51 protein-coding genes, 1 rRNA gene, 1 pseudogene and 3 riboswitches (1 of these 56 running past the window's edge) are annotated in these 57671 nt (G+C 36.8%); of the genes and pseudogenes, 39 read left to right on the plus strand and 14 right to left on the minus strand.

Annotation, left to right across the window (positions count from 1 at the left end; translation table 11 throughout):
* The first annotated feature begins 34 nt into the window (after window positions 1–34).
* A 5S ribosomal RNA gene (gene rrf, locus AC0IXC_RS25010) occupies window positions 35–150 on the plus strand.
* Window positions 151–193: 43 nt separating this feature from the next.
* On the opposite strand, the pseudogene AC0IXC_RS25015 reads toward rrf, so the two are convergent.
* Window positions 194–447, minus strand: a pseudogene (locus AC0IXC_RS25015) (hypothetical protein).
* A gap of 298 nt (window positions 448–745) precedes the next feature.
* A riboswitch (purine riboswitch) is annotated at window positions 746–847 on the plus strand.
* A 110-nt stretch (window positions 848–957) separates the two neighbouring features.
* Here AC0IXC_RS25015 and purE point away from each other — a divergent pair.
* The 12 genes from purE (at window position 958) to purD (ending at window position 14169) form a co-directional block, all read left to right on the plus strand.
* Complete coding sequence (gene purE / locus AC0IXC_RS25020) at window positions 958–1443, plus strand: 5-(carboxyamino)imidazole ribonucleotide mutase (protein WP_002167058.1); 486 nt, start codon at window positions 958–960, stop codon at window positions 1441–1443.
* Entirely contained in the window at window positions 1440–2591 is a 1152-nt protein-coding gene (purK, locus tag AC0IXC_RS25025) for a 5-(carboxyamino)imidazole ribonucleotide synthase (RefSeq protein WP_002140188.1), read from the plus strand. Before purE ends, purK begins: the two co-directional genes overlap by 4 nt.
* Window positions 2588–3895 carry an adenylosuccinate lyase gene (gene purB / locus AC0IXC_RS25030; RefSeq protein ID WP_002139387.1) on the plus strand — a complete coding sequence of 436 codons (1308 nt, stop codon included), beginning with the start codon at window positions 2588–2590 and terminating at the stop codon, window positions 3893–3895. Before purK ends, purB begins: the two co-directional genes overlap by 4 nt.
* A gap of 88 nt (window positions 3896–3983) precedes the next feature.
* Window positions 3984–4703, plus strand: a complete 720-nt coding sequence (gene purC, locus AC0IXC_RS25035) for a phosphoribosylaminoimidazolesuccinocarboxamide synthase (RefSeq protein ID WP_002029482.1) — start codon at window positions 3984–3986, stop codon at window positions 4701–4703.
* Entirely contained in the window at window positions 4696–4950 is a 255-nt protein-coding gene (gene purS / locus AC0IXC_RS25040; protein WP_000278823.1) for a phosphoribosylformylglycinamidine synthase subunit PurS, read from the plus strand. Before purC ends, purS begins: the two co-directional genes overlap by 8 nt.
* On the plus strand, window positions 4947–5630 hold the full coding sequence (gene purQ, locus AC0IXC_RS25045) for a phosphoribosylformylglycinamidine synthase subunit PurQ (RefSeq protein ID WP_002140189.1): 684 nt from the start codon (window positions 4947–4949) through the stop codon (window positions 5628–5630). Before purS ends, purQ begins: the two co-directional genes overlap by 4 nt.
* Window positions 5614–7833 carry a phosphoribosylformylglycinamidine synthase II gene (purL, locus tag AC0IXC_RS25050; protein WP_326996989.1) on the plus strand — a complete coding sequence of 740 codons (2220 nt, stop codon included), beginning with the start codon at window positions 5614–5616 and terminating at the stop codon, window positions 7831–7833. The genes purQ and purL overlap by 17 nt, the downstream gene beginning before the upstream one ends.
* Window positions 7818–9233, plus strand: a complete 1416-nt coding sequence (gene purF / locus AC0IXC_RS25055) for an amidophosphoribosyltransferase (protein ID WP_002124870.1) — start codon at window positions 7818–7820, stop codon at window positions 9231–9233. Before purL ends, purF begins: the two co-directional genes overlap by 16 nt.
* 100 nt (window positions 9234–9333) lie before the next feature.
* Window positions 9334–10374: a phosphoribosylformylglycinamidine cyclo-ligase gene (gene purM, locus AC0IXC_RS25060; RefSeq protein ID WP_002010019.1), complete on the plus strand. Its 1041-nt coding sequence runs from the start codon at window positions 9334–9336 to the stop codon at window positions 10372–10374.
* Window positions 10371–10955: a phosphoribosylglycinamide formyltransferase gene (purN, locus tag AC0IXC_RS25065; protein WP_471653513.1), complete on the plus strand. Its 585-nt coding sequence runs from the start codon at window positions 10371–10373 to the stop codon at window positions 10953–10955. The genes purM and purN overlap by 4 nt, the downstream gene beginning before the upstream one ends.
* Before the next feature lie 28 nt (window positions 10956–10983).
* Window positions 10984–12519, plus strand: a complete 1536-nt coding sequence (gene purH / locus AC0IXC_RS25070; RefSeq protein WP_471653514.1) for a bifunctional phosphoribosylaminoimidazolecarboxamide formyltransferase/IMP cyclohydrolase — start codon at window positions 10984–10986, stop codon at window positions 12517–12519.
* Between the two features lie 378 nt (window positions 12520–12897).
* Window positions 12898–14169 carry a phosphoribosylamine--glycine ligase gene (purD, locus tag AC0IXC_RS25075; protein WP_471653515.1) on the plus strand — a complete coding sequence of 424 codons (1272 nt, stop codon included), beginning with the start codon at window positions 12898–12900 and terminating at the stop codon, window positions 14167–14169.
* Window positions 14170–14205: 36 nt separating this feature from the next.
* Here the strand turns inward: purD and AC0IXC_RS25080 are convergent, their stop codons facing one another.
* The 3 genes from AC0IXC_RS25080 to AC0IXC_RS25090 form a co-directional block, all read right to left on the minus strand.
* A complete protein-coding gene (locus AC0IXC_RS25080; protein WP_001085171.1) occupies window positions 14206–14370 on the minus strand; it encodes a type II toxin-antitoxin system antitoxin in 165 nt (54 codons plus the stop codon).
* A 15-nt stretch (window positions 14371–14385) separates the two neighbouring features.
* Window positions 14386–15231 carry an SPFH domain-containing protein gene (locus AC0IXC_RS25085; RefSeq protein ID WP_002063557.1) on the minus strand — a complete coding sequence of 282 codons (846 nt, stop codon included), beginning with the start codon at window positions 15229–15231 and terminating at the stop codon, window positions 14386–14388.
* 220 nt (window positions 15232–15451) lie between these two features.
* The gene (locus AC0IXC_RS25090; protein WP_471653516.1) at window positions 15452–15835 is read right to left on the minus strand and encodes a YgaP family membrane protein; all 384 of its coding nucleotides are present in this window, start codon (window positions 15833–15835) and stop codon (window positions 15452–15454) included.
* A gap of 325 nt (window positions 15836–16160) precedes the next feature.
* Here AC0IXC_RS25090 and pcrB point away from each other — a divergent pair, with 325 nt between their 5' ends.
* From pcrB to pruA, 6 genes are all read left to right on the plus strand, one after another.
* The gene (gene pcrB / locus AC0IXC_RS25095) at window positions 16161–16850 is read left to right on the plus strand and encodes a heptaprenylglyceryl phosphate synthase (protein WP_002029470.1); all 690 of its coding nucleotides are present in this window, start codon (window positions 16161–16163) and stop codon (window positions 16848–16850) included.
* A gap of 12 nt (window positions 16851–16862) precedes the next feature.
* Complete coding sequence (gene pcrA, locus AC0IXC_RS25100) at window positions 16863–19094, plus strand: DNA helicase PcrA (protein WP_060748969.1); 2232 nt, start codon at window positions 16863–16865, stop codon at window positions 19092–19094.
* Between the two features lie 15 nt (window positions 19095–19109).
* On the plus strand, window positions 19110–21119 hold the full coding sequence (gene ligA / locus AC0IXC_RS25105) for an NAD-dependent DNA ligase LigA (RefSeq protein ID WP_002010032.1): 2010 nt from the start codon (window positions 19110–19112) through the stop codon (window positions 21117–21119).
* A 16-nt stretch (window positions 21120–21135) separates the two neighbouring features.
* Window positions 21136–22332 carry a CamS family sex pheromone protein gene (locus tag AC0IXC_RS25110; RefSeq protein WP_471653517.1) on the plus strand — a complete coding sequence of 399 codons (1197 nt, stop codon included), beginning with the start codon at window positions 21136–21138 and terminating at the stop codon, window positions 22330–22332.
* Window positions 22333–22426: 94 nt separating this feature from the next.
* Window positions 22427–23197, plus strand: coding sequence for a TSUP family transporter (locus AC0IXC_RS25115; RefSeq protein ID WP_471653518.1), 771 nt, complete (start codon window positions 22427–22429; stop codon window positions 23195–23197).
* Window positions 23198–23350: 153 nt separating this feature from the next.
* Window positions 23351–24898: an L-glutamate gamma-semialdehyde dehydrogenase gene (pruA, locus tag AC0IXC_RS25120; RefSeq protein WP_002029484.1), complete on the plus strand. Its 1548-nt coding sequence runs from the start codon at window positions 23351–23353 to the stop codon at window positions 24896–24898.
* Between the two features lie 330 nt (window positions 24899–25228).
* Here the strand turns inward: pruA and AC0IXC_RS25125 are convergent, their stop codons facing one another.
* On the minus strand, window positions 25229–25774 hold the full coding sequence (locus AC0IXC_RS25125) for a cysteine hydrolase family protein (protein ID WP_002091344.1): 546 nt from the start codon (window positions 25772–25774) through the stop codon (window positions 25229–25231).
* Between the two features lie 241 nt (window positions 25775–26015).
* Window positions 26016–26120, plus strand: a riboswitch (SAM riboswitch).
* A gap of 125 nt (window positions 26121–26245) precedes the next feature.
* Between AC0IXC_RS25125 and AC0IXC_RS25130 the strand changes: the two genes are divergently transcribed.
* The 3 genes from AC0IXC_RS25130 to AC0IXC_RS25140 are packed head-to-tail and all read left to right on the plus strand — an operon-like array spanning window position 26246 to window position 28796.
* The gene (locus AC0IXC_RS25130; RefSeq protein ID WP_002029486.1) at window positions 26246–27265 is read left to right on the plus strand and encodes a methionine ABC transporter ATP-binding protein; all 1020 of its coding nucleotides are present in this window, start codon (window positions 26246–26248) and stop codon (window positions 27263–27265) included.
* Window positions 27255–27920 (plus strand): methionine ABC transporter permease, encoded by a 666-nt coding sequence (locus AC0IXC_RS25135; protein WP_002091343.1) that lies wholly within the window; start codon window positions 27255–27257, stop codon window positions 27918–27920. The genes AC0IXC_RS25130 and AC0IXC_RS25135 overlap by 11 nt, the downstream gene beginning before the upstream one ends.
* Before the next feature lie 21 nt (window positions 27921–27941).
* The gene (locus AC0IXC_RS25140; protein ID WP_471653519.1) at window positions 27942–28796 is read left to right on the plus strand and encodes a MetQ/NlpA family ABC transporter substrate-binding protein; all 855 of its coding nucleotides are present in this window, start codon (window positions 27942–27944) and stop codon (window positions 28794–28796) included.
* A gap of 215 nt (window positions 28797–29011) precedes the next feature.
* Here AC0IXC_RS25140 and AC0IXC_RS25145 read toward each other — a convergent pair whose 3' ends face one another.
* The 4 genes from AC0IXC_RS25145 to AC0IXC_RS25160 all read right to left on the minus strand — a co-directional run bounded on the left by AC0IXC_RS25145 (window position 29012) and on the right by AC0IXC_RS25160 (window position 31586).
* Complete coding sequence (locus AC0IXC_RS25145; protein ID WP_471653520.1) at window positions 29012–29446, minus strand: HXXEE domain-containing protein; 435 nt, start codon at window positions 29444–29446, stop codon at window positions 29012–29014.
* Between the two features lie 63 nt (window positions 29447–29509).
* Complete coding sequence (locus AC0IXC_RS25150; RefSeq protein ID WP_002091335.1) at window positions 29510–29701, minus strand: DUF3926 domain-containing protein; 192 nt, start codon at window positions 29699–29701, stop codon at window positions 29510–29512.
* Window positions 29694–30875: an ArsA family ATPase gene (locus AC0IXC_RS25155; protein ID WP_002140199.1), complete on the minus strand. Its 1182-nt coding sequence runs from the start codon at window positions 30873–30875 to the stop codon at window positions 29694–29696. Before AC0IXC_RS25155 ends, AC0IXC_RS25150 begins: the two co-directional genes overlap by 8 nt.
* A gap of 228 nt (window positions 30876–31103) precedes the next feature.
* Window positions 31104–31586, minus strand: coding sequence for a MarR family winged helix-turn-helix transcriptional regulator (locus AC0IXC_RS25160; protein ID WP_000942491.1), 483 nt, complete (start codon window positions 31584–31586; stop codon window positions 31104–31106).
* A 230-nt stretch (window positions 31587–31816) separates the two neighbouring features.
* On the opposite strand from AC0IXC_RS25160, the gene AC0IXC_RS25165 reads away from it, so the two are divergent.
* The 10 genes from AC0IXC_RS25165 to AC0IXC_RS25210 all read left to right on the plus strand — a co-directional run bounded on the left by AC0IXC_RS25165 (window position 31817) and on the right by AC0IXC_RS25210 (window position 42776).
* A complete protein-coding gene (locus AC0IXC_RS25165) occupies window positions 31817–32053 on the plus strand; it encodes a YiaA/YiaB family inner membrane protein (RefSeq protein ID WP_002029490.1) in 237 nt (78 codons plus the stop codon).
* A 141-nt stretch (window positions 32054–32194) separates the two neighbouring features.
* Window positions 32195–32485, plus strand: coding sequence for an Asp-tRNA(Asn)/Glu-tRNA(Gln) amidotransferase subunit GatC (gatC, locus tag AC0IXC_RS25170; protein WP_000086999.1), 291 nt, complete (start codon window positions 32195–32197; stop codon window positions 32483–32485).
* Window positions 32486–32499: 14 nt separating this feature from the next.
* Window positions 32500–33957, plus strand: coding sequence for an Asp-tRNA(Asn)/Glu-tRNA(Gln) amidotransferase subunit GatA (gatA, locus tag AC0IXC_RS25175; RefSeq protein WP_471653521.1), 1458 nt, complete (start codon window positions 32500–32502; stop codon window positions 33955–33957).
* A gap of 14 nt (window positions 33958–33971) precedes the next feature.
* Window positions 33972–35399 (plus strand): Asp-tRNA(Asn)/Glu-tRNA(Gln) amidotransferase subunit GatB, encoded by a 1428-nt coding sequence (gene gatB / locus AC0IXC_RS25180; RefSeq protein WP_002010050.1) that lies wholly within the window; start codon window positions 33972–33974, stop codon window positions 35397–35399.
* Window positions 35400–35920: 521 nt separating this feature from the next.
* Window positions 35921–36826, plus strand: coding sequence for a diacylglycerol kinase (locus AC0IXC_RS25185; protein WP_002010051.1), 906 nt, complete (start codon window positions 35921–35923; stop codon window positions 36824–36826).
* 194 nt (window positions 36827–37020) lie between these two features.
* Window positions 37021–37767, plus strand: a complete 747-nt coding sequence (locus AC0IXC_RS25190; protein ID WP_085308847.1) for an HAD family hydrolase — start codon at window positions 37021–37023, stop codon at window positions 37765–37767.
* 155 nt (window positions 37768–37922) lie between these two features.
* The gene (gabT, locus tag AC0IXC_RS25195) at window positions 37923–39287 is read left to right on the plus strand and encodes a 4-aminobutyrate--2-oxoglutarate transaminase (RefSeq protein WP_002140204.1); all 1365 of its coding nucleotides are present in this window, start codon (window positions 37923–37925) and stop codon (window positions 39285–39287) included.
* Between the two features lie 306 nt (window positions 39288–39593).
* Window positions 39594–40961: a sigma-54 interaction domain-containing protein gene (locus AC0IXC_RS25200; protein ID WP_012260236.1), complete on the plus strand. Its 1368-nt coding sequence runs from the start codon at window positions 39594–39596 to the stop codon at window positions 40959–40961.
* Entirely contained in the window at window positions 40954–42405 is a 1452-nt protein-coding gene (gene gabD, locus AC0IXC_RS25205) for an NADP-dependent succinate-semialdehyde dehydrogenase (protein ID WP_002091321.1), read from the plus strand. The genes AC0IXC_RS25200 and gabD overlap by 8 nt, the downstream gene beginning before the upstream one ends.
* 47 nt (window positions 42406–42452) lie before the next feature.
* The gene (locus AC0IXC_RS25210) at window positions 42453–42776 is read left to right on the plus strand and encodes a DMT family transporter (protein WP_002029495.1); all 324 of its coding nucleotides are present in this window, start codon (window positions 42453–42455) and stop codon (window positions 42774–42776) included.
* A gap of 40 nt (window positions 42777–42816) precedes the next feature.
* On the opposite strand, the gene AC0IXC_RS25215 is transcribed toward AC0IXC_RS25210, so the two are convergent.
* Together AC0IXC_RS25215 and AC0IXC_RS25220 are read right to left on the minus strand one after the other, a co-directional pair.
* Complete coding sequence (locus tag AC0IXC_RS25215; protein ID WP_193652534.1) at window positions 42817–44046, minus strand: aminopeptidase; 1230 nt, start codon at window positions 44044–44046, stop codon at window positions 42817–42819.
* A 116-nt stretch (window positions 44047–44162) separates the two neighbouring features.
* On the minus strand, window positions 44163–45239 hold the full coding sequence (locus tag AC0IXC_RS25220) for a polysaccharide deacetylase family protein (protein WP_471653522.1): 1077 nt from the start codon (window positions 45237–45239) through the stop codon (window positions 44163–44165).
* Window positions 45240–45744: 505 nt separating this feature from the next.
* Between AC0IXC_RS25220 and AC0IXC_RS25225 the strand changes: the two genes are divergently transcribed.
* Entirely contained in the window at window positions 45745–46452 is a 708-nt protein-coding gene (locus AC0IXC_RS25225) for a hypothetical protein (protein WP_471653523.1), read from the plus strand.
* Window positions 46453–46498: 46 nt separating this feature from the next.
* On the opposite strand, the gene AC0IXC_RS25230 is transcribed toward AC0IXC_RS25225, so the two are convergent.
* Window positions 46499–47695 (minus strand): NupC/NupG family nucleoside CNT transporter, encoded by a 1197-nt coding sequence (locus AC0IXC_RS25230; protein ID WP_002010061.1) that lies wholly within the window; start codon window positions 47693–47695, stop codon window positions 46499–46501.
* A gap of 197 nt (window positions 47696–47892) precedes the next feature.
* A riboswitch (purine riboswitch) is annotated at window positions 47893–47994 on the minus strand.
* A 121-nt stretch (window positions 47995–48115) separates the two neighbouring features.
* Here AC0IXC_RS25230 and rlmD point away from each other — a divergent pair.
* The 5 genes from rlmD to AC0IXC_RS25255 all read left to right on the plus strand — a co-directional run bounded on the left by rlmD (window position 48116) and on the right by AC0IXC_RS25255 (window position 54594).
* Window positions 48116–49492 (plus strand): 23S rRNA (uracil(1939)-C(5))-methyltransferase RlmD, encoded by a 1377-nt coding sequence (gene rlmD, locus AC0IXC_RS25235; RefSeq protein ID WP_002140209.1) that lies wholly within the window; start codon window positions 48116–48118, stop codon window positions 49490–49492.
* 201 nt (window positions 49493–49693) lie between these two features.
* Window positions 49694–50683: a tRNA dihydrouridine synthase gene (locus AC0IXC_RS25240; RefSeq protein ID WP_471653524.1), complete on the plus strand. Its 990-nt coding sequence runs from the start codon at window positions 49694–49696 to the stop codon at window positions 50681–50683.
* 214 nt (window positions 50684–50897) lie between these two features.
* Window positions 50898–52916 carry a GAF domain-containing sensor histidine kinase gene (locus AC0IXC_RS25245; RefSeq protein WP_012260239.1) on the plus strand — a complete coding sequence of 673 codons (2019 nt, stop codon included), beginning with the start codon at window positions 50898–50900 and terminating at the stop codon, window positions 52914–52916.
* Between the two features lie 357 nt (window positions 52917–53273).
* On the plus strand, window positions 53274–53792 hold the full coding sequence (locus tag AC0IXC_RS25250; RefSeq protein WP_193652530.1) for a YehS family protein: 519 nt from the start codon (window positions 53274–53276) through the stop codon (window positions 53790–53792).
* A 94-nt stretch (window positions 53793–53886) separates the two neighbouring features.
* Window positions 53887–54594, plus strand: a complete 708-nt coding sequence (locus AC0IXC_RS25255; protein ID WP_471653525.1) for a M48 family metallopeptidase — start codon at window positions 53887–53889, stop codon at window positions 54592–54594.
* A gap of 69 nt (window positions 54595–54663) precedes the next feature.
* Here the strand turns inward: AC0IXC_RS25255 and AC0IXC_RS25260 are convergent, their stop codons facing one another.
* Window positions 54664–55359 (minus strand): GNAT family N-acetyltransferase, encoded by a 696-nt coding sequence (locus AC0IXC_RS25260; RefSeq protein ID WP_215590611.1) that lies wholly within the window; start codon window positions 55357–55359, stop codon window positions 54664–54666.
* A gap of 14 nt (window positions 55360–55373) precedes the next feature.
* Window positions 55374–56483, minus strand: coding sequence for a mandelate racemase/muconate lactonizing enzyme family protein (locus AC0IXC_RS25265; protein ID WP_016103215.1), 1110 nt, complete (start codon window positions 56481–56483; stop codon window positions 55374–55376).
* Window positions 56484–56576: 93 nt separating this feature from the next.
* On the opposite strand from AC0IXC_RS25265, the gene AC0IXC_RS25270 reads away from it, so the two are divergent.
* Window positions 56577–57671, plus strand: the 5' portion of a protein-coding gene (locus AC0IXC_RS25270; RefSeq protein ID WP_471653526.1) for a transcriptional regulator. The gene runs 183 nt beyond the window's last position; only the first 1095 of its 1278 coding nucleotides appear in the window; it begins with the start codon at window positions 56577–56579; its stop codon lies beyond the right edge, outside the window.

The following is a 57671-nucleotide window of genomic DNA, read 5'->3' on the forward strand; positions in this document are numbered from 1 at the left end:
GTTATCTAGTTTTGAAGGAATATACCTTCATCAGTTTGGTGATGATGGCAGAGAGGTCACACCCGTTCCCATACCGAACACGGAAGTTAAGCTCTCTAGCGCCGATGGTAGTTGGGACCTTGTCCCTGTGAGAGTAGGACGTCGCCAAGCAAAAACCTAAGTCGTTTCGACTTAGGTTTTTTTGTGTTTATTTTTATTTACCGAAGGTTAAAATCCATAAATTTAATAATCCTAAAGACGAAAAAAGAATGAAATAGAGGCAGTTTAAAATAATGGCAATGATTTTTTGTGCTCCGGATTTTTCGAATGCTCCTAAAATAATCCCTAAGAATAGGAAAGATTATTTCTATCATAATAATGAGAGTAGAAAAAATGGGATGATATAAATAAGCATTCAATAATTACAGCAATTACTGCGATAGAGAAAAATAAATAGGATAATAGCACAGTTATTTTTTTTCACGGTTATTCCTCCTTTGAAATTAAATCGTTATAATATAGGTTCTATCGATGTATAGAACACAAGAGAGTATGTATATTGAGTAAAACATACTGAAGTATTATATAAATAGTTATACGTAAAATAGATCTCTAGAAATATATATTCTAATTCCCTTTCCTTCTTGCATATAGTTGCAATTCTTCTTTTGAATATAACTAAAACACGAACGTTATCGATGACTAATAAAAAAACATTCGATTATTTATTGACATTGTTTATGAAATATTGTTAATATAGCCATAGAAACAATAATATATAAGACCTCATATAATCGCGGGGATATGGCCTGCAAGTCTCTACCTAACGACCGTTATTCGTTAGACTATGAGGGAAAGTCACTCGGTATTTTTCTATTCACAAGGGATACGTATGCCTGAGTAGAGCACTTTCTCTCATAGTAAAAGAGAAACTGTTCTATTTCAGGCTTTTTTTATTTGAATCGGGGGGATTCTAATATGAAATCACTAGTTGGAGTCATAATGGGAAGCACGTCAGACTGGGAAACAATGAAATATGCTTGTGACATTTTAGATGAATTAAATATACCGTATGAGAAAAAAGTTGTATCCGCTCATCGGACTCCGGATTATATGTTTGAATATGCAGAAACAGCTCGTGAACGTGGAGTAAAAGTTATTATTGCTGGAGCTGGTGGAGCAGCGCATTTACCAGGAATGGTTGCAGCGAAGACAAATCTTCCTGTAATTGGTGTTCCAGTTCAATCAAAGGCGTTAAACGGCCTAGATTCGTTATTATCCATTGTCCAAATGCCAGGAGGGGTTCCAGTTGCAACTGTTGCAATTGGTAAGGCTGGTTCAACAAATGCTGGATTGCTTGCTGCACAAATACTTGGATCATTTCATGATGACATACATGATGCATTAGAGTTGAGACGAGAAGCTATTGAGAAAACTGTGCGTGAAGGTAGTGAGCTAGTATGACGAGAATCATCTTACCTGGAAAAACAATCGGCATTATTGGAGGCGGCCAGCTTGGAAGAATGATGGCGTTGGCAGCTAAGGAAATGGGTTATAAAATTGCTGTTTTAGATCCTACAAAGCATTCACCATGTGCACAAGTTGCTGATGTTGAAGTCGTTGCACCATATGACGATTTAAAAGCAATTCAGCATTTAGCAGAGATAAGCGACGTTGTCACATATGAATTTGAGAATATTGATTATAGATGTTTACAATGGCTTGAAAAACATGCTTACTTACCACAAGGTAGTCAGTTGTTAAATAAAACGCAAAATCGTTTTACAGAAAAGAATGCAATTGAAAAAGCTGGGTTACCAGTAGCATCGTATAGATTGGTTCAAAATCAAGATCAACTTACAGAAGCAATTAAAGAGTTATCTTTCCCTTCTGTCTTAAAAACAACGACAGGTGGATACGATGGTAAAGGGCAAGTGGTTTTAAAGAGTGAAGCTGATGTTGTGAGAGCAAAAGAACTTACTAATAAAGCAGAGTGCATTCTAGAAAAATGGGTGCCCTTTGAAAAAGAAGTATCAGTTATTGTAATTCGTAGTGTAAGTGGTGAAACGAAAGTATTTCCGGTAGCGGAAAATATTCATGTAAATAACATTTTGCATGAATCTATCGTTCCAGCCCGCATTACAGAAGAACTTTCTCAAAAAGCAATTGCTTACGCAAAGGTACTTGCGGATGAACTAGAACTTGTGGGAACACTAGCGGTAGAGATGTTTGCTACAGCTGACGGTGAGATTTACATTAATGAATTAGCACCAAGACCTCACAATTCAGGACACTATACACAGGATGCATGTGAAACGAGTCAATTTGGTCAACATATTCGAGCAATCTGTAATTTACCTCTTGGAGAAACAAATTTGTTAAAACCAGTTGTCATGGTTAACATTTTAGGCGAACATATAGAAGGGGTCCTAGGACAAGTGAATAGACTAACCGGGTGCTATTTACACTTGTATGGAAAAGAAGAAGCAAAAGCACAGCGAAAAATGGGGCATGTTAATATTTTAAATGATAATATTGAAGTCGCTCTAGAAAAAGCGAAGAGTTTGCATATTTGGGACCATCAAGAACAACTGTTGGAGGGAAAAAGATGATTAATCGTTATACACGCCCTGAAATGGGTGCGATTTGGACGGAAGAGAACAAATTTAAAGCGTGGTTAGAAGTTGAGATTTTAGCGTGTGAAGCATGGGCTGAGCTTGGCGATATTCCAAAAGAAGATGTGAAAAAAATTCGTGAACATGCATCATTTGATATTGATCGTATTTATGAAATTGAAAAAGAAACACGTCATGACGTAGTTGCTTTCACTCGTGCTGTATCAGAAACACCAACATTAGGCGAGGAACGTAAATGGGTTCATTACGGTTTAACATCTACAGACGTAGTAGATACAGCGTTATCTTATATCTTAAAACAAGCAAATGAAATCTTGTTAAAAGACTTAGAAAACTTTGTTAGTATTTTAGCTAATAAAGCGAAAGAGCATAAATACACGATCATGATGGGAAGAACACACGGTGTACATGCAGAGCCAACAACATTTGGTTTAAAACTTGGTCTTTGGTATGAAGAAATGAAACGTAACGTAGAGCGTTTCAAACAAGCTGCTGATACAGTTCGCGTTGGTAAATTATCTGGTGCGGTTGGTACATATGCAAATATTGATCCATTCGTAGAAAAGTATGTTTGTGAAAACTTAGGATTAGAAGCAGCACCAATTTCAACACAAACATTGCAACGTGATCGTCATGCACATTACATGTCAACACTTGCACTAATCGCAACATCTGTTGAAAAGATGGCAGTTGAGATTCGTGGTTTACAAAAGAGTGAAACACGTGAAGTTGAAGAGGCTTTCGCAAAAGGTCAAAAAGGTTCTTCTGCAATGCCGCATAAACGTAATCCAATTGGATCTGAAAATATGACTGGTTTAGCTCGTGTTATCCGCGGTTATATGATGACAGCTTACGAGAATGTTCCGTTATGGCATGAGCGTGATATCTCTCACTCTTCTGCAGAACGCGTAATTTTACCAGATGCTACAATCGCGTTAAATTACATGTTAAATCGCTTTGGTAATATCGTTAAAAACTTAACTGTATTCCCAGAGAATATGAAACGCAATATGACAAGAACATACGGCTTAATTTACTCTCAGCGCGTAATGCTTACACTAATTGACAAAGGTCTGGTACGTGAAGAAGCTTATGATATCGTACAGCCTAAAGCAATGGAAGCTTGGGAAACACAAGTACAATTTAAAGAGCTTGTAGAATCTGACGAGCGTATTACAAGTAAGTTAACGCAAGAAGAAATTAACGAATGTTTCAATTATGAACATCATATGCAACACGTTGATACAATCTTTGAACGCCTTGGATTAAACGAAGCGTAAAATTTCATATGGCACAGAATAGAGTCATTCTGTGCCATTCTTTATAAAAATATTATTCACATTTTTCAAACTACAGGGGGCTTGCGAAATGCAAAAGCTAGAATTGCTGTATGAAGGTAAGGCAAAAAGAATTTATCGTACAGAAGCAGCAGATATGGTTTGGGTAGAGTACAAAGATAGTGCGACTGCTTTCAATGGGGAGAAAAAAGCGACAATTACAGGAAAAGGTCGTTTGAACAATGAGATTACAACTTTATTGTTCAGAAAGTTACAAGAAGTTGGAATTAAAACACACTTTGTGGAGAAGTTATCTGATACAGAACAACTTGTCAAAAAGGTGAGTATTATTCCATTAGAAGTTGTCACAAGAAACGTAATTGCAGGTAGTCTTTCAAAAAGACTAGGAATGGAAGAAGGAACTGCTCTTACAACACCAATTGTAGAATTTTACTACAAAGATGATGATTTAGGAGATCCACTTGTAACGGAAGATCATATTCGTTTGTTAAATGTTGCAACACCAGAGCAAGTAAGCGTATTACGAGATGCAGCTCTACAAATCAATCAAGTGATGATTGAGCATTTCGCAAGCTGTCGTGTAAGATTAGTAGATTTTAAATTAGAGTTTGGCGTAACAGAAGAAGGGGAAATCATATTAGCAGATGAAATTTCACCAGATACTTGCCGTTTATGGGATGAAACGAGCAATGAAAAATTTGATAAAGATGTATTCCGTCGTGATCTTGGGAATTTAACAGAAGCATATGAAGAAATTTTAAAACGTTTAGGGGGAGCTTCACATGTATAAAGTTAAGGTATATGTAACGTTAAGAGAAAGTGTATTAGATCCACAAGGAACTGCGGTAAAGGGAGCACTTCATAGTCTTTCATTTACAGAAGTACAAGACGTTCGAATCGGAAAATATATGGAATTAACAATTGATAAATCAGTATCTGATCTGGATAGCAAGGTAAAAGAAATGTGTGAAAAATTATTAGCAAACGTTGTAATGGAAGACTTCCGTTATGAAGTTGAGGAGGTTGTCGCACAGTGAAATTTGCAGTCATAGTATTCCCAGGTTCGAACTGTGATGTCGATATGTTCCATGCAATTAAAGATGAGCTTGGTGAAGAAGTAGATTACGTTTGGCACGATAGAGAGAATTTAGATGAATATGATGCAATTTTACTACCAGGTGGATTCTCTTACGGTGACTATTTACGTTGTGGTGCTATCTCTCGCTTTGCTAACGCAATGAAAGCAGTGCAAAAAGCTGCTGAGCAAGGAAAGCCAATTTTAGGAGTGTGTAATGGATTCCAGATTCTTGTTGAATCAGGATTACTACCAGGAGCATTAATGAGAAACGAAAACTTAAAGTTTATGTGCCGTACGGTTCAGTTACGTGTTGAAAATAATGAAACTATGTTTACATCACAATATGAAAAAAATGAAGTAATCAATATTCCAATTGCACATGGTGAGGGGAATTACTATTGTGATGAAGCAACTCTTAAACAATTAGAAGAGAATAATCAAATCGCATTCCGTTACGTAGAAAATCCGAATGGAAGCGTTTCAGATATTGCAGGTATTGTAAATGAAAAAGGAAATGTTCTTGGTATGATGCCACACCCAGAGCGTGCTGTAGATGAATTACTTGGCGGTGCTGAAGGGTTAAAAGTCTTTCAATCTATCTTAAAACAGTGGAGGGAAACATATGTCGTTAATGCTTGAGCCAAATCCAACACAAATTAAAGAAGAGCGTATATATGCGGAAATGGGGCTAACAGACGAAGAGTTTGCCATGGTTGAAAAGATTTTAGGCCGTTTGCCGAATTATACAGAAACGGGACTATTCTCTGTTATGTGGTCTGAACATTGTAGTTATAAAAATTCAAAGCCAGTTCTTCGTAAGTTTCCAACGACAGGTGAGCGTGTCTTACAAGGACCTGGAGAAGGCGCTGGAATTGTAGATATCGGTGATAATCAAGCGGTTGTATTTAAAATGGAAAGTCATAACCATCCTTCTGCAATTGAGCCATATCAAGGGGCAGCGACAGGTGTCGGTGGTATTATTCGCGATGTATTCTCTATGGGAGCACGTCCGGTAGCTCTATTAAACTCACTTCGCTTCGGTGAATTACAATCACCACGTGTGAAATATTTATTCGAAGAAGTAGTAGCAGGAATCGCAGGATACGGTAACTGCATTGGTATTCCTACTGTTGGCGGCGAAGTACAGTTTGATCCATGTTATGAAGGAAATCCACTTGTAAATGCAATGTGTGTAGGTCTAATTAATCATGAAGATATAAAAAAAGGGCAAGCACATGGTGCTGGTAATACAGTAATGTACGTAGGAGCATCAACTGGTCGTGATGGTATTCACGGTGCAACATTCGCATCTGAAGAGTTATCTGAAAGCTCAGAAGCGAAGCGTCCGGCAGTTCAAGTAGGGGATCCATTTATGGAGAAACTTCTTATTGAAGCATGTTTAGAACTTATTCAGTCTGATGCACTTGTTGGAATTCAAGATATGGGAGCTGCTGGTTTAACATCATCTTCTGCAGAAATGGCAAGTAAAGCAGGTATGGGTATTGAAATGTACTTAGATGATGTACCGCAGCGTGAAACTGGAATGACTCCATATGAAATGATGTTATCTGAATCACAAGAGCGTATGTTAATCGTTGTGAAAAAAGGTAGAGAGCAAGAAATAGTAGATTTATTTGAGAAGTATGGTCTTGCAGCAGTTACGATGGGGAAAGTAACTGAAGATAAAATGCTTCGATTATTCCATAAAGATGAAATGGTAGCTGAAGTACCAGCGGATGCTCTTGCAGAAGAAGCACCAATTTATCATAAACCGTCAAAAGAAGCAGCATACTTTGCTGAGTTTCAGCAGATGAAAATGGAAACACCAAAAGTAGAAGATTATAAAGAAACGTTATTAGCTCTATTACAACAACCAACGATTGCAAGTAAAGAGTGGGTATATGATCAATATGATTATCAAGTGCGCACTAGCACAATCGTTACACCAGGTTCAGATGCAGCGGTTATACGTGTACGCGGCACAGAAAAAGGATTAGCAATGACGACAGATTGTAACTCTCGCTACATTTATTTAGATCCAGAAGTGGGCGGTAAAATTGCAGTAGCAGAGGCAGCACGTAATATCGTATGTTCTGGCGGGGAGCCACTTGCAATTACAGATTGCTTAAACTTCGGTAACCCAGAAAAACCAGAGATCTTCTGGCAAATTGAGAAATCAGTAGACGGTATGAGTGAAGCTTGCCGCAAGTTACAAACGCCAGTTATCGGCGGGAATGTATCAATGTATAACGAGCGTAGTGGTGAAGCTGTATATCCAACACCAACTGTTGGGATGGTTGGACTTGTACACGATTTAAAACACGTAACAACACAAGAATTTAAACAAGCTGGCGATTTAGTTTATGTAATTGGAGAGACGAAAGCTGAGTTTGGTGGAAGTGAATTACAGAAAATGATCTACGGAAAAATTTTCGGTCAATCACCAAGCATCGATCTAGATGTAGAATCAAAACGCCAAAAACAAGTACTAGCAGCAATTCAAGCTGGCCTTGTTCAATCTGCACATGATGTTGCAGAAGGTGGTTTAGCAGTTGCAATTACTGAAAGTGCAATTGGTGCTAACGGTTTAGGTGCTACTGTGAAATTAGACGGAGAAGCAACAGCAGTATTATTTGCAGAATCACAATCGCGCTTCGTTATAACCGTAAAACGTGAAAATAAAGAAGCATTTGAGAAAGTGGTTGAAGCAATTCAAGTTGGAGAAGTGACAAATACAAATGAAGTAACAATTCATAATGAAGAAAATGAAGTATTACTTACAGCAAATGTAGATGAAATGAGAAAGGCTTGGAAAGGGGCAATCCCATGCTTGCTGAAATAAAGGGGTTAAATGAAGAATGTGGCGTTTTTGGAATTTGGGGGCATGAAAATGCAGCACAAGTTTCGTACTACGGATTGCACAGTTTGCAGCACCGTGGGCAAGAGGGCGCAGGCATTGTTGTAAATAATGGGGAAAAAATCATCGGTCACAAGGGGTTAGGTTTAATATCAGAAGTGTTTTCAAGAGGTGAGCTAGAGGGATTAAACGGGAAATCAGCAATTGGACACGTACGATATGCAACAGCTGGTGGAAGTGAAGTTGCTAACGTTCAACCATTATTATTCCGTTTTTCCGATCATAGCATGGCGTTAGCTCATAACGGAAATTTAATTAATGCAAAAATGCTTCGTCGTGAATTAGAGGCAGAGGGAAGTATTTTTCAAACAAGTTCAGATACAGAAGTACTTTTACACCTCATTAAGCGTAGTACAAAAGATTCTTTAATTGATAGTGTAAAAGAGGCTCTAAATAAAGTGAAAGGTGCGTTTGCATATCTTTTACTAACTGGAAATGAAATGATCGTTGCGCTAGATCCAAATGGATTCCGTCCTCTTTCAATTGGAAAGATGGGGGATGCTTACGTTGTAGCATCGGAAACATGTGCTTTCGATGTAGTTGGTGCAACATACATTCGTGATGTAGAACCTGGTGAATTGCTTATTATCAATGATGAAGGAATTCACGTAGATCGTTTTACAAATGAAGTAGACCACGCGATTTGCAGTATGGAATACATTTACTTTGCACGTCCAGATTCTAATATAGCTGGTATTAATGTTCATGCAGCACGTAAAAACATGGGGAAACGTTTAGCGGCGGAAGCTCCTATTGAAGCTGATGTTGTTACTGGTGTACCAGACTCTAGTATTTCAGCAGCAATTGGTTATGCGGAGGCGACAGGGATTCCGTATGAGTTAGGGTTAATTAAAAATCGTTACGTTGGACGTACGTTTATTCAACCTTCTCAAGAACTGCGTGAGCAAGGGGTTAAGATGAAGCTTTCAGCAGTAAGAGGCGTAGTTGAAGGAAAACGAGTTGTTATGATTGACGATTCTATCGTAAGAGGAACGACAAGTAAACGAATTGTTCGTATGCTTCGCGAGGCTGGAGCGACAGAAGTCCATGTAAGAATTGCTTCACCACCTCTTAAGTATCCATGCTTCTATGGCATTGATATTCAAACGAGAAAAGAATTAATCGCAGCAAATAATTCAATAGAAGAAATCCGTCAAATCATCGGAGCAGATTCACTAACATTTTTAAGTGAAGATGGATTAGTAGATGCAATTGGACGCCCATATGAAGGAAAATACGGTGGTCTATGTATGGCTTACTTCAATGGAGACTATCCAACAGCTCTTTATGATTATGAGCAAGAGCTTTTAGAAAGTATGAAATAAGAAGAAAAAAGCTTCTACTTCTTTTGATGTAGAAGCTAGCTTCTTTCTTAAAACGGCCGCCCTGGATGGGGAGAAATTAAAAGACGAGGTGTAAATAACGATGGCGAATGCATATAAGCAAGCAGGAGTAGATATTGAAGCTGGATATGAAGCGGTATCTCGCATGAAAAAACACGTACAAACAACAATGAGAAAAGAAGTGCTAGGCGGTTTAGGCGGTTTTGGAGGTATGTTTGATCTATCAAAATTTGCATTAGAAGAACCTGTATTAGTATCTGGAACAGATGGCGTGGGAACGAAATTGATGCTCGCTTTTATGGCAGATAAACATGACACAATTGGTATTGATGCAGTAGCAATGTGTGTAAATGATATTGTTGTCCAAGGAGCAGAGCCGCTTTTCTTCCTTGATTATATTGCTTGTGGTAAAGCTGAACCTAGTAAAATTGAAAACATCGTCAAAGGTATATCAGAGGGCTGTCGCCAAGCTGGTTGTGCATTAATTGGTGGAGAAACAGCTGAAATGCCAGGAATGTATTCTACGGAAGAATACGATTTAGCTGGTTTTACAGTTGGAATTGTTGATAAAAAGAAAATTGTAACAGGTGAAAAAATTGAAGCTGGTCACGTATTAATTGGCTTAGCATCTAGCGGTATTCATAGTAACGGTTATTCTTTAGTAAGAAAAGTGCTACTAGAAGATGGAGAACTATCTTTAGATCGTATTTACGGACGCTTAGAACTACCTCTTGGTGAAGAATTATTAAAACCAACGAAAATTTATGTCAAACCTATTTTAGAACTATTGAAGAAACATGAAGTATACGGTATGGCACATATTACAGGTGGTGGATTCATTGAAAATATTCCACGTATGTTGCCAGAAGGAATCGGTGCGGAAATTGAATTAGGATCTTGGCAAGTTCAACCGATCTTCAGTTTACTTCAAGAAGTTGGAAAACTAGAAGAGAAAGAAATGTTCAATATTTTTAACATGGGTATTGGTATGGTAGTAGCAGTAAAGGAAGAAGAGGCAAAAGATATTGTTCGTCTTCTTGAGGAACAAGGCGAGAAAGCTCATATTATTGGACACACTGTACAAGGGTCTGGTGTTACCTTTATTGAGGGAACAGAAGTATGAGTAGATTAGCAGTTTTTGCTTCTGGGAGCGGCTCTAACTTTCAATCTCTCATTAATGCGGTAGAAGACAAAATATTGGATGCAGATATTAGTTTATTAGTATGTGATAAACCAGAGGCACGCGCTATTGGACGGGCACATTATCACCATATTCCGTGTTTTTCCTTTTCAGCGAAAGCATATGAGTCAAAAGAAGCATTTGAAAAAGAGATATTAAAAAAGCTAGAAGAGTATGAAATTGATTATGTTATTTTAGCTGGATATATGCGTTTAATTGGAACGACTTTACTAGAAGCGTACGGCGGGAAAATTATTAATATTCATCCATCACTACTACCGAGTTTTCCAGGGAAAGATGCTGTTGGTCAAGCGTTAGAAGCGGGTGTGAAAGTAACCGGAGTAACGATTCACTATGTAGATGCAGGTATGGATACAGGTCCGATTATTGCGCAAGAAGCAGTAGTTGTTTCTGAAGGGGATACGAGAGAAAGCTTACAAAAGAAAATTCAACAAGTTGAACATAAATTATACGTAAATACAGTGAATCAAATTGTTCAGTCTGTGAAAAAAACCAACTGTTAACTAACATACAACCAGGGGTGAAGGATAAATGAAAAAGCGTGCATTAGTAAGTGTTTCAGATAAAACAGGAGTAGTAGAATTTGTTAAAGGTTTACTTGAACAAGGGATTGAAGTTATTTCAACAGGTGGTACGAAAAAATTATTAGAAGAAAATGGCTTGCAAGTAATTGGTATTTCTGAAGTAACTGGTTTCCCAGAAATTATGGATGGTCGTGTAAAAACATTACATCCAAATATTCATGGTGGTCTATTAGCAGTTCGTGATAATGAAATGCATGTAGCGCAAATGAATGAATTAGGTATGGAGCCAATTGACTTTGTTGTTGTTAACTTATACCCATTTAAAGAAACAATCGCTAAGCCTGATGTAACATTTGCTGATGCAATTGAAAATATTGATATCGGTGGCCCAACAATGATTCGCTCTGCTGCGAAAAATCATAAATTTGTATCGGTAATTGTAGATCCAGTAGATTATGATGTTGTATTAGCAGAACTGAAAGAGAACGGTGAAGTAACAGAGGAAACGAAACGTAAATTAGCAGCGAAAGTATTCCGTCATACAGCGGCATATGATGCGTTAATTTCTAACTACTTAACAAAGCAAATGGGCGAAGAAAGCCCAGAAACGTTAACGGTGACATTTGAGAAAAAACAAGATTTACGCTATGGAGAAAATCCGCATCAAAAAGCGACATTCTATAAAGCACCATTTGCTGCAACTTCTTCTGTTGCATATGCAGAACAATTACACGGTAAAGAATTATCTTATAACAATATTAACGATGCAGATGCAGCGCTTAGTATCGTAAAAGAATTTACAGAACCAGCAGTAGTAGCGGTAAAACATATGAATCCATGTGGTGTTGGAGTGGGTACGGATATTCATGAAGCATACACACGCGCTTATGAAGCAGATCCAGTATCAATCTTCGGAGGCATTATTGCAGCGAATCGTGAAATTGATAAAGCTACAGCAGAAAAGTTACACGAAATTTTCTTAGAAATTGTTATCGCACCTTCTTTCTCACAAGAAGCTTTAGAAGTATTGCAAAGTAAGAAAAATTTACGTTTACTAACTGTAAATATTGAAAAAGCAACAAGCGCAAGTAAAAAGCTAACTTCTGTACAAGGTGGACTTCTTGTTCAAGAGGAAGATACGTTATCATTAGATGAAAGTACAATTTCAATTCCAACGAAACGTGAACCATCAGAGCAAGAGTGGAAAGATTTAAAACTAGCTTGGAAAGTTGTAAAACATGTGAAATCAAATGCAATTGTTTTAGCGAATGATAACATGACAGTTGGTGTAGGTGCGGGACAGATGAACCGTGTAGGTTCTGCAAAAATCGCAATTACACAAGCTGGCGAAAAAGCACAAGGTAGCGCACTTGCATCTGATGCTTTCTTCCCAATGCCAGATACAGTAGAAGAAGCAGCAAAAGCTGGTATTACAGCAATTATCCAACCAGGTGGATCAATTCGTGATGAGGATTCTATTAAAGTGGCAGATATGTATGGGATTACGATGGTGTTCACTGGCGTACGTCATTTCAAACACTAATAGAGGATGTTAAAAAAGTCCGGTCAAGATAACTGTCGCATGTCGTCGTTGCATAGCCAGTGCGGTACTCATGTAGGAAAGCTACACTCCGTGTCCTCCTGGCAAATGCGCCTCGACCTGCTCGGTTCTCTTGATCCTCCTTTTTAACTTTCTATTGATACGGTTGTTTAAAAAGTCCGGTCAAGATAACTGTCGCATGTCGTCGTTGCAATGCCAGTGCGGTACTCATGTAGGAAAGCTACACTCCGTGTCCTCCTGGCAAATGCGCCTTGACCTGCTCGGTTCTCTTGATCCTCCTTTTTAAACTTTTATTGATATGAAAACAAACTAGGAGCATAGCTTCTAGTTTGTACTTATTTAATTATTGGGGGATGAAATATGAATGTTTTAGTAATCGGCCGTGGTGGACGTGAGCATGCTTTAGCTTGGAAATTTGCACAATCTGAAAAGGTAGAAAAAGTATATGTAGCGCCAGGTAATGAAGGTATGCGAGATGTTGCAACACCAGTTGATATTGATGAGAATGATTTTGATGCATTAGTCTTATTCGCAAAAGAAAACAATGTAGGCTTAACTTTCGTTGGACCAGAAATTCCACTTATGAATGGAATCGTTGATCGCTTTAAGGAAGAGGGACTTCGTGTATTTGGACCTAATAAAGCGGCTGCGGTTATTGAAGGTAGTAAAGCTTTTACAAAAGAATTGATGAAAAAGTATGATATTCCAACTGCGGCATATGAAACTTTTACAGACTATGAAGAGGCAGTAAAGTACATTCAGAAAGTTGGTGCACCGATCGTAATTAAGGCAGATGGGTTAGCTGCTGGTAAAGGTGTAACAGTAGCAATGACGCTTGAAGAGGCATTACAAGCTGTGAAAGAAATGCTACAAGATGTGAAATTCGGCGCAGCAAGCAAGAAGGTCGTTATTGAAGAGTTTTTAGATGGACAAGAATTTTCATTAATGGCATTTGTAAATGGAACAACTGTGCATCCAATGGTAATTGCTCAAGATCATAAACGAGCTTTTGATGCTGATAAAGGTCCTAATACAGGCGGAATGGGTGCATATTCCCCAGTACCACAAATTCCGGAATCAGCGGTTCAAGAAGCGATTCAAACAGTATTACATCCAACTGCTAAAGCGATGATTCAAGAAAATCGTTCGTTTACAGGAATTTTATATGCGGGGCTTATTTTAACGAATGATGGTCCAAAGGTAATTGAGTTCAATGCACGCTTTGGCGATCCTGAAACGGAAGTTGTATTACCACGCTTAGAAAATGATTTAGTTGATGTATGTAACGCTGTATTAGATGAAAGTGAATTAACGTTACAATGGTCAAAGGAAGCAGTTATTGGTGTCGTACTTGCTTCGAAAGGATATCCAGAAGCATATAAAAAAGGTGAAATTATTAACGGATTAGATGCACTGCAAGATGTAATAGTTTTCCATGCGGGTACAGCGATGAAACATGGTGACTTTGTAACAAACGGTGGCCGTGTATTATTTGTTGCTTGTAAGGCGAATAGTTTACAAGAAGCGAAAGATAAGGTCTATAAAGAAATCGGTAAAATTGAGAGTGATGGTTTATTTTACCGAAGTGATATAGGATATCGTGCAATTGGGCATGAGATGATGAAAAGCTAATGTATAAAAAATCCCGCTGATTTCTCAGCGGGATTTTTATGCATCTTTATCTTTTTTTAATTTCCCTTTTTGCTTTGCCATTTCTCGAAGTAAATACTCGATGTGTGCATTGACGCTACGAAACTCATCATTCGCCCATTTTTCGATGACTGCGTGTAATTCAGGATCAATACGTAATGGAAAGCTTTTCTTTTTGGCCATAATCACTTACAACCTTTAGTATAGGCTTCCTGTATTAATAACTGGTTGCGCACCTTTATCTGAAACGATGGCAACTAATAAATTGTTCACCATATTTGCTTTACGCTCGTCATCGAGTTCCAGTACGCCTTCTTCATCTAACATATGGATTGAATCTTTCGCCATCTTCACAGCACCTTCAACAATCTCTTTCCTAGCAGCTAATACTGCTTTTGCTTGTTGACGCTGGAGCATTGCATGGGCAATTTCTGTTGCGTAAGCTAAATGTGTTAAACGAGTTTCTAATACTTCTACGCCAGCGATTTCAAGTCGTGCTTCTAACTCACGCTTTAATTCTTCAGAGATCTCTTCAGTATTTCCTCGTAACGTGATGCAAGTTTCATCTTGGAAATTATCATAAGGATATTTTGTAGCAACGTGGCGGATTGCTGTTTCACTTTGAATTTCTACGAATCGATCGTAATGCTCAACACCAAACATTGCTTTTGCGGAATCAACAACTTTATATACGATAACGGCTGCAATTTCAATTGGATTGCCCTCAACATCGTTTACTTTTAATTTCTTACTGTTAAAGTTTTCAACACGTAAAGATACAGTTTGACGAAAAGCGAATGGAATTGTTAAAAATAAACCATTTTGACGAATTGTTCCTAAATAACTACCGAAGAACGTAATAACTTTCGCTTGATTCGGTTGAACGATACCGATACCTGTAGCTAAAACAGATGCTAATATGAGAGCTAAAATAGCTATTACAAACATTTCTTGTACAAGGCAAAATACACCGATAGCGGCTAAAACTAAAATTCCAATAACGCCGAGAAATCCATTAACATAAAATACTTGTTTTTCTTTCATATGATCGCCTCCTTGATATAAAAATGATATCACTTTTATATCATTACATGCAAGAGGGTTACACCTAATTTTCTGAATTTTATTGTTTGATATCTTTTATGTACGTTTTAAGGGCAAAAACAAGAATGTACGTTCTGTTTCGTGGTAAAATAAAGAAGACTTAGCTGCCCACTGCAGCAGCTAAGTCCCTTTGAGAGCATCTTGCATCGTGACAAATGATTCAAAGCGGTTTTGCCAGGATTAATTCTTCAATCGCTGACTCAATCTCTTTGTCAGAAGTGTCATAACTTCCATCTGAATTTGCCTTTGGCTTGTCATGACTGGAAGCTGAATTAACTTCTTCTTTATTATGTCCTTTTTCAGTGAAATTCATGCTAGGCATTTTAAATGCGCTCATATTCATATATTTTCCAAACTTACAGGCTTCAACAATAGGGCAGAAACGAACGATCCCCTCCGCAATTTTCATGGCACCAATCCATAGCAAAACTTTAGACCAAGTGCACCAGGGTTTACGTACGAGTTTAGCTGTACTACAACCGAAGAGGATGAGTCCGAGTGTAATTCGAATTAGAGCACTAATTGTGCCGATGTTTTGCTTCATTAGAAAAACACTCCTTTTTAATTAACTTCGAAATAGAAAATACTATTTCATTTGTTAGTATTCCGTATAAGTTTTTTGATATGTAATCCAACATTTGACGTTGAAAAAGATGTTGGATTGGGCGTGTGTGTAGGTAGTTTTTTTTGTTATAATGAAAGAATGCGTAAAAGGAAGTTCAAAAAGTCCGGTAAAGATAGCTGTCGCATTTCATCGTTGCATACGCCAGTCCGGTAAAGATATAGCAAGGAATGTAAAAAATCTTGATAAAAATTAACTGTTATTTTGAACAGAAATTATATAACTAGAGAAAAGAAAGGGTGTTTTCATGTACGATATTTCCAAATGGAAACATGTATTTAAGCTTGATCCAAATAAGGAGTTAAGTGACGAACATTTAGAAATGATTTGTGAATCTGGAACGGATGCTGTTATTGTAGGCGGAAGTGACGGTATAACAATTGATAACGTATTACACATGCTAGTTAGCATTCGTAGATATGCAGTGCCTTGTGTGTTAGAGGTTTCTGATGTGGAGGCAATTACACCAGGATTTGATTTTTATTACATCCCAAGTGTTTTAAATAGCCGAAAAGTAGAATGGGTAACAGGTGTTCATCATGAGGCATTGAAAGAATTTGGGGATATTATGGACTGGGACGAAATTTACATGGAAGGGTATTGTGTTTTAAACCCAGAAGCGAAAGTAGCCCAGCTTACAGATGCAAAATGTGATTTAACAGAAGATGATGTTATTGCATATGCGCGTTTAGCAGACAAGCTATTACATTTACCGATATTCTATTTAGAATATAGCGGGACGTATGGAGACATTGAGCTTGTTAAAAATGTAAAAGCAGAATTGAAACAAGCTAAGCTATATTATGGCGGTGGTATTTCTAATGCAGAACAAGCGAAAGAAATGGCACAGTATGCTGATACAGTAGTTGTTGGAAATATTATTTATGATGATATAAAATCGGCATTAAAAACAGTTAAAGCAGTAAAAGGAGAGTAGGTGCAGGCACATATGAGTACGACAGATAAGTTATTAAATGGTTTAAATCCGCAGCAACAAAAAGCAGTACAAACAACAAATGGAGCACTTCTATTAATGGCAGGCGCAGGTAGTGGGAAAACACGTGTGTTAACACACCGTATTGCATATTTACTTGGTGAAAAAGGTGTGGCGCCATGGAATGTACTAGCAATTACCTTTACAAATAAAGCTGCTCGTGAAATGCGTGAGCGTATTGATAAACTTGTTGGACCAGAAGCAGAAGATATTTGGATTTCTACGTTCCACTCTATGTGCGTACGTATTTTACGACGTGATATTGACCGCATTGGTATTAATCGTAACTTTACAATCTTAGATTCAGGTGATCAGTTAACTGTAGTAAAAAAAATTATGAAGGAGCGCAATATTGACCCGAAGAAGTTTGAGCCGCGCTCTATTTTAGCGGGTATTAGCAATGCGAAAAATGAACTGTTATCTGCAGATAAATATGCAAAAAAAATTACAACCGCTGATCCATATGAAAAATTAACGAGCGATGTATATACAGAATATCAAAAACGTCTTTTGAAAAATAACTCATTAGACTTTGATGATTTAATTATGACGACGATTCAGCTATTTGAACGTGTTCCAGAAGTACTAGAGTTTTATCAGCGTAAATTCCAATATATTCACGTTGATGAGTATCAAGATACGAACAAAGCTCAGTACCTTCTTGTTAAACATTTGGCATCACGTTTTAAAAACCTTTGTGTTGTTGGTGATTCGGATCAGTCTATTTACCGCTGGCGCGGGGCTGACATTTCTAACATTTTGTCATTCGAAAAAGACTATGAGAATGCACAAGTTATTCTGTTAGAACAAAACTATCGTTCATCACAAAATATTTTAAATGCAGCTAATGCTGTAATTGAAAAAAATTCAAACCGTAAACCGAAGAAATTATGGACAGAAAATCAAATTGGAAGCAAAATCTCGTATTATCGTGCTGCAACCGAAAAGGACGAAGCGTATTTTGTTGCGAAAAAAATTCGTGACGATATTCAAATGGGGAACCGAAAATATACTGATTTTGCAGTGTTATATCGTACAAATGCCCAGTCTCGTATGATTGAGGAGATTTTCCTAAAATCTAATATCCCTTACAAAATTGTCGGCGGTACTAAGTTCTATGATCGTAAAGAGATTAAAGACATTTTGGCGTACTTACGTTTAATTGGGAATCCAGATGATGAGATTAGTTTTGCACGTATTATTAACATGCCAAAGCGCGGGATTGGTGCGACTTCTATCGATAAAATTATTAATTATGGTGTGCAAAACGGAATCTCATTAACTGCTGTATTTGATGAGATTGAGCATGTTGGTGTAAGTGCAAAAATAACAAAAGCAGTAAAAGAATTCGCAAGTTTATTACACAACTGGGTAAATATGCAAGAGTATTTATCTGTTACAGAATTAGTAGAAGAAGTTATTGAGAAGACAGGCTATCGCGATATGTTGAAAAATGAGCGTTCTTTAGAAGCAGAAGGTCGTTTAGAAAACTTAGACGAGTTTTTATCTGTTACACAAACATTTGAATCCCAAAGCGAAGATAAGAGCCTTGTTGCATTCTTAACAGACTTAGCTCTTGTTGCGGATATTGATCGTGTAGATGAAGATCCAACTGCTGGTGAAGAAGTTATTTTAATGACGATGCACTCAGCGAAAGGATTAGAGTTCCCAGTTGTCTTTATTGTTGGCTTAGAGGAAGGGATATTCCCGCATACTCGTTCTCTTATGGAAGAGGATGAAATGCAAGAAGAGCGTCGTCTTGCCTATGTAGGTATTACTCGTGCAGAAGAAGAGCTATACTTATCCAATGCTCAAATGCGTACTTTATTTGGTAGAACAAGTATGAATGCAGCATCTCGATTTATTACAGAAATTCCGGCAGAATTAGTAGAACCATTAAACGAAACAGCACCGAAGCGTGAAACTTCGTTTGGTGCAAAAGGAAGAACGACAAGCGCAACTACAACACGTTCTCGTTCAGCTTTCGCGCGTCCGGCTGTTAAGACGACAGGTGGCGAGCAAATTGGCTGGGGAATAGGCGATAAAGCTGCTCACCAGAAGTGGGGAGTCGGTACAGTTGTAAGTGTAAAGGGTGAAGGAGATTCAAAAGAATTAGATATTGCGTTCCCAAGCCCAATTGGTATTAAACGTTTATTAGCAAAATTTGCACCTGTGACGAAACAATAGGAAAGGACTGAGGATATGTCAAAAGAGATAGCCAAAAAACGTATAGAAGAATTGCGTGATTTGTTAAATACATTTAACTATCAATATCACGTATTAGACAATCCTTCTGTTTCTGATGCGGAATATGACCGTGATATGCAGGAGCTTATAAAATTAGAAGCAGAGAACCCAGAGTTTATGAGTGAAGACTCTCCCTCCATTCGCGTTGGGGGGACTGTTCTTGATATATTTGAAAAGGTAACGCATAAATCACCAATGTTAAGTTTAGGAAACGCGTTTAATGAAGGAGATTTGCGTGATTTTGATCGAAGAGTACATCAGGGAATTGATGATGCGAATGTAAGATATATATGCGAATTAAAAATTGACGGACTTGCTGTTTCACTTCATTATGAAAAAGGACGCTTCATTCAAGGAGCAACACGTGGTGATGGTATAACGGGTGAAGATATTACCCAAAACTTAAAAACGATTAAAGCTATCCCGCTGCGTTTAAATGAAGAAGTAACGTTAGAAGCACGAGGCGAGGCTTATATGCCGAAGCGTTCATTCGTTAAATTGAATGAAGAGAAAGAACAAAATGGTGAAGATGTATTTGCGAATCCACGTAATGCGGCAGCAGGATCGATACGCCAACTTGATCCGAAAATTGCAGCGAAGCGTAACTTATCTATGTTTGTGTATGGTCTTGCTAATGTAGAAGAAAAAACAATTCCATCCCACAGTGAATCACTGGATTTCTTAGGTGAGCTTGGATTTAAGACGAATCCAAATCGTCGTACATGTGAAACAATTGAAGACGTAATAGCCTATGTAGAAGAGTGGCAAGAAAAACGCCCGCATCTTGATTATGAGATTGACGGAATCGTTATAAAAGTAGACGATGTTGCTATTCAAGAAAGCTTAGGAACTACAGCAAAGAGTCCAAGATGGGCAATAGCTTATAAATTCCCAGCTGAAGAAGTTGTGACGAGATTAACAGGGATTGAATTAAGTGTCGGCCGCACAGGAGTTGTAACACCAACTGCAGAGCTCGAGCCAGTTAGAGTGGCTGGTACTATCGTTCGTCGTGCTTCTTTACATAACGAAGATTTAATTCGTGAAAAGGATATTCGAATTGGTGACTACGTTGTTGTGAAAAAGGCTGGAGATATCATTCCTGAAGTTGTGAACGTTATTTTTGATAAGCGTACTGGTGAGGAAGAAGAATATCATATGCCAACGCATTGTCCAGCATGTGAGAGTGAACTTGTTCGTTTAGAAGAAGAAGTAGCACTTCGATGTATAAATCCGACTTGCCCAGCTCAAATTCGTGAAGGATTAATCCATTTCGTTTCAAGAAACGCAATGAATATTGATGGACTTGGAGAACGTGTAATTACACAACTCTTTGATGCGGATTATATTCGTACGTTTGCTGATTTATATTCATTGACGAAAGAGCAATTATTAGAACTAGAACGTTTCGGTGAAAAATCAGCAACAAATTTAGTCCAAGCAATTGAGAATTCTAAGGAAAACTCATTAGAGCGATTATTATTCGGTCTTGGTATTCGTCATGTCGGTGCGAAAGCGGCACGTACATTTGCTGAGCATTTCGAAACGATGGATGAGCTTGTGAAAGCGACGGAAGAAGAATTAAAAACAATTAATGAGATTGGTGAAAAAATGGCTCAATCCGTTGTAACGTATTTCGATAATGAAGACGTATTAGAGCTATTACAACAATTTAAAGAGTATGGCGTGAACATGGCATACAAAGGTATAAAAATTGCTGATTTACAAAATGTTGAATCGTACTTCGCAGGAAAAACTGTCGTCTTAACAGGGAAATTAGAAGTTATGGGCCGCAGTGAAGCGAAGAAGAAAATTGAGGCATTAGGTGGAAAAGTAACAGGAAGTGTTAGTAAAAGTACGGATTTACTTGTTGCTGGTGAAGCTGCAGGCTCGAAATTAGCGCAAGCAGAGAAGCATAATGTTGAAGTTTGGAATGAAGAGAGGTTCTTACAAGAGCTGAATAAGTAAGAGGTGCAAACTTACGATGAAAAAAATAGCGTTAGCGGTATTAAGTCTTAGCCTACTTGTAAGTGGGTGTAGTATCGGTTCCAATAAAGATGAAAAAGCAGTTGAGAAATCGGGGAAAGCGAAAGAACAAGCAGTTATCCCGAAATACTCCATTTCGGATGAATATTATAAGACAACGGTTCAATTTGATCCAGGTGAGGCACGTGGTTTAGTTGTACAAGGTTTAAATAGTCGTCTAGATGTAGATGAATTTGAAACAGGATTAATGCGCATTGCCAAAGAATCATTTAGTACGAAAGATTATTTCTTTAAAGGCGGAGACGTTTTAGATACTCAAAGTGTTCAAATGCTTGTAAAAAGAAAGCGTACAGACGCTGAACAAAAAGAGCTAGAGGACAAGTTGAAAAAAGATGCAGTTAAATTTCCGAATGTAGGGTTGAATCCAGCCTTAAGTGAAGGATCAGAATCGCTAGAAGTAAAGAATAAAAAAAGTCCAATGTATATCTCAAATATTTTAGAGCATGATTATTATGTAAGAAAAGGTGAGAACGATGTTGAACGTGGTGGCATTGTAGTTGGATTAGCGATGAATTCTGTTCAATATTATGAGGAAGAGCATGGTTATCCGCGTGAGGCTGCAATTCCAGATGTAAAAATGTTAGCTGAAGGGAAAAGGATGGCCCAAGAAATCTTGAAAGTAATGCAGCAAAAAAAGCCTGAAATAAAAAATATTCCGGTTACATTTGCGATTTATCGTCAAGGTCCAAAGTCTTCGCTTGTACCAGGGAATTTTGTTTCTTATGCTAAGGTAGAAAAAGGTAGTGAAACGGTTGAGGATTGGAAACCAATCAATGAGAAATATTATTTGTTCCCGTCTGAACAAGCAAAAGCGGATAATAAACGTGAAGACCTTGCAAGGGTTTCAAACTTTAAAGCGAAGTTAAGTGAGTATTTCCAAGGCGATTATACAGCTGTTATCGGTACTGGAATGTATAGAGATGATGAATTAAAAGAAATGAAGCTCGATATTCCTGTCCAATTCAATGGGAAAGCTGAAGTAATTGGTTTTACACAATATGTAGCTGGACTTGTTATGGAATATTTCCCGAATTATATGAAAGTACAAGTAACAATTAAATCTGTAGAACGCCCAGAAGCAATTATTATACGTGAAGCGAAGCAAGATGAACCGTTTGTGAAAATTTTAGATTAAAGATGAGAGCTGTTCCATAAAGGAACAGCTTTTTTTCTTGAAAAATTTTGTTATAATTTTAAATGTTACAAATAAAGGGGTAAGGGGCAAAGTCATGGAAGAACTAAGCTTTCAAGTCATTATTTTATTAATTGCATTCGGGTTTTTAGCTGCTTTTATTGATTCGGTTGTTGGAGGGGGAGGGTTAATTTCGCTTCCTGCACTTATGTTTGTTGGTTTATCACCAGCTTCAGCAATCGCAACGAATAAATTAGCTGCAACGATGGGGACGCTTACGAGCACAATTTATTTTATTCGATCAGGTAAGGTGAATTTTCGGATTGTAGGAAAGTTAATCCCGTTAACTATTATTGGAGCAGTCGCAGGGGCTTTAGTAGTAAAGTTTATTCCGCCTGATATTTTGCGTCCACTAGTGCTCGTAATGTTGGTTTTTATTGCCATTTATATTATTGTGAAAAAAGATTGGGGAAGTGCATCTACCTATAAAAAGATGACAAAAGGAAAAACATTAATGTTTTTCTTTGTTATTTTAATGATAGGATTTTATGATGGATTTTTTGGACCAGGGACAGGATCCTTTTTAATTTTTGCATTTTTATTAATTGGTTTGGATTTTATTCAAGCGGCAGCATCTGGAAAACTTTTGAACTTCGTTAGTAATATCGTATCTTTAATTACTTTTTTATTTTTAGATGTGATTCATTTTGAATACGGTATAATTATGGGCTTATCAATGATTTTAGGTGCTTATTTTGGATCGAAGTTTGCGGTTCAAAAAGGTGTTGGATATGTAAGGACTTTATTTTTATTAGTTACTATTTTATTAATCGGGAAAAATGTTTTGGAATATACTCATATTTTGTAGATTCATACGTATGTATGAATCTCTTTTTTTTATTATATTTTAAAAATTTATTAATTTTTAAAATATAAGTCTAGGAATATTTGAATAAATCTAAATTATCGTGTAGAATAATGTTGTAAAATGTAAACGTTTTTCTAAGGGGAGGCTAAAAAGATGGTAGTAGCATACAAACATGAGCCATTTACAGATTTTTCAGTAGAGGCTAACAAATTAGCGTTTGAAGAGGGTTTAAAGAAAGTAGAATCTTATCTTGGACAAGACTATCCATTAATTATCGGGGGAGAAAAAATCACTACAGAAGACAAAATTGTTTCTGTAAACCCTGCAAATAAAGAGGAACTTGTTGGTCGTGTTTCAAAAGCAAGCCGTGAATTAGCTGAAAAAGCAATGCAAGTAGCGGATGCAACATTCCAAACTTGGAGAAAGTCAAAACCAGAAATGCGTGCAGATATTTTATTCCGTGCTGCAGCAATCGTTCGTCGTAGAAAACATGAGTTCTCTGCTATTCTTGTAAAAGAAGCAGGTAAACCATGGAATGAGGCAGATGCTGATACAGCAGAAGCAATCGACTTTATGGAATATTATGCTCGCCAAATGTTGAAATTAAAAGACGGTATTCCAGTAGAAAGCCGTCCAATTGAATATAATCGTTTCTCTTACATTCCATTAGGAGTAGGTGTTATCATTTCTCCTTGGAACTTCCCATTCGCAATTATGGCAGGTATGACAACAGCTGCTGTAGTTTCTGGTAACACAGTATTACTAAAACCAGCTAGTACAACTCCTGTAGTAGCAGCGAAATTTATGGAAGTATTAGAAGAAGCTGGTTTACCAGCTGGCGTAGTAAACTTCGTTCCAGGTAATGGCTCTGAAGTTGGTGACTACTTAGTAGATCACCCTCGTACACGTTTCGTTAGCTTTACTGGATCTCGCGATGTAGGTATTCGTATTTACGAACGTGCAGCGAAAGTAAACCCAGGACAAATTTGGTTAAAACGTGTTATCGCTGAAATGGGCGGTAAAGATACAATCGTTGTTGATAAAGAGGCAGATCTTGAATTAGCAGCTAAATCTATCGTTGCATCAGCATTCGGATTCTCAGGACAAAAATGTTCTGCATGTTCTCGTGCAGTAATCCATGAAGATGTATACGATCATGTATTAAATCGTGCTGTTGAATTAACAAAAGAATTAACAGTAGGTAACCCAGATGCAAAAGATATTAACATGGGACCTGTTAATGACCAAGCTGCATTCGATAAAGTAATGAGCTATGTTGCAATTGGTAAAGAAGAAGGTAAAATCGTATCAGGTGGCGAAGGAGACGATTCTAAAGGCTGGTTCATCCAACCAACAATCGTTGCTGACGTTGCAGAAGATGCTCGCTTAATGAAAGAAGAAATCTTCGGACCAGTAGTAGCATTCTGTAAAGCAAAAGACTTTGATCATGCACTTGCAATTGCAAATAATACAGAATACGGTTTAACAGGAGCAGTTCTTTCTAACAACCGTGACCATATTGAAAAAGCACGCGAAGACTTCCACGTTGGTAACTTATACTTCAACCGTGGATGTACTGGTGCAATCGTAGGTTACCAACCATTCGGTGGCTTTAACATGTCTGGTACAGACTCTAAAGCTGGTGGTCCTGACTACTTAGCACTTCACATGCAAGCAAAAACTACTTCTGAAACTTTATAAGAAATAGTAGAAAAGATCTTCACAGACTGTGAAGATCTTTTCTTTTTGAGAAACTCTCTATAGCAGAAGTAATCGATTTTATAGAAGCTAGTTAATTTCAATCAAGAAAAGTTTTCCAAATATTACTATTTGTTCTTTTGAATTAGTTAAACCCTGTTAATATCGGGATAAACATGAAAATAGAAACAAAACAGCGAGAAAAATTGACTTATTAGTCATATTTTTTAGTATTCATTTTGAGGATTTCCTGTATAATACAATTTGAAAGAAAATCTATGGTTAGACAAGAGAACACTCCTTTCGGCTTTGCTAACTGAAAGGAGTGTTTTTTTAGGTCGCTAAAAACTCTTCTGTACTCATTATATTTGCGTATACTCCATTTAAACTCGCCAAAATTGTATTATGAATATAAACAGCTGGTATAGTAGCATTCTTAAATGAAAGATCTTTTGTAGCACAAGCATCGTGTATTACGGTACAGTGAAGGCCAAAATCAAAAGCAGCTCTTACTGTAGCATCAATACACATATGGGTCATCATCCCGCATATTACGACGTGCTCAATTCCTGAACGTTGTAATTGTTCTAGAAGATCAGTTTCTCGGAAGCTATTTGGATAATGTTTAAGGATCACGGTTTCCTCTCTAAGTGGACGGACATTTTCGTGAATATGGACACCTTCTGTATTGGGTAGGAAAAAAGTAGCGCTATCTTTTATAGCTACATGTTGGATATGAAAAATAGGTTCGTTTCTTATTCTAAAATGTTGTAGTAGCTGACTAGCATATTCACTTGCTTCTACTGGATTACGTAATTCCATCATTCCGCTTGGAAAATAATCATTTTGAATGTCGACGAGCAAAAGAGCTGTTTTCATATATCTATCTTCCTCCGATTTCATATTCAAATAATGTTATTCAATGAGTAGAGAAGATTCTCCTTTTTAAAAGTATGAGTGAGAAGGATTTTACATAACTTTAAAAATCACTATTGTATTGTTACTTCTTATTTTAAAATTCAAATAGAGAAATAATTAATATTTTTCCGAAAAATGTATTGACTCTCATTATTCTGAGTTCTATAATAAGACTTAATTAAACGACAATTAAATCGATACACTCTTATCCAGAGAGGTGGAGGGACTGGCCCTACGATACCTCAGCAACGGGTTTTTTAATACCGTGCTAACTCCAGCAAGCCTATAAAGGCTTGGAAGATGAGAAGATGTGAATGAGTACATATAAAAGTGCTCTCCTTCTTATCTTTTATTACTGATAAGAAGGAGAGCACTTTTTATTTTACCTCGAAAGCTCTACTTCAAGTTTTACAGCATATAGGAGGGAAGAAAATGATTTCTTTTAACAATGTAAGTAAAGTATATGAATCAGGTGGGCAATCTGTTCATGCGGTTGAGGATGTAACGCTGTCAGTTGAAAAGGGCGAAATTTTTGGCATTATCGGATTTAGTGGTGCTGGAAAGAGTACGCTATTACGTTTAGTAAATATGTTAGAAAGACCAACTGCAGGAACAATTTCAATAGATGATAAAGATATTACATCATTATCGGCGAAAGAATTACGGAAACTAAGACAAAGAATTGGGATGATTTTTCAAAGTTTTAATCTATTTAATTCAAGAACGGTGTTTGGGAACATTGCTTATCCATTAAGGTTAGCGAAATTGCCGAAGAATGAGATAAAAGAAAGAGTGAATGAACTACTAAAATTTGTTGGTTTAGAAGATAAAGCGAACTATTATCCAGAACAGTTATCAGGTGGACAAAAGCAGCGTGTTGGGATTGCAAGAGCACTTGCGACATCACCGGATATTCTCATATGTGATGAGGCAACATCAGCTTTAGATCCGGAAACAACAACAGAAATCTTAAATTTATTAAAGAAAGTAAATAGAGAGTACAATTTAACGATCCTACTTATTACACATGAAATGCACGTTGTGAAAGAAATTTGTCACCGTGTAGCCGTTATGGAAAAAGGAAAAGTAATTGAGGAAGGAAAACTGTTTGACGTTTTCACACAACCAAAAACAAAGACCACTCAAAATTTTGTACGCTCTGTTATTAATGATCACTTACCAGAAAGTGTTCTAGCGAAAATTCAAAACGGAGGTCAGATTTATCGCCTGACTTTTACTGGGGAAGAGACAGGACAGCCTGTACTATCATATATTGCGAAAAACTATAACGTCGATGTAAATGTTCTTTATGGAAATATTATTGAACTCCAAAATGTGCTATTTGGAAATCTTCTTGTAGAACTACAAGGTGAACAGAAAGAAATTCAAAAAGCATTACAACATCTAAGACTGCAAGTGCAGCTGAAGGAGGTAGAAGCTCATGCGAGTTGATTGGAGTATATTTTGGCCTCGCATATTAGATGCGACGGGGGATACCCTCTTAATGGTAATTGTAACCCTTATATTTGCTACAATTCTTGGTATACCTCTAGGTTTACTGTTGTATGTGACGAGAAAAGGGAATTTTTTAGAAAATAAATGGGTCTTTTCTATTCTTAATATCATAATTAATACAATTCGTCCGGTTCCATTCATTATCTTTTTAGTAGCTTTAAGCCCACTAACAAGAAGTGTTATTGGAACGACGATTGGAACGGCTGCAGCAATCTTCCCAATGACGTTAGTCGCATCAATTGGTATTGCTAGAATGGTTGAAACCAATCTTGTTTCTGTTCCGAAAGGAGTAATTGAAGCAGCACAAGCAATGGGCGCTTCACCACTTAGAATTGTTTTTGAAATCCTCGTACCAGAAGCTTTAGCACCATTGATCCTAGGTGTCACGTTTATGACGGTCGGTTTAATTGAATTTTCTGCAGTCGCAGGACTTGTCGGTGGTGGCGGTCTTGGTGACTTAGCAATGACATATGGTTATCAACGCTTTGATACGTCAGTTATGTTTGTAACGGTCGTTTTACTTATTATTCTTGTACAGGTGGCTCAAAATTTAGGGAACTACTTTGCGAAAGTCTTTTTACGCAGATCATAAAAAGGAAGAGGGGAAAAGAAAATGAAGAAAATTTTAGCATTTGCATTATCAGCGATCGTAGGAATTACAGCATTAAGCGGCTGCTCAGGTGGAGACACAGGTGCAGGAGCGAAAGAGAAAGTAGTTCGCGTCGGTGTAACTGGAACAGATGGAGACGTTTGGGAAATTTTAAAGAAAAAAGCTGAAAAAGAAGGGATTAAAATTAAACTGGTTGAGTTCTCTGATTACACAACACCCAACAAAGCGTTAGCTGATGGAGATATTGAACTAAACTCATTCCAGCACGTTGCTTTCTTAGAGCAATTTAAAAAGGAGCATAAGTTAGATATTACAGCTGTTGGTACAACGCAAATTGCACCGATGGGCTTATACTCTGAAAAATATAAGAAAGCAAATGAAATCCCAGATGGTTCGGAAATTGCTATTCCGAATGATCCAACGAACCAAGCACGTGCATTAAAACTTCTTGATGCAGCTGGCTTATTAAAGCTTAAGAAAGATTTTGGTCTATTTGGGGATCCAAGCGGTATCGCTGAAAATCCGAAGAAGCTAAAAGTTACACCGGTTATCGCACAGCAAACACCTCGTGTGTTAAAAGATGTAGCGGCTTCAGTTATTAATAACGGTGTTGCTGGTCAAGCTGGATTAGACCCAGCGAAGGATCCAATTTTCTTAGAAGATCCAAATAATGAAAATGCAAAGGCCTATATTAATATTTTCGCAGCTCGTACGAAAGATAAAAATGATCCAACACTGAAAAAAGTAATTGAGTTATACCATTCAAAAGAAGTAACAGATGCAATTAAGAAAGAAACAAATGATGGTTCAATTTCAGTAGATCTTTCACTTGATGAGCTTGAAAAAATCGTAAAATAATTATTGAGTTTAACGACTAACAGTAGGAACCCCTCCGCTGTTAGCTCGTTCAACATATAATCTACTTAACAAACAAAACCCTAATTCTGTACCTTCTAATTTTGTATAACATAGAATCCAATGTTTGTTAAGTAGAGTGATGGACCAGGAGTTTTCCTGGTCTTTTTTTAATTAAAGTAGCTGGCTAATAATAAGGAAATCCAAATTATGATTGGTTAAGAGATTAAACTAAAAATGAGTGTACTTGCTAATTTCTTTTTAGGGATTAATAGTTTCTTTGATGAAAATAAGAAAAGAGAAAATAGGATAATGATAGATGCTGAGATTACTCCTGGATTATAAGAACGATAAATGAAATACAAGATAATATGCTGAACGGCGTTAAAGAAGATACAGCCCTGTATAAAAATGATCAAATAAATAGAAGATATGATGCTTAATTGATATAGAATGACTATGAGTAAGACGAAGGTTGTTAATATGGAAATTGCAATGAAAAATTGTTTGTTAGTTATAAAATGGATCGAAAATCGATTAGTGATATATTGTGGCATTTGGAAAGCTTCTTCAAGGTTATGAAAAAAGAATAGAAGGGGGATTAGCCAGATTGTATTAGTGGTGAAATGTCTTGTTGAAGATGTTTTTATCAACTTATATCAGCTCCAATAAAGGGATAGAAAGCCTATAAGAAAAGGCTTTCTACAAGGGTATAGTTATTCAATTATGATGCTTTTTAAATTACTCTCAGGTTGCGGTTGTTCTTCAGCATAGGAGGAGAGCTCCTCTTGCAAAATATTTAGTGCGTGCTTAGCTGATTGCTGAATCGGATTCGGTAGCTCTTCTAATATACGCATACCGATTTTTATTTTTGTACGAATTACCTTTCTTAGTAATTCATCATGCATGTACTACACCTCCAAACCGAATGTTTAGTACATCATCTTCAAACTTAGCTCCTTGAATAGAAAGGTGTGTTAATGTTTTTGGTAAGGTGATATTTCGCTTCATAGAGCCGGCTCGAATAATAAGTTCATCACCTTTTTGATTTAATGAAAGTTCACTTTTGTTTGAGAAGGGAATGGACAGAACGAAAATATACTCATCGCCATCTTTTTTTACATATTGTGTGCGGCCATTAAATTTCACTTCAGTAGGAGAAGGGTCTGATTTAAATAAAGCATTTCCTACACGCTCTAACATAGCTAAACCAACAACTTCTTGTTCAAACATGGGAGCTTCGTAAATAGGAAGTGGCTGAAAACTATCTTTAATTAACGCCTTATATTTCTTTTGTGTATCTTTCCATGCCTGAAAGTAAGGGTCGGTAACAGTGTTAGGGATGACGCGGTTAATCATAATGGCATCTACGTTATAATCGTATAAGTTTAAATAAGTAAAACTACGCTGAGCTTCTTTAATGACCATTTTTTCAGGATTTACAACAACGCGAATACTCGTTACTTTTCGGTTTGATAAAATATCTCTCATTTCTCCGAGCTGTTCAAGCGTATTCGTTAATTCGTCCATAATATCATCAGTTGGAAGGGGGACACCAAGAAGTGGTTGAGCTACAGGACGAACAACTTTTAAAATCTTCCTTTTAATAGGAAAGAGTTTTTCCATCCACCAGCCGAGCATGTCTGGAAAGCTAAGCATTGCTAAAGTTTCTCCAGTCGGTGCGCAATCAATAATGATGACGTCGTAAGTGTTGTGTTTATAGTAATCGAGTACTCGAAGTAAGCTAATTAAATCTTCCATACCAGGGAACATCGTTAATTCTTCTGTTGTAATATCATCAGCTGCTTTTGAAGTGAAGAGTAGTGTAATATATTTCTGCAATTTCCCCCAGCCTTTTTCCATTTCATAAATAGTGTTAATTTCTTGTGCCCACAAGTTTTCGCGAATTTCTAGTGGCTCAGAAGATAGTTTTATGCCAAATGAATCCCCTAAACTATGAGCAGGATCTGTACTCATTACTAATGTTTTTAATCCTTGTTTTGCACTTTGGATTGCTGTTGCTGCTGAAATGCTAGTTTTTCCTACGCCGCCTTTACCTGTATACAGAATAATTCTCATCATTAATATCCCCTTTGTTTCGAATGTCGAATATTACGAGTGTCGAAATATTTAATTGAATAAAAACCCAACTAGGGTCTTATCCCGCATTAACGGGCAGTAAGACTCCCGCCCAAAAATTCGACTGGAGCAAACAAATTAGGTGGGAGGTCAACTGTCCGTAAATGCCCGATTGGTTCAACTAATAATCAGTGAGGGATGAGAAAAACCCCCACTGATTAAAGTTTCACTTTATTCAATCGGAATGTTTTTCATTTTAGGTGTAGAAACCTTTTCTTCTGTTTTTTGCTGTGACGTAGCAATGTGATTCATGATCTTTTGGAATATTTGTAGTAAGAATGCTTTTTCTTCTTCTGACAATGCATCTGTCACTAGGCTAAAGTAATGGGCCGCATTTTGTTTTACTTCTTGAACGAGCATTACGCCGTTTTCTGTTAAACGAATTAATACAATGCGTCGATCGCTTTCATTCCGGTAGCGTTCAATATATCCCTTTTTTACAAGGCGATTTACAACGCCCGTTGTTGTACTCATCGGTATATCAAGAAGATCAGCAATTTTTGTCATTGTAATATCCGTATTTCGCTCCATCCAAAGTAAACAAAATACTTCTGTCTTGGAAAGTGTTAAATCAAGGCTTACCCATTCTTCAGGATAGAAAAGTTTCTTGGCGTTATCTAGCAGTAAGTCTAAAAAATGTTCATATTGCAACAATTATTTCCACTCCCGTATATTTCGAGGTTCGTAATATTTGTTTTTATTTTATGTGGAATTGAAATAAATGTCAATGTTTTTAACTGTTTTTTCAGATTTGAAAGAAAATTATCTTCAAAATAGAAATTTTTTGTGATAGATTAATAAATAGAAAAATGATTTTACATAAAAACCCATTGTGATAAATATATTTATCTATAATAGGTGTACAGCTAACGAGGGGGAGAACGATGAGAAGACGAAATACGCAAGCGTTCACGTTTTTAGCATGGACTTCATTTGTTTGTGCGCTTTCAGGAATGCTAATTGGGATTTATACGCTAGATGAAACGCTTAGTGTAAAAGGATACTATTTAATTGGAACATTATTTTTAACGATGTCTTGTTTTGTATTACAAAAAACAATTCGTGATAATGAAGAAGATAACGAGAGATTTCCGAAAAATAAATCGTTAGATAAAGAGTAAATTGTAAAGAAAGGCATTTGCCTTTCTTTTTTTATGTAAAAATACCGTAAGTGCCGTGTGTTGACTTGCTTGAAGTACTGGAAATTTGGTATCATCAATAGTATTGTAGATTGAACGATATATTATGGAGGTGGCCTAGCCGTGTCAAGAATTTCCGTTGAGAATGTAAAGCACGTAGCACATTTAGCACGTCTTGCAATTACTGATCAAGAAGCAGAAAAATTTCAAAAACAACTAGATGCAATTGTTACATTTGCAGAACAGTTAAATGAATTAGATACAACTGATGTAAAACCAACAACTCATGTATTAACTATGAAAAATGTTATGCGTGAAGATGTGCCAGAAAAAGGTTTACCAGTAGAAGAAGTATTAAAAAATGCACCGGATCACAAAGATAATCAAATCCGTGTTCCAGCAGTATTAGAATAGAGGAGGGAATTTCGATGTCATTATTTGATCATTCTGTATCAGAGTTACATAAGAAGTTAAACAACAAAGAAATTTCCGTTACGGATTTAGTAGAAGAATCTTACAAACGTATTTCGGATGTTGAAGATAACGTAAAAGCTTTTCTTACATTAGATGAAGAAAATGCACGCGCGAAAGCGAAAGAATTAGATGCAAAGATTGGTGCTGAGGATAATGGTTTATTATTCGGTATGCCAATTGGTGTAAAAGATAACATTGTAACTAACGGTCTTCGTACAACTTGTGCGAGCAAAATATTAGCAAACTTCGATCCAATTTACGATGCGACAGTTGTACAAAAGCTAAAAGCTGCTGACACAGTTACAATCGGTAAATTAAATATGGACGAGTTCGCAATGGGTTCTTCAAATGAAAACTCAGGCTTCTACGCTACAAAAAATCCATGGAACTTAGATTACGTTCCAGGCGGATCTAGTGGTGGTTCTGCAGCAGCAGTAGCAGCAGGAGAAGTATTATTCTCTCTAGGTTCTGATACGGGTGGTTCTATCCGTCAGCCAGCTGCATATTGCGGCGTTGTAGGTTTAAAACCAACTTACGGACGTGTATCTCGTTACGGATTAGTAGCATTCGCATCTTCACTTGACCAAATCGGACCGATTACACGTACAGTAGAAGACAATGCATACTTATTACAAGCTATTTCAGGTATTGACCGTATGGATGCAACTTCTGCAAACGTTGAAGTAGGAAACTACTTAGCTGGTTTAACAGGCGATGTTAAAGGTTTACGTATTGCTGTACCGAAAGAATACTTAGGCGAAGGTGTTGGCGAAGAAGCTCGTGAGTCAGTACTAGCTGCTTTAAAAGTGTTAGAAGGTATGGGCGCAACTTGGGAGGAAGTATCTCTTCCGCACTCTAAATACGCTCTAGCAACGTATTACTTATTATCTTCTTCTGAAGCATCTGCGAACCTTTCACGCTTTGATGGCGTACGTTACGGTGTTCGTTCTGATAATGTAAATAACTTATTAGATCTTTACAAAAATACACGTAGCGAAGGTTTCGGTGATGAAGTAAAACGTCGTATTATGCTTGGTACATTTGCTCTTAGCTCTGGTTACTATGATGCATATTACAAAAAAGCACAACAAGTACGTACATTAATTAAAAATGACTTTGAAAATGTATTTACTAACTACGATGTTATTATTGGACCAACAACGCCAACTCCAGCATTTAAAGTGGGCGAAAAAGTGGACGATCCAATGACAATGTATGCAAATGACATTTTAACAATTCCAGTAAACTTAGCGGGTGTTCCAGCGATTTCTGTTCCATGTGGATTCGGTGCTAACAACATGCCACTTGGTCTACAAATCATTGGTAAACACTTCGATGAAACGACGATTTACCGCGTTGCACATGCGTTTGAGCAAGCAACAGACTATCATACAAAAAAAGCAAGTCTGTAAGGAGGCGAGCATAGATGAATTTAGAAACAATTATTGGTTTAGAGGTTCACGTTGAGTTAAAAACAAATTCGAAAATTTTCTCTGCGAGTCCAACAGAATTCGGAGCGGAGCCAAATACACAAACAAGTGTAATTGACTTAGGATACCCAGGGGTACTTCCTACTTTAAATAAGGAAGCAGTTAACTTTGCAATGAAAGCCGCAATGGCATTAAACTGTGAAATCGCAACGGAAACGAAGTTCGACCGTAAAAACTATTTCTACCCAGATAATCCGAAAGCTTACCAAATCTCTCAATTTGATAAGCCAATTGGTGAAAATGGTTGGATTGAAATCGAAGTAGACGGTAAAAAGAAACGTATCGGTATTACACGTCTTCATTTAGAAGAAGATGCTGGTAAATCAACGCATGCAGCTGACGGTTCATTAGTAGACTACAACCGTCAAGGTATGCCTTTAATCGAGATCGTATCTGAGCCAGATATGCGTACTCCAGAAGAAGCATATGCGTACTTAGAGAAGTTAAAATCAATCATTCAATATACAGGTGTATCTGATTGTAAGATGGAAGAAGGTTCTCTTCGTTGTGATGCGAATATTTCACTTCGTCCAGTTGGACAAGAGAAGTTCGGTACAAAAGCAGAACTGAAAAACTTAAACTCTTTCACTTACGTGCAAAAAGGTCTTGAGCATGAGCAAGTGCGCCAAGAAAAAGAATTATTATCTGGTGGTATCATCCAACAAGAAACACGTCGTTATGATGAAGCAACGAAGAAAACAATCTTAATGCGTATAAAAGAAGGATCTGACGATTACCGTTACTTCCCAGAGCCAGACTTAGTTGAACTTTACATCGACGATGAGTGGAAAGAAGAAATTCGTGCTTCTATTCCAGAACTTCCAGATGCACGTAAAGCTCGCTATGTTGAAGAAGTTGGCTTACCAGCTTATGATGCGCATGTATTGACATTAACGAAAGAGATGTCTGATTTCTTTGAAGCAACAGTTGCAGACGGTGCTGATGCGAAATTAACATCAAACTGGTTAATGGGTGAAGTACTTGCATACTTAAACAAACAACAAAAAGAATTAAAAGACGTTGCATTAACGCCAGCTGGCTTAGCTAAAATGGTTCAATTAATTGAAAAAGGTACAATTTCTTCTAAAATCGCGAAGAAAGTATTTAATGAATTAATTGAAAAAGGTGGAGACCCAGAAGAAATCGTTAAAGCGAAAGGTCTGGTTCAAATTTCTGACGAAGGAACACTTCGTAAGGTTGTAACAGAAATTCTTGATAATAATGAGCAATCTATTGAAGACTTTAAAAACGGTAAAGACCGTGCAATTGGCTTCTTAGTTGGTCAAATTATGAAAGCTACAAAAGGACAAGCAAATCCACCGCTTGTTAATAAAATCTTACTTGAAGAGATTAATAAGCGCTAAAAAAAGAGAAGAATTCTTATTTTTGAACGCTAAAATAGTATAGATTCTTAAAGATTAAACAGAAAAAACACCCGTATTTGGGTGTTTTTTCTGAGTTAATCAAACGTTTGTTTAAATGGTGAAAAATAATTTAAACAAACGTTTGATTAACTGTCAAAAGTGAAAAAATGTTTGTATAGCAACTATGGTATGATAGTTGCAAAAAGGTGGGAATAATGATAAATCTAGACATAGAGAGTTTTTTCATCTCATGAAATAATAGATAATTATTATTCATTATATGTAAATTGATGTGAGAGTTTTACTGCCCGTAAATAGCGGGATAAATTTCTTGGTTAAATAAAGCAAAACTATCAGGAGTGAATAGTTACTTTTGATGGGCTACACGAATCGGGTTCTTACTGCCTGTTTGAGCGGAATTAAAGAAGGATAGGAAGATGAGAGGAGGTAAGCATAGGGATACTGAATAAGGGTTCGGTGTATTCGTTTTTCAATGAATAAGGAATTTCCTGTGCTAATAAATGATGAAGCGAGCAAGAATTATTTATAATCCTACTTCTGGGCGCGAGCTATTTAAGAAGAGCTTACCAGAAGTATTACAAAAATTAGAACAAGCTGGATATGAAGCGTCTTGTCATGCGACAACTGGTCCTGGAGATGCGACTGTGGCAGCGAGGCAAGCTGCGGATCGTAAGTTTGATGTTGTTATCGCAGCTGGTGGTGATGGTACGTTAAATGAAGTAGTGAACGGTTTAGTAGGACATGAGCATCGTCCAAAGTTTGGAATTATTCCAGTTGGAACGACAAATGATTTTGCGCGTGCGATCGGTGTACCTCGTGTTATTGAAGAGGCTGCGGATATTATTTGTGAAGGAACAACGGTACCGTTAGATCTTGGTAGAGCAAATGATACATATTTCATTAATATCGCTGGTGGCGGCCGTATTACAGAATTAACATATGAAGTACCAAGCAAGCTAAAAACGGTATTAGGCCAACTTGCTTACTATTTAAAAGGAATCGAAATGTTACCATCATTACATCCAACATATGTTGAAATTGAGTATGATGGGAAGTTGCTACAAGAAGAAATTACGATGTTTTTAATTACGAATACTCGTTCAGTTGGTGGATTCGAAAAAGTAGCACCATATGCATCTATTAACGATGGATTATTTGATTTATTAGTACTGAAAAAAGGTTCTATCGCTGATTTAATTAAAGCAGCAACACAAGCGCAGCGTGGGGAACATATTAACAATCCGAAAGTACTATATACACAAGCGAATCGTATTAAAGTGCATTCACCTGATAAATTAATGATCAACTTAGATGGTGAATATGGCGGAGATGCACCAATGGAATTTGAAAATATATATCATTGTCTGGAACTATTTGTTCCTGAACATCAAGAGGATGCCCTGTAAAGGCATCTTTTTTTTGCTTTCACCTCACTATTTGCGAGCAATAAGATTCCCCCACTGATTAAAGTTTCTCTATGTGCAGATGAATTGTAAATTGTAAGTTAGTTTGATTTTTATGGTATTTTTACAATCCGTTTATTTTATATCCATATTTTATTGATACACTGGAAGAGATAAGAAATGAGAGGTAGGGTGCTATGGAGAAGGTAAAAGCAATACTATTTGATAAAGATGGGACATTAATGGATTTTCATTCAATTTGGATAAAAGTAGCTGAAGAGCTTGTTGCAGAATGTATAAATTTATATCAATTACCAGAATCAATGCAGCAGGCTTTATTAAAAGAGATTGGCGTAGATGGAGCATTTGTTCATCCGCGTAGTGCGCTCGCTGCTGGAACGAGTCTTGATGTGGCCAAGGGGCTTTGTAAGTATATTGCATCATCTAGAGAAGAAGAGATGCATCAATGGGTGAGTGAAAAGTTGTTTGCTCTTATGTACGAGCATCGTTCACATATGAGAATGACGGCAGATTTACCGAAAGTTTTACAAGCGTTAAAGGATAGAGGGTTTATTCTAGGTGTCGTTACAGCTGATGATTTCGCGCCGACAGAATTATTTTTAAAGCAATATCAATTGGAAGCTTTTTTTGATTGTGTTATAGCTTCAGATACATTTCCAGCACAGAAGCCAGATAAAAAAATTGTAGAATCGTTTTGTGAGAGATTTAATTTAGAGACATGTGAAGTAGCAGTCATCGGGGATACACCGACGGATTTACATTTAGCGAAAAATGGTGGCGACTGTTATGCGATTGGCGTACTATCTGGTACGGGTGATCGTCAAACGCTAGAACCACTTGCAGATTTAGTATTACAATCTGTTGAAGATTTAATTTCTCATTCAGGTGAGTTTATTTGGGAACAAGGAAAGTCTAATGTATAAATGAATAAGTCTCTAAGGACTCTATGTGAGTCTTTATAGACTTATTTTTTTATGCCGAGATAGTAAGAGAATGGGATGAATACTAGAAAGAGGAAGTTGGCATACATCTTGCAATATAAAGAGAAAACATTGTATAGAAAAGGATGGGGTACACAATGAACACAAAAAAATTTGCTAAAGTAAATGAACAAATTCCTGGACCGAAAGCAGCGTCTTTATTAGAACGCCGCCAAAATATAGTACCAAAAGGAGTAAGTAACGGCATCCCAACGTTTGTACAATCTGCAAATGGTGCACTCGTAACAGATGTGGATGGAAATCAGTACATTGATTTCGCAGGAGCAATTGGGACAATTAATGTAGGACACTGTCATCCAGCCGTTAAAGAAGCGCTTCATAAACAAGTAGATCAATATATTCATACTGGATTTAATGTGATGATGTATGAGCCATATATTGAATTAGCGGAAAAGCTTGCCGCAGTAGCACCAGGTAATTTCGATAAACAAGTGCTGTTTTTAAATAGTGGGGCAGAAGCGGTTGAAAATGCAGTGAAGATTGCTCGTAAATATACGAAGAGACCTGGAATTATCGCATTTTCTAAAGGATTTCATGGGCGTACATTAATGACAATGACGATGACAAGTAAAGTAAAACCATATAAATTTGGATTTGGCCCATTTGCTCCAGAAGTATATAAAGCGCCATTCCCATATGAATACCGTCGCCCAGAAGGTTTAACAGAAGAGCAGTATGATGACTTTATCATTGAAGAGTTTAAGAACTTCTTCATATCAGAAGTAGCACCAGAAACAATTGCAGCAGTTGTAATGGAACCTGTTCAAGGGGAAGGCGGATTTATCGTTCCAAGTAAGAAATTCGTTCAAGAAGTACGCAGCATTTGTTCAGAGCACGGTATTTTATTTGTAGCTGATGAAATTCAAACAGGCTTTAGTCGTACCGGAAAGTACTTTGCAATTGATCATTATGATGTCGTTCCAGACTTAATTACGGTATCTAAATCATTAGGTGCTGGTGTACCGATAAGTGGCGTGATTGGACGTAAAGAAATTATGAATGAGTCTGCACCGGGAGAACTGGGCGGAACATATGCAGGAAGCCCACTAGGATGTGCGGCTGCATTAGCTGTGCTTGATGTAATAGAAAAAGAGAAATTAAATGATAGAGCGATAGAAGTAGGGAAAGTCGTAATGAACCGATTCCAAGAGATGAAAAACAAATATAATTGCATCGGTGATGTGCGCGGCTTAGGGGCAATGTGTGCATTCGAGCTCGTTCAAGATCGCAAGACGAAAGTGCCTGATAAAACACTAGCGTCTAATTTATGTGCAGAAGCAAATAAGCATGGATTACTTCTACTATCAGCAGGAACATATGGAAATGTTATTCGTGTTTTAATGCCATTAGTGATTACAGATGAGCAACTTGAGGAAGGTTTAACAATAATTGAAGAATCATTGCAAGCTTGTTATGAGCAAGCAAATATCGCTCGTGTTTAAAGAATTGGGATAACTTAAAAAAGGGCATAAAGCTTTTCTTTTTAGGCGGAAGAGAGCATCTGGTCATGCATAGAATCGATCAGCCCCTTTTCCTGCCCCATGCCAAGCTAAAACAAAGTGAGGGTGTGGTTGCGATGGCATTCTGTATTTTTCAAGGCAGCGAATTATGTGTTGAAAAATATAAATAGATTTGTATAAATAACAAATTGAAAACATTCTAGCTTACTCTATATAAAATGCAGAAAATTCACTTTATAATAAAGGTAGTGAAGTGAATCGATGGATTTAAAGTAAGGGGTGGCTAGGATGGTTGCAGAAAAGGAACGAGTGTTGATGGATTTACAAGATGTATTTGAATATGCATTTGACGAAATTTTTGTTACGGATGATAAAGGAATCGTTGTACGTGTAAATAGCATGTGTGAAAGACATTACCAGCTCTCTGCTAAGGAATTAGTAGGAAAGCATGTAAAAGAACTACAAAAAGAAGGGATTTTTTATCCGTCTGCAACGTTAGAAGTAATTGAAAAGAAAAGGCCAGTTGAACTTGTTCAAACAACGAAATCAGGAGAGTATTTGCATGTTCGTACAAGGCCTGTTTTTGATGATGAGGGAAATTTAAGAAGAGTGATTAGTTATTCTCGTGATCTTACAGAACTCTATCAATTACGTCAAAAGGTAGAGGAAATGGATAATCAGTTAAAAACATATAAAAAAGAATTAAGAGAAACATATGAACACGAAGGACTTATTTTTAAAAGTATCGCTATGCAAAAAATAATCGAAACAATAAAAAAAGTATCAGTAGTAGATAGTACTGTTCTCGTATTAGGTGAGACTGGAGTGGGAAAAAGCCGATTAGTACGCCATTTGCATGAAGTGAGTCACCGGAAGAATGAAAGTTTCTATGAAATTAATTGTGCGGCATTGCCGACGAATTTAATCGAATCTGAGCTTTTTGGATATTCAGGTGGGTCTTTTACAGGTGCAAATCGTGAAGGGAAAAAGGGGCTATTAGAATCAGCGCATAAAGGAACTCTTTTCTTAGATGAAATTGGTGAAATGCCGCTTGAAATTCAAGCGAAGCTTTTGCAAGTATTGCAAGAAAAAACGTTTCGTCCTATAGGTGGAAGAGAATTAAAAAAGGTGGACGTTAGAATTGTAGCGGCAACAAATAGAGATTTAAGTACGATGGTGAAACAAGGAACATTCCGGAAAGATTTATACTATCGTCTGAATGTCATTCCAATTTCAATTCCGCCACTTCGGGAGAGAACAGAAGATATATTGCCGCTCATCTATCATTATTTACAGCATTTTAATAAAAAGTACGGACGTGATGTAAAGTTAGCTCCTAGTACGTTACAAATGTTTGTAGGGTACCCTTGGGAAGGAAATAATAGAGAGATTGAAAATGTAATTGAACGAATTGTTATCACTGCAGATGATTTTGTAACGGTAGAAGATTTGCCACTATCTATGCAAGAGGCCACAGTTGAACAATCCGGACAAAGTCTTTATAGAATGCTGGAAGAGGTAGAGAGAAATATTATTCTTAAAGCGTATAAAACGTATAGATCAAGTTATAAAGTGGCTGAGTTTTTACAAATAAGTCAATCTGCTGCCACTAGGAAGATTAAGAAGTTCATAGAGGAGGAAGAAAACATTGGATAAAAAAGCGACGTTCGTAAACTTAGAGAAAAAAGCGATGTATATAAATGGTGAGTGGATTACACTGCAAGAACAAATCGAAGTGAATAATCCAGCGACAAAGGAAGTATTTGCAACTGTACCAAAGGGCGGGATTACAGAGGCAAAGCAAGCAGTTGATGCTGCACATGAAGCTTTTAAATTATGGTCAAAATTAACGGCAGCGGATCGCGCAGTAAAGTTAAAAAAATGGTTCACGCTCATTGATGAAAATAAAGAAGAAATTGCAGCAATCATGACGAGAGAGCAAGGGAAGCCGTTTGCAGAAGCACTTGGTGAAGTGAATTATGCAAATAGTTTTGTTGAATGGTACGCAGAAGAAGGAAAGAGAATATACGGTGAAATGATTCCTGCTTCTCATCCGAATAAGCGTATTTTAGTTATGAAGCAACCAGTTGGGGTTATGGCAGCTATTACGCCTTGGAATTTTCCGGCTGCTATGATTACGAGAAAGGTAGCTCCAGCACTTGCAGCAGGCTGTACGGCAGTTGTGAAACCAGCGAGTCAAACGCCATTAACTGCATTGAAGTTAGTTGAATTAGCACATGAAGCAGATATTCCAAAAGGTGTAATAAATATTGTAACAGGTAGTGCAAAAGCAATTGCTGATACGTGGATGGAAGATGAGCGCGTTCGAAAAGTTTCCTTTACAGGATCAACTGAAATTGGAAAAGAATTAATGGCTAGCGCTGCGCAAACGATGAAAAAGGTTTCGCTTGAATTAGGTGGTCACGCTCCATTTATTGTTATGAATGATGCTGATTTAGATAAGGCGGTAGAAGCGGTAATTGGTTCGAAATTCCGTAACGCAGGACAAACGTGTATATGTACAAACCGCATCTTTGTTCAAGAAGAAGTGTATGAAGAATTTGCAGGGAAGTTCACAACAGCTGTAGAGCAGCTGAAAGTTGGAGATGGATTCGGCGAAGGAACAACTGTAGGTCCACTTATTGATGCGAATGCAGTTTCGAAAGTACAAGAACATATTGAAGATGCAATTCAAAAGGGCGGAGAAGTTTTATACGGTGGCCATAAATTTGCAGAGTTAGATGGTTATTTCATTCAGCCAACAGTAATTGGATTGGCAAATGACACGATGCTTTGTATGAATGAAGAAACATTTGGACCGGTTGCACCAGTTGCGAAATTTAAAACAGTTGAAGAAGTAATCGAACGAGCAAATAATACACCATATGGCTTGGCTGCTTATATTTTCACAAAAGATATTAGCCAAGCATTCCAAATTAGTGAAGCGTTAGAGTACGGAATTATCGGCTTAAACGATGGCCTTCCATCAGTTGCACAAGCACCATTTGGAGGCTTTAAAGAAAGTGGTATCGGCCGTGAAGGAGGCCATTTCGGTATCGAGGAATATTTAGAAATTAAATATATTTCGTTAGGACTATAAGTAGTATACTAGAATCTCTATAAGGTAACAGAGAAGGAGATTCTAGTATGGTATATTGGCTATTATTACTCGTAACAATTATTTTTGAAGTAGCTGGAACGATTGCGATGAAGTTATCGAACGGTTTAACAAAGCTTGTTCCAAGTGTACTTATTTTCGTATTCTATGGAATTTGTTTCAGCGTGTTTGCTATCGTTGTTAAAAAGATTAATTTAAGCATTGCTTATGCAATTTGGTCTGGTGTGGGAACGCTACTTATTACAATCATTAGTGTGTACTTTTTTAAAGAGCATATTAATTTATTCCAAGCATTTTGTATTCTCTTTATTGTTTTAGGAGTAATTGGACTGAAAGTGTCATCGGCATCATAAAAGGCTATCTTCCGGCGTGGAAGATAGCCTTTTATTTTTATTAAAACGCCCAGTTACCTTTACGGAAGATCGGCTCATGTCTTCCATCAGCTGTAATGCCGTCGATATCAAGCTCAGCTGATCCAATCATGAAGTCTTCGTGTGTAATACTAGCGTTTGCGCCATTTTCAGCAAGTTCTTCTTTAGACATTGTTTTTCCGCCAACTAAGTTAAATGCATAAGCATTTCCGATTGCAAGGTGGCAAGATGCATTTTCATCAAATAGCGTATTGTAGAATAAAATATTTGTGTTTGAAATTGGTGAATCATGAGGTACTAAAGCTACTTCGCCTAAGAAGTGAGAACCTTCATCTGTTTCTACTAAATGTTTTAAAGCCTCTTCACCAGATTCAGCTTTATAGTCTACGATACGTCCGTTTTCGAATGTTAATGTAAAGTTATCGATAATATTACCTGCAAATGCTAACGGTTTTGTGCTAGATACTTGGCCGTTCACACCTGTTTTAAGAGGCATTGTAAATACCTCTTCAGTTGGAATGTTAGCCATAAATGGTACGTTCTTTTCATTTAAGCTACCAGCACCAGCCCATACATGCTTCTCTGGAAGTTCGATTGTTAAGTCTGTTCCAGGGCCTGTATAGTGAAGAGCTTTATAATGTTTTTCGTTTAAGTAATCTACTTTTGTATGTAGTGTTTCATCATGTTCTTTCCATGCTTCCACAGGATTTTCTAAATCAGCACGAGTAGCTTTGAAGATAGCATCCCATAGTTTTGTTTCTTGTTCTTCTGGCGCTACGTCAGGGAATACTTTTGCAGCCCATTCTTTCGTAGGAACAGAAATTACGCACCAGCTTACTTTATCTGCTTGTACATAATCACGGTATACTTTCATCGCTTCTCCAGCTACTTTATGAGCTGTTGCAATTTTCTTTGGTTCTACACCTTTTAATAGATCAGGATTCTCTGCATAGATGGACATAAATGCAGCGCCTTCTTTTGCTAATTCTTCACGAGCATTTGCTTTCCAAGAAGGGAATTCAGAGAAAGCTTCTTCAGGAGCTAGATCGAACTTTAAGCGTGTTAACGTCTCATCATTCCAATCAACATATACGTGTTTTGCACCAGATTTATATGCTTTTTCTGTAACTAGGCGTACAAACTGTACAGCCTCAAGAGGTGCACTGATTGATAAAGTTTGTCCGGGTTGAATATTAACACCAACATTGACTGCAAGGGCAGCATATTTCTCTAACGTTTGTTCAAATGACATATGTATAATCTCCTTTAGTTTGAAAGATTTCTTACTATATATAATACAAGAAAATTCTAAAAATATATATAAATATAACGTAAAAAGAGAGCTCAAAATGTATTGAGCTCTAATAGTTATTTAATCGAAGAAGCAAATTGTTCTACAGTCGTTGTATGGTGTATGCGAACACGCTTCATTTTTAACAACTCATCAGGTTCACCTTTCGTAATGAATTGTCCAGGCTTCGTTGTTGTTGCAAATTGATAGTGTTTCTTTGTTTCTGCGACAACTTTATCATCTACATGACCGAATGGATAAGCAATTGCGATAACAGGCTTACCTGTTATTTTCTCTAGCTTTTCTTTTGATCCTTTTAACTCTTCATCATAGTTTGTAATTTTCGGCAAGTCTGCGTGTGTTGCTGTGTGAGATTGTACAGAAAAAATACCTGAATCAACCATTTCTTTTATTTCAGATGTAGAAAGAGCTCCTTCTACATCAACGTTATCAACAATCATATATTCTGTTGCCGCTGGTTTAAATGTATCGTCTTTTAGTTTTTGTAAAACATGAAATGCATTCATATTATTTTTCATACCGTCATCAAATGTAACGAAAATCGGCTTGTTTACTTTATTTATATCGCCCCAGCGTTCAAACGTTAACAAAGTATAACCATTTTCTTTTAAATACTTCATTTGTGCTTCAAAGTTAGCAGGCGATACGAATAAATCTTTAATACCTTGTCCATGATAATCATCAATTGCGTGGTACATAAGAACAGGAACTTTTTGCTCGAAAGTAATAGTAGATTTCGTAAGTGGAATAGTTTTTCCGCCCTCTGTTGTTCCTGTAGCTTCAATTTGATATTCACCGCGTTTTCCTTCAAATTCTTTTATATCAAAGGGAAGTGTAAATTGTTGATCTTTCTCTTTAGAAGAAAAAGATTTAGCACTTTCCTTTCCATCAGCAGTGCGCCAAATTTTATATTGTACTTCGGTTAAAGAATCTTTTATGTCTGTAATATGAATATTTGCGTTTGTAGATTCGTGCGTAATTGGATTATAAGAAATTTTACCTTGTTCCCGCACCATCTCTTCTTGTTTCTTAACCTCTTGAACCTTTTTTTCTTTTTTAGGCTCTACATTGCTAGTATTACATCCTGCTAGAATGGCAGATGTACATAAAGCAATCGCTGCGTATTTTCTCATAAAATCACCTTCTATTGTGTATTATGTTGCATGCTTACATTAAAATCCCCACCGCTATAAGAGAGGTGGGGATATACCCTTGTTCATCATATCATTTTTAGGTGAATGGTAGGTTAGTGACTTTGAATAGAGGTATTCTTGCGTTTCTTATTTGATTTGATAATGATATAACCTACTACAAAAATAAGAGGGATAATGAATACATAGATTGGCATTCCCCATACATAATAGCTTTTCATGCTTAAAACTAGTAAGTGTAAGAAGTCGAAAAGGGCGTGGGCTTTCATAATATCCTCCAATATATTTTTTGCAAATTATAACATTTTTCATTTGTAATTTGTATATTTTGGTAAATGATTTAAGTTAATTTTAAAGTAAGAGAAAGGTTTATTAATATGCAATTTTGCATATGTAGAGTAGTTTCTATTAAAATATCAGGATCTTGGACTATAATAAGAACCGCTATAAATGTAAGTAAGAATGATGTACGGAGTGGAGAACAGAAATGAAATATAAAAAACTAGTATATATCCTTTTCATATCGCTATTCATAGTCGGTTGTCAAAGTGAAGTGAGTAAAGCTAATAGTGTGGAGGAGTATATTCCATCACGCCTTATGAATGCGGAAGTTACGGCGGATATTATGACGATTGAAATGGATCGTGATACCTTAAAAAAAGTAGAGGTTATTGCTAAAAAAATGAGTGATCATGTGAAAAATGATAAAGAGTGGTATGTAAACTACATATCGGGGCATATAGATAAACAGGTGAAGCCATATCATCCTAATTTTGGTATTACAGAAGAAGAATATAACTTTTTTAGGAACGCCGTTGAGAATAGTAGTTTATCTAATACAAGTGATGGAAAACTGCAATTTAAACAAAAAAGTAACCATGAGATAGAAATTGTTTCAAGCAAAAACTTAGAGCTATTTCGAAATATAGTAATTGATACGGAGAAAAATATAGTAAAAACTTCGTTTGGAGAATGTCAGTATGTTGGAGAAGAAAAAACATCTTTGGAACAAAAGATAACGGGGCCCTGGCATGGCAAGCAATGGATGCTAAAAGAAGAAAATTTAATTTATATATTTTCTTTGGGTAAGCTTGAAGGAGAGGATAAAACCATTATTGATATTTCAGTAAAAGGTATACACGAAGGAAAACTTATTAGTAAAGAGGAAGTAATTGAATTCCGTTCTATTTCATAAGGAATCAAAAAAATCACCTTACTTAAAAGCGTAAGGTGATTTTTTATTAAATAAACAATCCAGCGATTGTTGCAGATAAAATAGAAGCAAGTGTTGATGCAAATAGCATTTTCCAACCAAATTTTGATACGATGCTTCCTTGTTTTTCAGAAAGGGCACGGATTGTACCAACAATCGCACCAATTTGGCTAATACTTGCGAAGCTAATTAAGAATACTGTAACGATTCCAACTGTACGTGGAGCTAATGTTGCAGTAGCGCCTTTTAAATCAAGGATTGCTACAAACTCGTTTAATACAATCTTCGTACCCATAATACCACCAGCTGGGATAATATCTTGAGTTGGAATACCCATTAAGAATGCGAATGGAGAAAGTATATAACCGAAGATTTGTTGTAAAGTAACAGCATATCCCATTGCACCTGAAGCAGCGCTAATTACGTAGTTTACAACTTCCATAACACCAATGAAGGCAATCATTAACGCAGCAACGATACCAGCTACTTTTAAACCATCAAGCGCACCGTTAATCATAGCGCCGATAAGGCTATCTCCGAATAGGTTTCTATCAAATTTTTGAACCACTTCGTCTTCTTTTTTCGTATCAACTGGTGTTAATAATGAACAAACGATTAAGCTTGAGAATAAGTTTAGCGGAAGAGCCGCTAATACATATTTCGCATCTAACATCATAACGTATGATGCTGTTACAGAGGCAGAAACTGAGCTCATTGCAGAACAACAAATGATAAACATACGGTTTTTATTAAAATGTTGTAAATCATTTTTAATAACGATTAATGCTTCACTTGAACCAAAGAATACAGAATTTACTGCGTGGAATGATTCAACGCGTGGTAAACCAGTAATTTTTGAAAGTGCACCGCCGACAATACGAACGATGAATGGTAAAACACCTAAATAACTAAAGATAGAAAGTAGTGCTGAGAAAAATACGATAATTAGTAATACGTTTAAGAAAAAAACAAAATCTCTTTGAATTCCATTAAAGAGAAAATCGACACCTGTCGTACCAAGTTTAATTAGTTTGTTGAAAACTTTACTAATGAAGATGATAATTTGCTGTCCGATCTTTGTGCCAAACATAAACCAACCGATTAAAATTTGGAAACTAATCATAATAGCAATTGCACGGAAGTTGATTTTACTTCTATTGTTTGACAAAGCAAAGCATAAACCTAAAACGACAAGAATACCGATAATGCTCATTACATATTGCATGTAGTTGCCCCTTTCAGAAGTTCGTATAAAGTTTTTACATAAAACGCTCGTTATATTACTAAAAATAAAGTAATGGAAGTTTCATGTCATACGTAAGATGTCTGACCTTTTTGAAAAATAAAAAAAAGACCCCTATGGATTCACTTTCATCTATGAGAGAAAGCTAATCAATAGGAGTCTTTTTTATACATAGGCTAATATTCATTAGTTTTCCCCATAGTCCAGCAATTTAAGGTTGCCGGGTAGAAACTCTCGATCCATATTATCGACTATATATGAGGTAACATCATCCGTATTAAATTAGTAGTAGCGTAACATTACTAGAGAACTATCGTCAATAGCTTTTTTTCTTCCAATAGAAATAGACCATATAAGTATGATAAAATGTAACGCAGTGTTATGAAAAAGAGAGGTCGGAAAATGAGTATAAAAATGACGCCACCAGTTGAAAAAAACGAGTTTATAGATGTAGTGTTTGAAGATTTAACACATGATGGTGCCGGTGTTGCGAAAGTGAAGGGATATCCTATTTTCGTAAAAAACGGATTACCAGGTGAGGAAGCGCAAATTAAAATTATTAAAGTGAAGAAAAACTTTGCGTTTGGTCGTTTAATGAAGCTTCATCAAGAAAGTCCATATCGTAAAGATGCAGAATGCCCCGTGTACAACGAGTGCGGAGGTTGTCAACTTCAGCACTTAACATATGAAGGACAATTAAAAGCGAAAGAAAAACAAGTACGTGACGTTATGCAGCGCATCGGTGGATTAAGTGATGTTCCTGTTCATCCTGTACTTGGCATGAAAAATCCGTGGGTATACCGCAATAAAGCACAAGTGCCAATTGGAGAACGTGAAGGTGGACTTGTAGCTGGTTTCTATCGTCAAGGAACGCATGACATCATTAATATGGAATCATGCTTAATTCAGGCGGAAGAAAACGATACATTAATTCAAGAAGTAAAACGTATTTGTGAAAAGCACGGTATTTCGGCTTACAATGAAGAGCGTAACAAAGGAACACTTCGCCACGTAATGGCTCGCTACGGACAAGTAACAGGGGAAATTATGCTTGTCTTCATTACACGTACAGCTGAATTGCCAAATAAAGAAGCAATCATTGAAGAAATCGCAGCGAAATTCCCAGAAGTAAAATCAATCGTTCAAAACGTAAACACGAAACGTACAAACGTTATTTTCGGAGACAAAACGACAGTACTGTACGGATCAGAATATATTTATGACTTTATCGGTGACATTAAATTTGCGATTTCAGCACGTTCATTCTATCAAGTAAACCCAGAACAAACGAAAGTACTATACGATAAAACGTTAGAATACGCAAAATTAAATGGTAACGAAACAGTAATTGATGCCTATTGCGGAATTGGATCAATCTCCTTATTCCTAGCACAAAAAGCGAAAAAAGTGTACGGCGTTGAAATCGTCCCAGAAGCAATCGAAGACGCAAACCGAAACGCAGCACTAAACAACATGACAAACGCTGAATTTGGCGTAGGAGAAGCAGAAGTAGTCATTCCAAAATGGTACAAAGAAGGCGTAATCGCCGACACAATGGTCGTAGACCCACCGCGTAAAGGCTGTGACGAAGCACTACTAAACACAATTATCGACATGAAGCCAAAGCGCGTCGTATACGTATCATGTAACCCAGCAACATTAGCACGTGACTTAAAAGTACTAGAAGAAGGCGGATATAAAACACAGGAAGTACAGCCTGTTGATATGTTCCCGCATACGACTCATGTGGAGTGTGTGGCTTGGCTTAAGTTGGTATAATAAAAAAGCAGTTGATATAGAAAAATCTATACCATCTGCTTTTTGGTTTATAAAAATACCATTCAGCAACGATTTTAGTTAAAATGAGTATTGCTGATTTTCACAAAATATAAATGTCCAAATGTACTTTTGCTATTTGGCTTTATATTTTTAAATTGAGAGTTTGAAATTGTATTCATATTGAGAGGATTTGAATTTGAAATGATAGATAATTTTTGGAGTGATTTACCACGACCGTTTTTTGTACTTGCACCAATGGAAGATGTGACAGATGTTGTTTTTCGTCACGTAGTAAGTGAAGCTGGTTGCCCAGATGTATTTTTCACAGAGTTTACAAACTCGGATAGCTATTGTCATCCAGAAGGTATGAAAAGTGTACGTGGCCGTTTAATTTTTACAGAAGATGAACAGCCGATAGTCGCGCATATTTGGGGAGATACTCCTGAATATTTCCGCCAAATGAGTATTGGTATGGCAGAGCTAGGATTTAAAGGTATCGATATTAATATGGGCTGCCCTGTACCGAATGTAGCATCAAGAGGAAAAGGTAGTGGCCTTATTCTACGTCCAGACGTTGCGGCAGAACTTATTCAAGCAGCAAAAGCGGGCGGACTACCTGTCAGCGTAAAAACACGACTGGGCTTTAAAGAATTAAGCGAATGGGAAGATTGGCTAACGCACATTTTCAAACAAGATATTGCGAACCTTTCTATTCACTTACGTACAAGAGAAGAAATGAGTCAAGTAGATGCGCACTGGGAACTAATTCCGGAAATTAAAAAATTACGTGACCGTATCGCACCAAATACGCTAATAACAATCAATGGAGACATTCCTGATCGTCAAACTGGAATGGAACTTGCTGAAAAATACGGTATTGATGGCGTTATGATTGGACGAGGTATCTTTAAAAATCCATTTGCTTTTGAAAAAGAGCCAAGAGAACATAGCAGTAAAGAACACCTTGATCTTCTAAGACTACAGCTTGATCTTCAAGATCAATATGCAGAAGTACTACCACGCTCAATCACAGGGCTTCATCGCTTTTTCAAAATTTATGTAAAAGGATTCCCTGGAGCTGCTGAACTAAGAAATCAATTGATGAACACGAAATCAACTGATGAAGTGCGTGCGTTGCTTGATAAGTTTGAGGCGAGTGTTGATAAGGATGGAGATAGTGAAACAGTGTAACTTTTGAAGGTTAGAGGGGATAGGGTGTAGCGATTTTATGAGTGTTTGTTTCATTTTAATTAAGGTGAACCGTATCATAAGTAAGTGAGGTATTCTATGTAAAACAAGGGTAAGAAAAGAATACAGGAGAAAATTGAAAATGGCAGGTTGGTCTTGATTTTCACTGATATTATCATGTTTATTTTATTATGCCTATAACTTGGAGGCTATGTGAATGTTAAGTGATCAGACGAGATATTCTAGGCTCGCGAATATAACAAAAATAATAAATACAAAATTAGAACTACGTGAAGTATTACAGCGTGTAACAATGGCGATATCAGAGGAGATTGTTAGGTGCAACGCTGTTGGAATTTATTTACCCCAGGAAGATGGAACATTTAGAGGGTTTGCAGGGAAACCAGAGACCATAAATGGCGTAACGCTCGATACTCAGGTAATTGATCCTGAAATAGACTTACTGGCAAAAGAAGTTATTGAAACAAAAAAAACCATCTATATCCCTGATACCTCAAAGGATCATCGGCCGGATCCAAGACCAGTTGATGCGTTCAAAATTAAGTCCTTATTAGCCCTGCCTATCTCATTTGGACAAGAGTTATTTGGTCTGGTTTTTTTATTTGATTATGGAGTTCCAATGAACTTAACAGATTCAGAGATTCAAAGTGTTGAAGCTTATGTAAATATGGCTGCGGTCGCAATTCAAAACGCAAATAATTTAACACAAAAGGAAAACCTTATTGCCGAGAAGCAGCTGTTACTAGATGTTACCCGTGATTTATCAATGTGTTCCTCGATACAGGAGAGTTTTGATAAATGTTTTTTTTACTTAGGACAGATTTTAGAGAGTAAAAACATGGCTGCCCACCTTTTAGACCCGCTAGACAAAACAACGATTAAAACAACGAAGTTAAGCAAGGACTGTGATTGGACAGAAGCGGATTGGATGGAGAAAAGCTATGAAGCCAAGATCCAAGAGGTTATTCAAACAAAAAATATAGATAGTAAGGGTCTACTGATGATTCCATTGGTTTCAATGGGAGAAGTATTAGGGGTAATCGTCGTTGGCAAAGAGGGAAAAGCTCACAATTACGATAATTCCCAAATTCAACTGGCAAAATCTATCGTTGATGCCACAGCTCCTACGTTTTCAAACTTGTTATATATGGATCAACTTGAAAGCATGGTGGAAGAGCGAACGAGAGAACTAGCTGCTGCTAATGAAAAAGTTACAAGTGTGATTGAAATTATTACGGATGGATTCTTTACTTTGAATAATAAATGGGAATTCACGTACGTAAATAAGCATCAATATTTTCCACAAAGAAAAACAGCAAAAGATGTATTAGGTAAGAATATATGGGAGGTCTTCCCGAGTAGCGTCGACGCAGTTATGTATAAGGAATTTCATCGTGCAATGTCAGAGCGAATTACAGTTCATTTCGAATTTTTTTCTATCTCTGATGAATATTGGCACGAAGTTATTGCATATCCGTATGATGATGGTATTTGTTGTATTTTTAAAAACATAACGGAAAAAAAGCAATATGAGCAGGAATTGAAAAGGTTATCCAACATAGATTTAATAGGGCAAATGGCAGCAGGTATCAGCCATGAGATTAGAAATCCAATGACAACAGTAAGAGGATTTTTGCAGTTATTAAAAGAAGAGCGCACCTATGAGAAACATAATAAGTACTTTAATTTAATGATTGAAGAACTTGATCGTGCCAATTCTATTATTACTGAATTTCTCTCAATCGGTAATACAAGGAAATCGGATTTGCAGATGTTAGATTTAAATTCAATTATCCACGATATTATTCCTTTAATAAAGATTGATACGTATAATCAAAATAAATATATTCAAGTCGATACAAATGACATTCCGGAATTATTTTTAAATCGTAATGAGATACGACAATTATTAATAAACCTATACCGTAATGGCTTAGAAGCGATGAGCACAGGGAAAGTTCTAACCATTAGCACCTACAAGGAATGTCAAAATTGTGTGGTGCTTGCAGTGCGGGATCAAGGAAAAGGTATCAGGCCTGAAGTATTAGAGAAACTGGGTACTCCATTTTACACGACCAAAGATAATGGAACTGGATTGGGATTAGGCATATGTTATGCCATTGCTGCCCGGCATAATGCGAAAATAGAAATTCAAACAGGCTCGGAGGGCACTACCTTTTTTGTTAAATTTAATTATGAAAATAATGAACAATAACCTCATTTAGATTAGTTACGGTGAACCGTACCACAAATAAAAAGGAAAACCTAAGTAAACACAATCAATATATTTCACCTGAATTTTGCGTAACATTCATGTTTGAGTTGCATAAAAAGAAATGGACTAACCTATATTAGGTTAGTCCATTTTCAAGTGTGTTAATTAATAGTAAATCCCCATCCGTAATTTTGCACGATTATCCCATCCTTTTTGCTGTTTTAAAATCATCCCCAAAAGCATTAATCCACCTAAGACTACAAAACCTACCTCTAAAATGTTAAAGTAGTAACTTAACGATATTAATTTATACATGCTAAAAGCATTACTATAATCAACATTTCAGGAGGAAATACAATGGCAATGAGCAACAACGATATATTAAAAAGAGTAAGATACGCTTTAGATATAAGAGATATAGATATGGTAGAAATCTTTGAACTTGGCGGGATGGAAGTAACGAAAGAGGACGTACTTGATATGCTTACAAAAGTAAAGAGAAGTCCACAACATGAAGCGGAAGATGATGATGTAATCGAAGATGAGTACGTATTAACATGCAACATGATGATGCTAGAGGCATTTTTAAATGGATTTATTACTTTAAAAAGAGGGAAGCAAGATCCGAAACCAGGGCAACCGGCACCTGTACGGAGCAAGGAGAGTGCCAATAACCTTCTTTTAAAGAAAATGAAAATAGCACTATCTTTAACGAGTGAAGATGTGCTTGATATATTAGACAGCGTGGGCGTCATCGTAACAAAAGGAGAGTTAGGCGCTTTATTAAGAAAGAAAGGCCATAAGCATTACAAAGAGTGCGGCGATAGATACGCAAGGAATTTCATTAAGGGATTAGGTGTAAAGTACAGAGGATAATAAGTTCGGTGAAACAGTAAATGATATAATAGATAGAGTAGGGCGTTTGTGTCCTATTCTTTTTTATTTGTAAAATAATACACTAGGTGATGAAATGGTACATACATATTTAGGTGAGACAATTAATTTTCATATAACTTATAAGAAGAAAAAGTCGGTGCGTCTTTTTGTAGATTCGTACGGAAATGTGGAAGTGCAAGCTCCAAAAGGAACGCCTGTTGAATACTTAGTCAAATTCTTAGAGGAGAAATGGGATTGGATTCAGAAAACACGTAAGGAAATGCAGGAGCGAGCGCTTGGACCACAGGAAAAGGGTTATGATCAAGGAGAGGGTTTTCTCTATTTAGGGAATACGTATCCGATACAGATTTCTCAAGATGCAAGTATTGAACAAGATAATGCAGTATTTGAAGGGAATAAGCTACATATTTACGTGAATGAGCTTAAGGATGAGAAAATCCAGCAGGCTTTAAAACGATTTTACTATAAGCAGTGCAAGGCATTAGTAGAGAAGAGTATTAAAGCGCATCAAAGTAATTTTAAAACAAAACCACGTTCTATTCGTATTACAGATAGTAGTCGTACGTGGGGAACTTGTGATTCAAATCTACAGTTAACGTTTAATTGGAAGCTAGCAATGGCACCTCAGAGGGTAATTGATTATGTAGTTGTTCATGAAATGTGTCATATGGTTCATTTAAATCATGATCGTTCTTTTTGGCGTCTTGTTGGGAAGATAATGCCTGATTATAAGGAAATGGAAAACTGGTTAGCGTTATCTAGTTGGAAGATGACGGTTTAGTTATTACTTTAGATTGTGGAATGAAATAAAGTAGAACCCTAATGAATTAGGGTTCTCTTTGTACATAGATTATCGTCCAAACTTCACAGTGAAAGTATCGTCTATTCTCTCCATCGCATACCCACGATACCCCTCCGAAAGCAACGCCTGCTGTCCACCAGCATCACTCATCGGAACGCTCTTAACATCGGACCAATCTCTTTCCTTATCCCCACGCAACTCCTTCACAAAAACATACCGCATACTCCCGCCGTACTTCTCCTTCAGCGCAGCAATTTCCATACCTTGCGCGAACTTATCCTTTAAACTAGGAATGTTAAAAGGTGCAACGGTGCAGCAAACATAGTCGTACTGGCTGTCTTCTTTTTGTAATTCATCCATGATGACTGTGGCTAATATTTTTTGCATGCCATTTCCTCGACAGTTTGGATGAACGTTTGAGATTTCTTGATAGATGACGCGGTGTAGCTGACTTTCTGGTAGACCAATATCAAGCCCTAAATGTTCATCGTCGATAGGAGGGACTAGTAGGGCACGAAATGCGATGAGCTCGTTTTGTATAAACGCCCCGATCATCATGCCGTTTCCTTCTAGAATGTATTGAAATTCTTCTAGCGAGAGTGGTTGTAAACGACCTTTATCTTCTAGCGCTTCAACTACAACGTTTTGTAATGATAAAATTTGTTTCATATGTTCTAAAGATAGTAATGTAACGTGAAATGGATCGTTGTTTTGTTTTAATTTTCCTTCGTAAAGAGTCGTCATGTGTTAGTCCTCCTTTAGCGTACAACGTCTTGAAAGACGGTTAATTCTTGTAATGTATTTTCGTTTATTTCAATGCCGAGTCCCGGCTTTTCGTTTAAGCGAATAAATGGTACGTCGTAATGTAAGTTTCCGATGTCTTTCGTGAATTTTAATGGTCCCGTTAGCTCGACGCTAGTAATGATTTTTTTTGAGAAAGCGACATGGAATCCTGCGGAAGAGGCAACAGATGATTCGACCATGGATCCAACTTGGCATTCAATGCCTGCCATTTCAGCTTGATGAGCGAGTTTTACAGCTGGATATATGCCGCCGCATTTCATTAGTTTTATATTCACTTTATCAGCTGCGTCTAATTTAATAATTTGGCGCATTTCACGAGAGCCTTTTAGTCCTTCATCAATCATAAGCGGAAGATCTGTTTTCGAACGAATATGAGCCATTGCATCAATATCATCCGCTACAACAGGTTGTTCAATCCAGTCGATGTTTAAATGACCTAATGAACGAAGTGCTGTTAATGTGTTTGCGCTATTTTTCCATCCTTGGTTTACATCAACACGAATCGCGATATCATTTCCTACACGTTCACGTACAGCTTCAATTCGTTTTACATCTTCTTTTACATTTGTACCGACTTTCATTTTGAAAGATTGGTAACCTTTTAGAATCATAGAGGCAGCTTCTTCAGCCATGTCTTCTGGATCTGCAATACTTAAGACGTGAGTGACAGGAAACTCTTCATGATAGCGTCCGCCAATTAATTGATATACAGGTTGATTTAATTTTTTGCCCATTATATCAAAACAAGCGATATCAATCGCAGCTTTCGCTGTAGGAACACTGTAAATCGTATTGTCCATCATATCGTGTATTTTCTCGATATTCATTGGATTTTTCCCAATTAGAGCAGGAGCTAGTGTATGTTTTAAAACATGGAAAGTACTTTCCCATGATTCACCTGTAACGTGATCATCAGCAACGCCTTCACCGTAACCGATAATGCCTTCATCTGTTTCCATTTTGACGATAATAGAAGGCATATCAGAATAAGAACCATAACTAATAACAAACGGATCGCGAAGTGGTAAACGAATTGCGTAAAGATGAATAGCTGTAATTTTCATTGAATAAAGACCCCTTCCTGTTTACAATGGTTTTGTACATTTGATATAGTTGACGTTAAATAGTCGTTAATTAATGATAAGGAGTTAGAGAAAATGATGATAAAAATTGCAGTTGTCGGTTCAAAAGAGTTTATGGAGAATCTTTTACCTATTGCTCATAAACTAGAAGAAATAGAGATTGATCCATATATTTACCTTCATCCGGCAGAATCTTCTGAACTATTAAAGCGTTTAAAACCTTGTGATGCTATCTTTTTCTCAGGTGCCCTACCTTATTATATGGCAAAAGAAATAAGAGAACAATTACCAATTCCAAGTGTATATTTGCAGCAAGACGAGACAACTGTCGCATCTTCACTCCTTTCTATAATATACCATCAAAGTATTCAACCTCATAAAATTTCAATTGATTTAGTAGATCGTTCGTTTATTACAAATGTGTTCCATGACATCGGTCTGAAAGAAACGCCGCAAGTGATGGATTATGAAAATATGTTATGGAGTAATGATGAAATTAAGAGAATCATTGATTTTCATTTAGCTAAATATCAATCTGGAGAGGTTGATTTAGCTTTAACTAGTATTCACGCTGTCTACGATGAACTTCAAAAAATAGGGATTCCTTCAGAGCGTATGATAGATCCAACGCAATCAATTATACATGGGTTAAAAGATGCAAAAATAAAAGCTGAGTTAGCAAAAAGCCATTCAGCTACTGTTGGTGCTTGTATTATATCCTTTATAGAGTTACAAGAAACCTCGCTTGAACAATTAAATGTAATTTCAAAAGAATTACGTGGTTCATTTAAACAAGTTGATGAAATGACTTTTATTTTGTATACAACTCGTGGTGATATTGAATTGAGTATAAAAACAAATACGATAGATCGTTTATTTATGAATATAGAAGGCGCAGTATCTATTGGATTTGGTTACGGAAAAACAGTAAATGAAGCGGAACAAAATGCAAAAATCGCTCGAGGTTTCGCAAAGAATAATCCGATAGAAAGCTGCTTTTATATACTAACAAGTGATAAAGAATTATTTGGTCCGTTCCCGAAAGAACAGAGAGTACAAAGTTTAAAAAACGATAATCCTGAATTAATGAAAATAGCGAAGGAAACGAAGCTTAGTCCTGCAAACTTGTCAAAAATTATTCAGTTTAGTCAATCGCATCCATCATTGAAA

The organism is Bacillus sp. AC266, assembly GCF_979253805.1.

Excerpts from the sequence above, each read along its gene's own strand:
- purE (WP_002167058.1), top strand. The coding sequence starts at position 958 with ATGAAATCACTAGTTGGAGTCATAATGGGAAGCACGTCAGACTGGGAA.
- purK (WP_002140188.1), top strand. The coding sequence starts at position 1,440 with ATGACGAGAATCATCTTACCTGGAAAAACAATCGGCATTATTGGAGGC.
- purB (WP_002139387.1), top strand. The coding sequence starts at position 2,588 with ATGATTAATCGTTATACACGCCCTGAAATGGGTGCGATTTGGACGGAA.
- purC (WP_002029482.1), top strand. The coding sequence starts at position 3,984 with ATGCAAAAGCTAGAATTGCTGTATGAAGGTAAGGCAAAAAGAATTTAT.
- purS (WP_000278823.1), top strand. The coding sequence starts at position 4,696 with ATGTATAAAGTTAAGGTATATGTAACGTTAAGAGAAAGTGTATTAGAT.
- purL (WP_326996989.1), top strand. The coding sequence starts at position 5,614 with ATGTCGTTAATGCTTGAGCCAAATCCAACACAAATTAAAGAAGAGCGT.
- purF (WP_002124870.1), top strand. The coding sequence starts at position 7,818 with ATGCTTGCTGAAATAAAGGGGTTAAATGAAGAATGTGGCGTTTTTGGA.
- purM (WP_002010019.1), top strand. The coding sequence starts at position 9,334 with ATGGCGAATGCATATAAGCAAGCAGGAGTAGATATTGAAGCTGGATAT.
- purN (WP_471653513.1), top strand. The coding sequence starts at position 10,371 with ATGAGTAGATTAGCAGTTTTTGCTTCTGGGAGCGGCTCTAACTTTCAA.
- purH (WP_471653514.1), top strand. The coding sequence starts at position 10,984 with ATGAAAAAGCGTGCATTAGTAAGTGTTTCAGATAAAACAGGAGTAGTA.
- purD (WP_471653515.1), top strand. The coding sequence starts at position 12,898 with ATGAATGTTTTAGTAATCGGCCGTGGTGGACGTGAGCATGCTTTAGCT.
- AC0IXC_RS25080 (WP_001085171.1), bottom strand. The coding sequence starts at position 14,370 with ATGGCCAAAAAGAAAAGCTTTCCATTACGTATTGATCCTGAATTACAC.
- AC0IXC_RS25085 (WP_002063557.1), bottom strand. The coding sequence starts at position 15,231 with ATGAAAGAAAAACAAGTATTTTATGTTAATGGATTTCTCGGCGTTATT.
- AC0IXC_RS25090 (WP_471653516.1), bottom strand. The coding sequence starts at position 15,835 with ATGAAGCAAAACATCGGCACAATTAGTGCTCTAATTCGAATTACACTC.
- pcrB (WP_002029470.1), top strand. The coding sequence starts at position 16,161 with ATGTACGATATTTCCAAATGGAAACATGTATTTAAGCTTGATCCAAAT.
- pcrA (WP_060748969.1), top strand. The coding sequence starts at position 16,863 with ATGAGTACGACAGATAAGTTATTAAATGGTTTAAATCCGCAGCAACAA.
- ligA (WP_002010032.1), top strand. The coding sequence starts at position 19,110 with ATGTCAAAAGAGATAGCCAAAAAACGTATAGAAGAATTGCGTGATTTG.
- AC0IXC_RS25110 (WP_471653517.1), top strand. The coding sequence starts at position 21,136 with ATGAAAAAAATAGCGTTAGCGGTATTAAGTCTTAGCCTACTTGTAAGT.
- AC0IXC_RS25115 (WP_471653518.1), top strand. The coding sequence starts at position 22,427 with ATGGAAGAACTAAGCTTTCAAGTCATTATTTTATTAATTGCATTCGGG.
- pruA (WP_002029484.1), top strand. The coding sequence starts at position 23,351 with ATGGTAGTAGCATACAAACATGAGCCATTTACAGATTTTTCAGTAGAG.
- AC0IXC_RS25125 (WP_002091344.1), bottom strand. The coding sequence starts at position 25,774 with ATGAAAACAGCTCTTTTGCTCGTCGACATTCAAAATGATTATTTTCCA.
- AC0IXC_RS25130 (WP_002029486.1), top strand. The coding sequence starts at position 26,246 with ATGATTTCTTTTAACAATGTAAGTAAAGTATATGAATCAGGTGGGCAA.
- AC0IXC_RS25135 (WP_002091343.1), top strand. The coding sequence starts at position 27,255 with ATGCGAGTTGATTGGAGTATATTTTGGCCTCGCATATTAGATGCGACG.
- AC0IXC_RS25140 (WP_471653519.1), top strand. The coding sequence starts at position 27,942 with ATGAAGAAAATTTTAGCATTTGCATTATCAGCGATCGTAGGAATTACA.
- AC0IXC_RS25150 (WP_002091335.1), bottom strand. The coding sequence starts at position 29,701 with ATGCATGATGAATTACTAAGAAAGGTAATTCGTACAAAAATAAAAATC.
- AC0IXC_RS25155 (WP_002140199.1), bottom strand. The coding sequence starts at position 30,875 with ATGATGAGAATTATTCTGTATACAGGTAAAGGCGGCGTAGGAAAAACT.
- AC0IXC_RS25165 (WP_002029490.1), top strand. The coding sequence starts at position 31,817 with ATGAGAAGACGAAATACGCAAGCGTTCACGTTTTTAGCATGGACTTCA.
- gatA (WP_471653521.1), top strand. The coding sequence starts at position 32,500 with ATGTCATTATTTGATCATTCTGTATCAGAGTTACATAAGAAGTTAAAC.
- gatB (WP_002010050.1), top strand. The coding sequence starts at position 33,972 with ATGAATTTAGAAACAATTATTGGTTTAGAGGTTCACGTTGAGTTAAAA.
- AC0IXC_RS25185 (WP_002010051.1), top strand. The coding sequence starts at position 35,921 with ATGATGAAGCGAGCAAGAATTATTTATAATCCTACTTCTGGGCGCGAG.
- AC0IXC_RS25190 (WP_085308847.1), top strand. The coding sequence starts at position 37,021 with ATGGAGAAGGTAAAAGCAATACTATTTGATAAAGATGGGACATTAATG.
- gabT (WP_002140204.1), top strand. The coding sequence starts at position 37,923 with ATGAACACAAAAAAATTTGCTAAAGTAAATGAACAAATTCCTGGACCG.
- AC0IXC_RS25200 (WP_012260236.1), top strand. The coding sequence starts at position 39,594 with ATGGTTGCAGAAAAGGAACGAGTGTTGATGGATTTACAAGATGTATTT.
- AC0IXC_RS25210 (WP_002029495.1), top strand. The coding sequence starts at position 42,453 with ATGGTATATTGGCTATTATTACTCGTAACAATTATTTTTGAAGTAGCT.
- AC0IXC_RS25215 (WP_193652534.1), bottom strand. The coding sequence starts at position 44,046 with ATGTCATTTGAACAAACGTTAGAGAAATATGCTGCCCTTGCAGTCAAT.
- AC0IXC_RS25220 (WP_471653522.1), bottom strand. The coding sequence starts at position 45,239 with ATGAGAAAATACGCAGCGATTGCTTTATGTACATCTGCCATTCTAGCA.
- AC0IXC_RS25225 (WP_471653523.1), top strand. The coding sequence starts at position 45,745 with ATGAAATATAAAAAACTAGTATATATCCTTTTCATATCGCTATTCATA.
- AC0IXC_RS25230 (WP_002010061.1), bottom strand. The coding sequence starts at position 47,695 with ATGCAATATGTAATGAGCATTATCGGTATTCTTGTCGTTTTAGGTTTA.
- rlmD (WP_002140209.1), top strand. The coding sequence starts at position 48,116 with ATGAGTATAAAAATGACGCCACCAGTTGAAAAAAACGAGTTTATAGAT.
- AC0IXC_RS25240 (WP_471653524.1), top strand. The coding sequence starts at position 49,694 with ATGATAGATAATTTTTGGAGTGATTTACCACGACCGTTTTTTGTACTT.
- AC0IXC_RS25245 (WP_012260239.1), top strand. The coding sequence starts at position 50,898 with ATGTTAAGTGATCAGACGAGATATTCTAGGCTCGCGAATATAACAAAA.
- AC0IXC_RS25250 (WP_193652530.1), top strand. The coding sequence starts at position 53,274 with ATGGCAATGAGCAACAACGATATATTAAAAAGAGTAAGATACGCTTTA.
- AC0IXC_RS25255 (WP_471653525.1), top strand. The coding sequence starts at position 53,887 with ATGGTACATACATATTTAGGTGAGACAATTAATTTTCATATAACTTAT.
- AC0IXC_RS25260 (WP_215590611.1), bottom strand. The coding sequence starts at position 55,359 with ATGACGACTCTTTACGAAGGAAAATTAAAACAAAACAACGATCCATTT.
- AC0IXC_RS25265 (WP_016103215.1), bottom strand. The coding sequence starts at position 56,483 with ATGAAAATTACAGCTATTCATCTTTACGCAATTCGTTTACCACTTCGC.